Origin of the sequence: Fictibacillus gelatini DSM 15865 (assembly GCF_000430745.1) — a bacterium.
Taxonomy (GTDB): domain Bacteria; phylum Bacillota; class Bacilli; order Bacillales; family Fictibacillaceae; genus Fictibacillus_A; species Fictibacillus_A gelatini.
The window spans coordinates 70,022-127,692 of sequence record NZ_KE387230.1 but is presented as its reverse complement, the minus strand read 5'-3'; the positions used below and the strand labels follow the sequence as shown (position 1 = coordinate 127,692).

Annotated in this window: 50 protein-coding genes, 1 pseudogene and 1 riboswitch (1 of these 52 cut by a window edge); of the genes and pseudogenes, 16 read left to right on the top strand and 35 right to left on the bottom strand. The window is 43.7% G+C overall.

Features of this window, described 5'->3' with window-relative positions; genetic code table 11:
• The 4 genes in view from dapA to H538_RS0119475 are tightly spaced (at most 50 nt apart) and all read right to left on the bottom strand, a layout consistent with a single transcriptional unit that may run on beyond the window.
• Positions 1–718, bottom strand: the 5' portion of a protein-coding gene (gene dapA / locus H538_RS0119490; protein WP_026678994.1) for a 4-hydroxy-tetrahydrodipicolinate synthase. 179 nt of this gene lie to the left of the window's left edge; only the first 718 of its 897 coding nucleotides appear in the window; the start codon lies at positions 716–718; the stop codon falls past the left edge of the window.
• Positions 719–768: 50 nt separating this feature from the next.
• Positions 769–1,764 (bottom strand): proline racemase family protein, encoded by a 996-nt coding sequence (locus H538_RS0119485; RefSeq protein WP_026678993.1) that lies wholly within the window; start codon positions 1,762–1,764, stop codon positions 769–771.
• Positions 1,765–1,781: 17 nt separating this feature from the next.
• The gene (locus H538_RS0119480; RefSeq protein WP_026678992.1) at positions 1,782–2,804 is read right to left on the bottom strand and encodes a proline racemase family protein; all 1,023 of its coding nucleotides are present in this window, start codon (positions 2,802–2,804) and stop codon (positions 1,782–1,784) included.
• A gap of 1 nt (position 2,805) precedes the next feature.
• Entirely contained in the window at positions 2,806–3,990 is a 1,185-nt protein-coding gene (locus H538_RS0119475) for an NAD(P)/FAD-dependent oxidoreductase (RefSeq protein ID WP_026678991.1), read from the bottom strand.
• Between the two features lie 184 nt (positions 3,991–4,174).
• Between H538_RS0119475 and H538_RS0119470 the strand changes: the two genes are divergently transcribed.
• The 5 genes from H538_RS0119470 to H538_RS0119450 all read left to right on the top strand — a co-directional run bounded on the left by H538_RS0119470 (position 4,175) and on the right by H538_RS0119450 (position 9,263).
• Positions 4,175–5,872, top strand: coding sequence for a sigma-54 interaction domain-containing protein (locus H538_RS0119470; RefSeq protein ID WP_081412731.1), 1,698 nt, complete (start codon positions 4,175–4,177; stop codon positions 5,870–5,872).
• 188 nt (positions 5,873–6,060) lie between these two features.
• A complete protein-coding gene (locus tag H538_RS0119465) occupies positions 6,061–6,336 on the top strand; it encodes a (2Fe-2S)-binding protein (RefSeq protein ID WP_026678989.1) in 276 nt (91 codons plus the stop codon).
• Positions 6,329–6,673 carry a (2Fe-2S)-binding protein gene (locus tag H538_RS0119460; protein ID WP_026678988.1) on the top strand — a complete coding sequence of 115 codons (345 nt, stop codon included), beginning with the start codon at positions 6,329–6,331 and terminating at the stop codon, positions 6,671–6,673. The genes H538_RS0119465 and H538_RS0119460 overlap by 8 nt, the downstream gene beginning before the upstream one ends.
• A complete protein-coding gene (locus H538_RS0119455; RefSeq protein WP_026678987.1) occupies positions 6,666–7,877 on the top strand; it encodes an NAD(P)/FAD-dependent oxidoreductase in 1,212 nt (403 codons plus the stop codon). Before H538_RS0119460 ends, H538_RS0119455 begins: the two co-directional genes overlap by 8 nt.
• Positions 7,878–8,027: 150 nt before the next feature.
• Positions 8,028–9,263, top strand: coding sequence for a multidrug effflux MFS transporter (locus H538_RS0119450; RefSeq protein ID WP_026678986.1), 1,236 nt, complete (start codon positions 8,028–8,030; stop codon positions 9,261–9,263).
• A gap of 199 nt (positions 9,264–9,462) precedes the next feature.
• Here the strand turns inward: H538_RS0119450 and H538_RS0119440 are convergent, their stop codons facing one another.
• From H538_RS0119440 to H538_RS24565, 4 genes are all read right to left on the bottom strand, one after another.
• The gene (locus tag H538_RS0119440) at positions 9,463–9,705 is read right to left on the bottom strand and encodes a hypothetical protein (protein WP_026678985.1); all 243 of its coding nucleotides are present in this window, start codon (positions 9,703–9,705) and stop codon (positions 9,463–9,465) included.
• A gap of 192 nt (positions 9,706–9,897) precedes the next feature.
• Positions 9,898–10,068 (bottom strand): hypothetical protein, encoded by a 171-nt coding sequence (locus tag H538_RS26305; RefSeq protein WP_154658039.1) that lies wholly within the window; start codon positions 10,066–10,068, stop codon positions 9,898–9,900.
• A gap of 1,453 nt (positions 10,069–11,521) precedes the next feature.
• Entirely contained in the window at positions 11,522–12,340 is an 819-nt protein-coding gene (locus H538_RS0119425) for an alpha/beta fold hydrolase (RefSeq protein WP_026678983.1), read from the bottom strand.
• A gap of 418 nt (positions 12,341–12,758) precedes the next feature.
• Positions 12,759–16,826, bottom strand: a complete 4,068-nt coding sequence (locus tag H538_RS24565; RefSeq protein WP_035351675.1) for a hypothetical protein — start codon at positions 16,824–16,826, stop codon at positions 12,759–12,761.
• A gap of 540 nt (positions 16,827–17,366) precedes the next feature.
• Between H538_RS24565 and H538_RS24560 the strand changes: the two genes are divergently transcribed.
• On the top strand, positions 17,367–18,080 hold the full coding sequence (locus H538_RS24560; RefSeq protein WP_245595277.1) for a L,D-transpeptidase family protein: 714 nt from the start codon (positions 17,367–17,369) through the stop codon (positions 18,078–18,080).
• 67 nt (positions 18,081–18,147) lie between these two features.
• Here the strand turns inward: H538_RS24560 and H538_RS26855 are convergent, their stop codons facing one another.
• A complete protein-coding gene (locus H538_RS26855) occupies positions 18,148–18,768 on the bottom strand; it encodes a LuxR C-terminal-related transcriptional regulator (RefSeq protein ID WP_245595276.1) in 621 nt (206 codons plus the stop codon).
• Positions 18,743–19,294 carry a hypothetical protein gene (locus H538_RS26850; protein ID WP_245595275.1) on the bottom strand — a complete coding sequence of 184 codons (552 nt, stop codon included), beginning with the start codon at positions 19,292–19,294 and terminating at the stop codon, positions 18,743–18,745. The genes H538_RS26855 and H538_RS26850 overlap by 26 nt, the downstream gene beginning before the upstream one ends.
• A gap of 134 nt (positions 19,295–19,428) precedes the next feature.
• Here H538_RS26850 and H538_RS0119400 point away from each other — a divergent pair, with 134 nt between their 5' ends.
• From H538_RS0119400 to H538_RS26300, 3 genes are all read left to right on the top strand, one after another.
• Positions 19,429–20,172 carry an SDR family NAD(P)-dependent oxidoreductase gene (locus H538_RS0119400; RefSeq protein ID WP_026678982.1) on the top strand — a complete coding sequence of 248 codons (744 nt, stop codon included), beginning with the start codon at positions 19,429–19,431 and terminating at the stop codon, positions 20,170–20,172.
• A 138-nt stretch (positions 20,173–20,310) separates the two neighbouring features.
• The gene (gene dacB / locus H538_RS0119395) at positions 20,311–23,115 is read left to right on the top strand and encodes a D-alanyl-D-alanine carboxypeptidase/D-alanyl-D-alanine endopeptidase (RefSeq protein ID WP_026678981.1); all 2,805 of its coding nucleotides are present in this window, start codon (positions 20,311–20,313) and stop codon (positions 23,113–23,115) included.
• A 138-nt stretch (positions 23,116–23,253) separates the two neighbouring features.
• Positions 23,254–23,430 (top strand): hypothetical protein, encoded by a 177-nt coding sequence (locus H538_RS26300; protein WP_154658038.1) that lies wholly within the window; start codon positions 23,254–23,256, stop codon positions 23,428–23,430.
• Positions 23,431–23,480: 50 nt separating this feature from the next.
• Here the strand turns inward: H538_RS26300 and H538_RS0119385 are convergent, their stop codons facing one another.
• The 5 genes from H538_RS0119385 to H538_RS0119365 form a co-directional block, all read right to left on the bottom strand.
• Positions 23,481–24,458 carry a ring-cleaving dioxygenase gene (locus H538_RS0119385; protein WP_026678980.1) on the bottom strand — a complete coding sequence of 326 codons (978 nt, stop codon included), beginning with the start codon at positions 24,456–24,458 and terminating at the stop codon, positions 23,481–23,483.
• A 25-nt stretch (positions 24,459–24,483) separates the two neighbouring features.
• Positions 24,484–25,104, bottom strand: coding sequence for an alpha/beta hydrolase (locus H538_RS0119380; RefSeq protein WP_026678979.1), 621 nt, complete (start codon positions 25,102–25,104; stop codon positions 24,484–24,486).
• Positions 25,101–26,054, bottom strand: coding sequence for a ring-cleaving dioxygenase (locus H538_RS0119375; protein WP_026678978.1), 954 nt, complete (start codon positions 26,052–26,054; stop codon positions 25,101–25,103). Before H538_RS0119375 ends, H538_RS0119380 begins: the two co-directional genes overlap by 4 nt.
• A gap of 95 nt (positions 26,055–26,149) precedes the next feature.
• Entirely contained in the window at positions 26,150–26,605 is a 456-nt protein-coding gene (locus tag H538_RS0119370; RefSeq protein ID WP_026678977.1) for a MarR family winged helix-turn-helix transcriptional regulator, read from the bottom strand.
• A gap of 148 nt (positions 26,606–26,753) precedes the next feature.
• Positions 26,754–28,115, bottom strand: a complete 1,362-nt coding sequence (locus tag H538_RS0119365; RefSeq protein ID WP_026678976.1) for an aspartate kinase — start codon at positions 28,113–28,115, stop codon at positions 26,754–26,756.
• Positions 28,116–28,531: 416 nt separating this feature from the next.
• On the opposite strand from H538_RS0119365, the gene H538_RS0119360 reads away from it, so the two are divergent.
• Positions 28,532–29,179: a YpjP family protein gene (locus H538_RS0119360; RefSeq protein ID WP_026678975.1), complete on the top strand. Its 648-nt coding sequence runs from the start codon at positions 28,532–28,534 to the stop codon at positions 29,177–29,179.
• A 132-nt stretch (positions 29,180–29,311) separates the two neighbouring features.
• Here the strand turns inward: H538_RS0119360 and hxlB are convergent, their stop codons facing one another.
• The 7 genes from hxlB to H538_RS0119325 form a co-directional block, all read right to left on the bottom strand.
• On the bottom strand, positions 29,312–29,860 hold the full coding sequence (gene hxlB / locus H538_RS0119355) for a 6-phospho-3-hexuloisomerase (RefSeq protein ID WP_026678974.1): 549 nt from the start codon (positions 29,858–29,860) through the stop codon (positions 29,312–29,314).
• A gap of 5 nt (positions 29,861–29,865) precedes the next feature.
• Positions 29,866–30,498 (bottom strand): 3-hexulose-6-phosphate synthase, encoded by a 633-nt coding sequence (gene hxlA / locus H538_RS0119350; protein ID WP_026678973.1) that lies wholly within the window; start codon positions 30,496–30,498, stop codon positions 29,866–29,868.
• The gene (locus tag H538_RS0119345) at positions 30,495–31,784 is read right to left on the bottom strand and encodes an MFS transporter (protein ID WP_026678972.1); all 1,290 of its coding nucleotides are present in this window, start codon (positions 31,782–31,784) and stop codon (positions 30,495–30,497) included. Before H538_RS0119345 ends, hxlA begins: the two co-directional genes overlap by 4 nt.
• Positions 31,777–32,742: a sugar kinase gene (locus tag H538_RS0119340; protein ID WP_026678971.1), complete on the bottom strand. Its 966-nt coding sequence runs from the start codon at positions 32,740–32,742 to the stop codon at positions 31,777–31,779. The genes H538_RS0119345 and H538_RS0119340 overlap by 8 nt, the downstream gene beginning before the upstream one ends.
• Before the next feature lie 18 nt (positions 32,743–32,760).
• Complete coding sequence (locus tag H538_RS0119335) at positions 32,761–33,504, bottom strand: sugar phosphate isomerase/epimerase family protein (RefSeq protein WP_026678970.1); 744 nt, start codon at positions 33,502–33,504, stop codon at positions 32,761–32,763.
• Positions 33,505–33,643: 139 nt separating this feature from the next.
• Positions 33,644–34,651 carry a LacI family DNA-binding transcriptional regulator gene (locus H538_RS0119330; protein WP_026678969.1) on the bottom strand — a complete coding sequence of 336 codons (1,008 nt, stop codon included), beginning with the start codon at positions 34,649–34,651 and terminating at the stop codon, positions 33,644–33,646.
• A 112-nt stretch (positions 34,652–34,763) separates the two neighbouring features.
• Positions 34,764–35,393 (bottom strand): bifunctional 2-keto-4-hydroxyglutarate aldolase/2-keto-3-deoxy-6-phosphogluconate aldolase, encoded by a 630-nt coding sequence (locus H538_RS0119325; RefSeq protein ID WP_026678968.1) that lies wholly within the window; start codon positions 35,391–35,393, stop codon positions 34,764–34,766.
• A 670-nt stretch (positions 35,394–36,063) separates the two neighbouring features.
• On the opposite strand from H538_RS0119325, the gene H538_RS0119320 reads away from it, so the two are divergent.
• Complete coding sequence (locus H538_RS0119320) at positions 36,064–36,273, top strand: hypothetical protein (protein ID WP_026678967.1); 210 nt, start codon at positions 36,064–36,066, stop codon at positions 36,271–36,273.
• Between the two features lie 166 nt (positions 36,274–36,439).
• Here the strand turns inward: H538_RS0119320 and H538_RS0119315 are convergent, their stop codons facing one another.
• Positions 36,440–37,291 (bottom strand): oxidoreductase, encoded by an 852-nt coding sequence (locus H538_RS0119315; RefSeq protein WP_035351669.1) that lies wholly within the window; start codon positions 37,289–37,291, stop codon positions 36,440–36,442.
• 174 nt (positions 37,292–37,465) lie between these two features.
• On the opposite strand from H538_RS0119315, the gene H538_RS0119310 reads away from it, so the two are divergent.
• On the top strand, positions 37,466–37,693 hold the full coding sequence (locus tag H538_RS0119310; protein ID WP_026678965.1) for a hypothetical protein: 228 nt from the start codon (positions 37,466–37,468) through the stop codon (positions 37,691–37,693).
• 343 nt (positions 37,694–38,036) lie between these two features.
• Positions 38,037–38,543 carry a cell wall hydrolase gene (locus H538_RS0119305; protein ID WP_081412734.1) on the top strand — a complete coding sequence of 169 codons (507 nt, stop codon included), beginning with the start codon at positions 38,037–38,039 and terminating at the stop codon, positions 38,541–38,543.
• Positions 38,544–38,645: 102 nt separating this feature from the next.
• Here the strand turns inward: H538_RS0119305 and bluB are convergent, their stop codons facing one another.
• From bluB to H538_RS0119280, 4 genes are all read right to left on the bottom strand, one after another.
• On the bottom strand, positions 38,646–39,353 hold the full coding sequence (gene bluB / locus H538_RS24550) for a 5,6-dimethylbenzimidazole synthase (protein WP_051291580.1): 708 nt from the start codon (positions 39,351–39,353) through the stop codon (positions 38,646–38,648).
• A gap of 155 nt (positions 39,354–39,508) precedes the next feature.
• A complete protein-coding gene (locus tag H538_RS0119295; protein WP_026678963.1) occupies positions 39,509–40,474 on the bottom strand; it encodes a nuclease-related domain-containing protein in 966 nt (321 codons plus the stop codon).
• A gap of 476 nt (positions 40,475–40,950) precedes the next feature.
• The gene (locus H538_RS0119285) at positions 40,951–42,897 is read right to left on the bottom strand and encodes a PTS fructose transporter subunit IIABC (RefSeq protein ID WP_026678962.1); all 1,947 of its coding nucleotides are present in this window, start codon (positions 42,895–42,897) and stop codon (positions 40,951–40,953) included.
• Between the two features lie 139 nt (positions 42,898–43,036).
• The gene (locus H538_RS0119280) at positions 43,037–44,959 is read right to left on the bottom strand and encodes a BglG family transcription antiterminator (RefSeq protein ID WP_026678961.1); all 1,923 of its coding nucleotides are present in this window, start codon (positions 44,957–44,959) and stop codon (positions 43,037–43,039) included.
• 182 nt (positions 44,960–45,141) lie between these two features.
• On the opposite strand from H538_RS0119280, the gene H538_RS0119275 reads away from it, so the two are divergent.
• Together H538_RS0119275 and H538_RS0119270 are read left to right on the top strand one after the other, a co-directional pair.
• Complete coding sequence (locus tag H538_RS0119275; RefSeq protein WP_026678960.1) at positions 45,142–46,038, top strand: AEC family transporter; 897 nt, start codon at positions 45,142–45,144, stop codon at positions 46,036–46,038.
• Positions 46,039–46,275: 237 nt separating this feature from the next.
• Positions 46,276–47,085, top strand: coding sequence for a C40 family peptidase (locus H538_RS0119270; RefSeq protein ID WP_026678959.1), 810 nt, complete (start codon positions 46,276–46,278; stop codon positions 47,083–47,085).
• Here the strand turns inward: H538_RS0119270 and H538_RS27175 are convergent.
• From H538_RS27175 to H538_RS25230, 4 genes and pseudogenes are all read right to left on the bottom strand, one after another.
• Entirely contained in the window at positions 47,018–47,563 is a 546-nt protein-coding gene (locus H538_RS27175) for a hypothetical protein (protein WP_035351668.1), read from the bottom strand. The two genes, H538_RS0119270 and H538_RS27175, sit on opposite strands and share 68 nt — an antisense overlap.
• A 114-nt stretch (positions 47,564–47,677) precedes the next feature.
• Positions 47,678–49,063 carry an amino acid permease gene (locus H538_RS0119260; protein WP_026678958.1) on the bottom strand — a complete coding sequence of 462 codons (1,386 nt, stop codon included), beginning with the start codon at positions 49,061–49,063 and terminating at the stop codon, positions 47,678–47,680.
• Positions 49,064–49,240: 177 nt separating this feature from the next.
• Positions 49,241–49,978: pseudogene (locus H538_RS24540) on the bottom strand (phosphoglycerate dehydrogenase); the annotation flags it as partial.
• Between the two features lie 175 nt (positions 49,979–50,153).
• Positions 50,154–50,236: riboswitch (ZMP/ZTP riboswitch) on the bottom strand.
• Between the two features lie 101 nt (positions 50,237–50,337).
• Positions 50,338–51,153 carry a LysR family transcriptional regulator gene (locus H538_RS25230; protein ID WP_051291579.1) on the bottom strand — a complete coding sequence of 272 codons (816 nt, stop codon included), beginning with the start codon at positions 51,151–51,153 and terminating at the stop codon, positions 50,338–50,340.
• Between the two features lie 157 nt (positions 51,154–51,310).
• On the opposite strand from H538_RS25230, the gene H538_RS0119245 reads away from it, so the two are divergent.
• Entirely contained in the window at positions 51,311–52,543 is a 1,233-nt protein-coding gene (locus H538_RS0119245) for a cysteine desulfurase (RefSeq protein WP_026678957.1), read from the top strand.
• A 39-nt stretch (positions 52,544–52,582) separates the two neighbouring features.
• Here the strand turns inward: H538_RS0119245 and H538_RS0119240 are convergent, their stop codons facing one another.
• The 4 genes from H538_RS0119240 to H538_RS0119225 all read right to left on the bottom strand — a co-directional run bounded on the left by H538_RS0119240 (position 52,583) and on the right by H538_RS0119225 (position 57,073).
• Positions 52,583–53,848 (bottom strand): MFS transporter, encoded by a 1,266-nt coding sequence (locus H538_RS0119240; protein ID WP_026678956.1) that lies wholly within the window; start codon positions 53,846–53,848, stop codon positions 52,583–52,585.
• A 110-nt stretch (positions 53,849–53,958) separates the two neighbouring features.
• On the bottom strand, positions 53,959–54,978 hold the full coding sequence (gene pdxA / locus H538_RS0119235) for a 4-hydroxythreonine-4-phosphate dehydrogenase PdxA (RefSeq protein ID WP_035351696.1): 1,020 nt from the start codon (positions 54,976–54,978) through the stop codon (positions 53,959–53,961).
• Positions 54,978–56,297, bottom strand: coding sequence for a four-carbon acid sugar kinase family protein (locus H538_RS0119230; RefSeq protein WP_026678954.1), 1,320 nt, complete (start codon positions 56,295–56,297; stop codon positions 54,978–54,980). Before H538_RS0119230 ends, pdxA begins: the two co-directional genes overlap by 1 nt.
• Positions 56,294–57,073 (bottom strand): DeoR/GlpR family DNA-binding transcription regulator, encoded by a 780-nt coding sequence (locus H538_RS0119225; RefSeq protein WP_026678953.1) that lies wholly within the window; start codon positions 57,071–57,073, stop codon positions 56,294–56,296. The genes H538_RS0119230 and H538_RS0119225 overlap by 4 nt, the downstream gene beginning before the upstream one ends.
• Positions 57,074–57,671 lie beyond the last annotated feature (598 nt).

Here is a 57,671-nt window from a genome sequence, read left to right as displayed (position 1 = left end):
TTCGGTCGTACAGTTCCCATGCTTTTTCCATTTCGTTCGTTTGTACAGCGTCAAAGAGTTCTGTCACGATTTTGGGCGCGGCGTTCCCGGCTACCGAAATCCACCCTGTCGCCCCAACAAGCAGTGATTCCAATACTAAATCATCCGCTCCAGCAAACGTTTCAATATGCCCTTTTCCTTGTCTTGAAATGTCCCTGACTTTGCGAATATCGCCGCTTGATTCTTTTACATGGGTAATGTTTTCGGTGTCACGACCTACACGGAGAATCGTTTCCGTGCTTATATTGACGCCTGACGTAAAGGGGTTGTTGTAAATCATGATTGGAAAGCTGACCGATTCGGCGACCGCTCTAAAATGTTCATAAATTTCTTCTTCTTTCGGGTGGGCGTAATACGAGTTGATCAATAGAGCCCCGCTAGCGCCGGCTGCTTCCGCTTGCTGGGTATACTCGATCGCTTCTATTGTCGTTTCTGCGGCTGTTCCGACGAGAAGAGGAATTCTGCCATTAATTTGTTTGACGGCGGTTTCAACGACTTGGAACCGTTCCTCTTTCGTTAAGCTGACAAATTCCCCTGTGCTTCCATTGACGACAAGGCCTGCCACGCCTTCATCTACAAAATATTCGATGTTATTTTTCAACCCTGCCCAGTTGATTTCTTCCTTCTCGTTCATCGGTGTAACGATGACGGGATAAGCGCCTTTAAAATTTGTATACATATCCATCCTCCTTTTAATAGTTGAATTGATTGATAAGTTACCAAATCAGCTTACTTTAATAAAAACCCCGCACTAAGCGGATCATCTGGATCGATGAAAAATTGATGAAGTCCCGTGATGAACGCGCGACCTTTAATTTGTGGGATAACGGCTTCGAAATCGCCCACTCTCGCTGTCCCAGTAATCGTTCCGACAAATTGGCTCCCGATGACGCTTTCATTGACAAACGGGGTCGCCTCTTGTAGTTTCCCATTTTCATAGAGGCTGGCCAGGAGAGCTGACGTTCCTGTACCACACGGCGAGCGGTCGATTTGCTGATCCGCAAAAATCGTAACGCTGCGCATATCCGAATTTTCCTTTTGCGGTTCATCTGTAAAAATAACCCCGTAAATGCCGTTGATTTTCTTTTCGAGCGGATGCTGGACAATTACTTTTCTTTCGATTTCTTCCTTAACTTGTTTGGCGATTTGCTGGATTTTTGCCAGTTGTTCAATTTCGATGCGTACATCGAAGGCTTTCGCGTCAACGATGACATAAAACGCCCCGCCATAGGCGATTTCCGCTTTTACGTTCGACTCGAGTACATGCTCCTTTTCAAAAACAAACGAAGGGACATTGTTAAACGTAACGGATTTCACTTCACTTCCAGCGCAATCTGCATAAGCAACGATCTGTCCGGCAGGCGAATCGATAATGATTGGCTCGTCCGCTCCCTTCACATAGAGCTGGCCAGTTTCAATAAGTGCGGTGACAACAGCAATGATCCCATGGCCACACATCGTGCTAAAGCCTTCATTACGCATGAATAAAACGCCAAAATCGGCATTGCTGCTCTCCGGTGGCATCACGACACAGCCATACATACCGTGATGTCCCCTCGGCTCGTACATTAATGTTTGCCGGATATGATCAAAATGCTCCGCAAATTGCGTTCTTTTATCTAACATCGTTTTTCCTTGTAAAAAAGGTACACCGCTTGTGATGATTCTTAGTGGCTCTCCCGCCGTATGCGTGTCAATCGTTGAAAAGTGCCCGCTGAATTGCATTCCCACATCCCCCCTTTCTAATGGCCCTTCATCGGCGGAATTAAAAGAAAGCCATCATTTAATTCATCTTCAGGCTGATAAAAAAATTGATGCATCCCCATCACCCATGCCGAGCCCGTAATTTCAGCGACGACGGCATCTAGCTCGCCGACCTTCGTCGTTCTGACAATTTTCCCTTTAAATAACGAGCCGACGATGCTTTCATGGACGAAACGCTGACCCACGTTCAGTTCATGATGCGCATACAATGTCGCCATCTTCGCGCACGTCCCCGTCCCGCATGGCGAGCGGTCGATTCCCCCGGGGGGAACGACGACCGTATTTTTCACATTGGCCTGTTCGTTCGTCGGGTCAGTGTAAAATTCTACATGCGTTAACCCGCGAATAAATGGGGCTTCTGGGTGAACGACCTCGGCTGACCGATTAATCGCATCCCGAATGCGGACAGCAGTCGATACAATCGCTAAAGCGTTTGCAGGAACTAAGTCGAGCCCGAGCTTTCGCGCATCGGTAATGGCGTAGAAATTTCCGCCATACGCAATGTCGCATTCGACCATGCCAAGCTCTGGAACATTTACTTCAACACGTTTTAATAAAAACGCAGGAACATTGCAAAACGTCACTTCCTTCGCTTTTCCGTTCTCGATACGAATGGATACTTCAACTAAACCGGCTGGCGTGTCGAGCTTCAGTTTCGTCATTGGTTCTTGGATATCAACGATCCCCGCTTCAACGAGCGCCGTCGAAACACCGATTGTGTCATGCCCGCACATCGGCAAATACCCGCCCGTCTCAATGTAAACGACGCCGAAGTCCGCCCGCGGGTCGCATGGTTCTGTTAGGATCGCTCCGGACATAACTTCATGCCCGCGCGGCTCATACATTAAAAACGTCCGGACCCAGTCATACTCTTCTTTCATATGAAGCATTTTTTCCGACATCGTCTTTCCTTTTAATGGCGGCATTCCGCTAATGATGGTCCTCGTTGGGTTTCCGCCTGTATGTGTATCAATCGCCTGGAACACTTTTGTCGCTTTCACTTTATGTCACCCCTTCTGTCAAAAAGGAAAAGCGGTCGTGGCGAAGCGGCTCATATGGAATGATCGTTTCGGCCTTCTCGAGGATAAGATCTTCGATGAGTTTCCCTGTGACCGCCGCCAGGCTGATCCCGTCCCCTTCATGCCCCGCTGCAATGTAAAACCCGGGAACTTCTTCTACGTGGGAAACAATCGGCAAATGATCTTCCGTCCATGGACGGAGGCCCGCATATGTGCGAATGAGCGTAAAATCGGCGATTTTCGGATAAAATCGAAGCGCCCGGCGCGCCATGCATTTAATAACGGTCATATCAACCTCCGTATCGAATCCAACGAACTGCCGGCTGCTCCCGATTAAGAAATTCTGGCTTTCGGTCGGCTCAAAAACGAGTGCGACGCCATATTCTTTCGTTTCTTCATCTACTTGCCGCTTGCCGCCGAACTTTGAGATAAGGTAGCCGAACTCCATTACTTTCCGCAATCCAACAGGCTGCTGTCTCGAAGCGACAACGATGTGGCCTTTTCTCGGCTTTATAGGCACGTTAACATCGACCATTTTGCCGATCACCGGCGACCAGACTCCGGCTGCATTGACAACCTTTTTCGCCGTAAACGTTCCATTCGTTGTTTCAATTGAAAAATTCCCGTTCTTTGTAATTGACTTAACTTCGGTGTGGGTTACAATGCGCGCGCCATATTTTTGCGCTTTATCAAACAAGGAATAGGTCATTAAATAAGGATTGACGGTTGAATCCGTCTCGCACTCCAATCCTCCAGGCAAATCGTCGGCAAAATAAGGAGATTCCTGGCGAATATCGGAGCGGTCCAACATCCGAAAGCGCAATCCCGCTTCTTTTTGGCGAGCGACCCATTTTTCAGCCGCCGCCATCTCTTCTTCTGATTCACACACTAAAATACTCCCCGGCGCCCGATATTCAAACGGCAAATCAAGCTCACGGCTTAATTCACTTACGAGCTCCTGACTTTTTAACGACATCTGGCTGTCAAAGCCCGGATCTTTGTCGATCGCCAATATGTTGCCATCACACCTGGACGATGTGCCACTTACAAGCTCGCCTTTTTCAAGAACGAGGCAATCAAGGCCAGCTTTTGAAACGTAATACGCTATCGCGCTGCCGATAATTCCTCCGCCAATAATGGCAATCTCCGCATGCTGCTTTGCGGTCATACTTCTCCCCCTTTCCCTCGCCATTAAAATTGCAAAATCTATGCCAAAAGAGTGATCAACCGATAGAACTGCCCATTCTCCCACTTGTTTACAAAGTGTCAAAATTATTTGTATTTTCTTATTAAAAGTGTAAAATATTTTTTATAGCGTATAAAAAATTTGGCACTTCTTCAGGGGAGGATGAATGATGTTTAGTTACTTGCCTTCTCTTCATGAATGGATGGAAACGGATTTTCTTTTGCTGACAACGAAAGATGAACCGATCTTAAAAGAAGATTCCCGCAACATGTTCCTGGCGCTTTGCGATGAATCTTCCTATTTTGACCGGTCAAAAAGAAGCTGGATACCGTGTGCCGCGATTAACGAGAATGAATCCGTGGAGAAAATTCTCCCATTATTTAAAGAGAACAACATCATTATCGTGAAACAGCAAGACGGCGGCATCGCGGGCTACCTGTCGGCCTACAATGTGATACAGCATTTATTTCATGCGCTTCAATATGGCGAAGTTTTTTTCAAAACCATTCTCAATACGATCGATGCCTCCGTCACGGCGATCGATAAAGATGGTATCGTTAAAGTATGGACAGAAGGGGCGGAACGGATTTTTTCCTATAAACAAAACGAAATCGTCGGAAAGCCGATTACGGACTTTTTTACAATCGACCATCTGGAAATTATGCAAACACTGAAAACGGGTAAAACGTTGAACAAGCATCATCACCAACCGCGCGAAGATGTAACCGTGCTCATCAATTCAGCCCCCGTCTATTTGCATGATGAAATTGTCGGAGCCGTCGTTTCCGAAACAGACATTACGAGACAAGTCCGCCTTAATCAGGAACTGTTTAACGTCTCGGCAAAAATGCTTCAGTTAGAGGAAAAAGTGTCCAAATTAAGCCCTTCCAAAGACCCGTTTCAAATGATCAGGGGAAGCAGCAAGGCTATTAAAGAAACGATTGAGCGGGCAAAAAAAGTGTGTACGACGGAGGTCCCTGTTTTGATCCTCGGGGAAAGCGGCGTCGGCAAGGAGCTGTTCGCCAAAGCGATTCATGAAACGCGGGAAGCAGCCGGCAGCCCGTTTATCCCGATCAATTGCGGGGCAATTCCGGCCTCCCTATTTGAAAGCGAATTATTTGGTTACGAAAAAGGGGCGTTTTCCGGGGCGGATACACGTGGCAAGAAAGGGAAAATCGAATTGGCCAGAGGAGGCACGCTCTTTTTGGATGAAATCGGGGAAATGCCTTTAGATATGCAAGTGAAGCTCCTTCGGGTATTGCAAGAGAAAAAATACTTTGCCGTCGGCGGGACGAAAGAAATTGACGCCGACTTCCGCATCATTGCCGCCACAAATAAAAATATAGAGAAAATGGTAAGCGAAAATAAGTTCCGCGAAGACTTGTATTACCGATTGAATATTGTCAACATCCAAGTCCCTCCTTTGCGCAGGCGGTATGAAGATGTCATTGAGCTGAGCCATTACTTTTTCTATGAATTTTCCGTTCGCTATAATCGACCATTGCATGGAATCTCGCAAAATATCATGCAAGATTTGCTAGCTTACGATTGGCCCGGCAACATACGCGAACTGAGAAATGCCATTGAACGGCTTGTCGTCTTTGCGACAGATGGCCATATTAAACGAGAAGATTTGCCATTTACGCCTGAACCGCAAATCAGTCCGGAATCATCCTCATTGCATTTCGAAGAAAAAATAACGGTCGATCCATCCTTGACGCTAAGCAAACAGCTTGGCCACTATGAGAAGAAAATCATTTTGGAAACGTTGAAAAAACAAAATGGAAATAAACAAGCGGCGGCCACCCAGCTCGGCATCACCCGGGCCACTCTTTACAATCGAATGAAAAAACTTGGCATTTAGCCGAAGATGACCCTCTACTTACCGAATAAAGAAGCTTGAATATTTGCCGAAGATGACTTCTACTTACCGAATGAAGACCCCCGCCATGTAGCCGATTCTTCTTCCTTCAAGTTGGCTTAATTCTTGCATGCTTACTTTCATTAGAGGCAAATGAAGCCCTAAAGCCATCAATGAAGGAGGATTTTTTAATGAAAGATTCAGCAATCGTTATTTGCCGGTGTGAAGAAGTTACCCTTGAAGAATTAACGAATACGGCAAAAGAATATAAATGTTCGGCCCGGGAGCTAAAATTGCGCACTAGAGCGGGAATGGGCTATTGTGGCGGACGGACGTGCCGTTTTGCGATCGATGCCATTTTAATGGAGGCGACGGGAAATCAAACGCCAGATCAGATTCCTTTGAAATACCAGCCACCCGTCCGGCCGGTTTCATTCCAAACGTTAGGAGGCGGATGCCATGAATAATCGCCGCATTCTCCATCATCCGGTCCTCGGGACGATGCCTGAACGAAATGCCGTTCATTTTACGTTCGACGGGAAAAAGTATAAAGGATTTGAAGGAGAAACGATCGCCGCCGCCCTTTTAGCCAGCGGTGTCCGAACGCTTCGCGTCCACGAAGAAAAAGAAACGCCGCGCGGGATCTATTGCAATATCGGCCATTGCTTCGAATGCCGCGTGACGGTCAATGGGCAACCCGGCGTCCGTAGTTGTTTGACAGAAATTAATGACGGAATGGTAATTGAAAGCGGAAAACGCCAACCTACTCCTTTAAAACGAAAGGAGATTGCCCGCCATGTATGATGCCGTTATAATCGGCGCAGGGCCAGCCGGTTTATCCGCTGCAATCGCCTGCGCGAAATGGAACTTGCAAGTCGTTGTCATCGATGAATTCATGAAACCGGGCGGCCGCCTTCTTGGCCAGCTTCACCAGGAGCCTGATGGCACGTGGTGGAATGGAATCAAGGAAGCAAACATTTTAGTGGAACAGGCAAGAGCACTCGGTGTCGACATATGGTGTGGTGTATCCGTCCATCATATTGAAGAAGTGGGACAAGGCTGGCGTGTCCACACGAATAAAGAGCGAATCGACACACCTAAGCTCCTGCTTGCGACCGGTGCCGCTGAGACCCCCGCACCCGTTCCCGGCTGGACGCTTCCAGGCGTCATGTCAATTGGAGCCGCCCAGGTCATGACGAATGTGCACCGCGTCCGCCCTGGAAAGAAAGGGATCGTTATTGGCATCAATGTGCTGTCAGCGGCGATTACCCGTGAACTTCAGCTGGCGGGCGGCGACGTTGTCGGAATGGTGTTGCCCCCTGTTAACCCGATAACCAAAGATGCCGGGAATCCCCGCAAAGTCATGCAATCGTTATTGCGTATTTCCCATCTGGCGCCATCCGCATTTCTAAGAATGGGAGGCAAACTCTCCAGAGCCAATTGGATGCAAAAACTCGCTCTCACTTTTTATCCGAAAAGCGGGGTAAAAATGTGGGGCATCCCTATCCATCTCCGGAAGGCGGCAGTTCAAATTAATGGAGAGAAAGAAGTAGAATCCGTCACTATTTGCAGCGTCACTCCCGATGGAAAAAGGATCGAAGGGAGCGAGCAAACGATGGATGTCGACTTTGTCTGTATTGCCGGAGGGCTTTATCCGCTTGCTGAACTTGCGGCTGTCGCCGGCTGTCCATTTCATTATTTTCCAGAACTCGGCGGCCATGTGCCTGTCCATAATGAACGGATGAAAACACCGCTTGAAGGACTATACGTCGCCGGAAACATTACAGGCATTGAAAGCGCCAAAGTCGCCAGAGCGCAAGGGTTTGTCGCAGGTTTGTCGATCGCAAAAGAAACGATCCAATCGGCGGATTCGGCGATTGACAAACATCTTGAAAACGCCTTAGACGAGGTAAGAAAAATTCGCAGCAATGCGGCCATTCAGTTTCACCAGGACATCCATGCCGGCCGCAACAAAATGGAAAGCATATATAAGGAACAATTTTCTTAATGGGAGGACCTTCACTTTTGAAGGTCCTCTGACGTTTCCAGAAGTTACGATCTCGGAAATTATAAAAAAATTAACTAATTAATTTATAGTTGTAGTATAATAGTTAGAAATTTTTATTGAAATAAACATGGGGAAGGACTGAAATGATAGATGAACAACGTATTGCGCCAATCAAAAGAAGCATATACGCATAACATGTCACGTTCACGCCGATTGTGGATCGCCCTCATTCTCGGCTCTTTGTCGGCATTCGGACCACTTTCCATCGATATGTATCTTCCTTCATTGCCGACATTGACAAAAGACTTGCATACGACAACCTCGCTTGCCCAGCTTAGTTTGACCGCCTGCCTGTTAGGGCTTGCGCTTGGCCAGATTGTCGTCGGGCCGGTGAGCGATGTTCGCGGGCGGCGAAAACCGCTCATTATTTCGCTTGCCTTATATGCTGCCTCCTCATTGCTTTGCGCGATCGGTCCATCCATCTGGGTACTGATCGTCCTCCGGTTTGTCCAGGGGGTATGCGGAGCCGCTGGCATCGTCATTTCCCGTGCTATCGTCCGGGATCTTTATTCTGGAACGGAATTGACGAAATTCTTTTCACTTTTAATGCTTATTAACGGAGTGGCTCCGATCCTGGCACCGATTGTGGGCGGCCAGTTATTGAAAATTGTCCCATGGCAAGGGGTTTTTGTCGTTCTTTGCCTCATTGGCGCAGTGATGCTTGCTGCCGTCATTTTCGGTTTAAAAGAAACATTGCCAGTGGAACGGCGAGCGGCGGGTGGCATAAAAAATACGCTGTCGACCTTCCGTGACTTGATTAAGGACCGCGTTTTTATGGGGTACGCCTGGTCGCAGGCACTGGTGATGGCCGCCATGTTTGCCTATATATCCGGATCGCCATTCGTCCTCCAAGATATTTTTGGCGTGTCGCCTCAAGGGTTCAGCCTATTTTTCGCAGTCAATGGAATTGGCATCATCATTGCCAGCCAATTAACTGGCAAGCTGGCGGGGAGGATAAGGGAATCAAGGCTTCTTTTTACCGGCCTCGGCATTGCGACACTCGGAGGGCTTATTCTTTTTACAATGATTCTAGCCGGTTGCGGGCTGATCGGGGTCGTGATTCCGTTGTTTGTTGTTGTTTCGAGTGTCGGCATCGTTTCGACGACGAGCTTCTCGCTGGCGATGCAAAGCCAGGAAAAGACAGCCGGAAGCGCTTCGGCCTTGCTCGGCTTGCTTCCTTTCATCTTTGGCGCACTCGCCGCACCGCTCGTCGGACTTGGAGGCAGCCACACCGCCCTTCCAATGGGCATTGTCATCGCCGCTGCCGAAGTTGCCGCCATTTCGTGCTATTTCTTCCTGGTGAAACGGAATAAAACAAGCGTCTAATCTCTTCTTAACAGCGATCGTTTTACAATACGATCGCTGTTTTTTTATTTTTCCTTCAAAAAAGATCACAGAAAAAAGATTTTCTTGCTCCGCTTTTTTCCTTCATTTTTCATTTTAACGAGTACATTTTTCACTTCCTCATGTATAGAATCTTGATTTAATAGTTGATTAATAATTTGGAAGTCATTCATTTTAAGCCTTATCTTTCTTTACGAAAGAGAAGAATGCCATAACCATGCAAACATTCAATGGTCTCATCAAGCCGTTCAACTAAAAACTTATTCAAAGGCTTTCTTTTTAATATTGGCCATCTTATATTGTTGTTTCCTTTATAGAGCGTAGAGAGGATGATATGTGCCACTTCCCTTTGTTTTTCAGATAGAATGTCTTCAATTCGACCGCTAAATTCTCTTAATCCAAATGTTTCTCTTTCTTTCGGCATTAATTGTCCATAGCTAAAAGCTTTCCGGAACCCCCTGCACAGGAGGGGGTTTTCAAAGATACAAAAGAAAAAGCACTGGTCTATTTCCAGTGCTTCATTTATTTATTGTGGATTCTTCATGATGAAGATTTCTTTTTCCAGTTGGTAAATCTTATCGGTTAAAAACTTGACATCTGATTTACTTACAATGGCTTAATTTAACTTTTCATGTTGTAAGTCTAAACGGTTGTTTGCTTCTTTGAATGCCCCGATTGTTTGCTTCTCGAATAACTCGACTCTTTCAGTCAGCTTATCAATCTTTTCTTCCATTTTTTCAAATCTAGCATCCATTTTCGTAAGCAATTCTAAAATTTGTTTTTCCATTTTCACACTCCTATTAATTTTATAATAAAGGATTTCGCAATTCCTTACTACTCTTTTATTACTTCTTTCAATGAATCATTTATTCTCGTGCCTACAGCTTATAATTCTATGCGCCCGTGCCGTAAACAACAAACGTAACGTTGGGGTCGGTTCGAAATGTACAAGTTTGTTCAAATAATTGGATAACATAATAAAAACGAGGCGTAAAGCCCCGTATTATCATTAATACTTGTACTTTTTATAAATGATTTTTTGGTATATTGAAACGGGTACTTTGAACTAATCCCCTATGTTAACGTCGTTGATTGCAAAGAAGAAGTCTCGAAGAAATTGAGCGACGTATAGAACGATTAGATGATGATTATAAAGTAAAGGATATGTGTGACTATGGTGTTCCCAATTATGAAGACTATATCAATAAAACTATCTTGAAAAATCTATGAAATTATTATGAATGAAACAATAGGGGGAATATTAAAATGATTTTTGGATAAAGAAACAGTTGATCCACGAAAAAAAGCCCGTATCGGTTCATGTGACCGAATATAGGCTTTTTGTTTTTGGCCGGTTCCAATAGCTGGCGTTATGTTCATTGAAATAAAAAAGCACCAAAATATAAATCTCAGACCTCTAAACATCTTTTTAACCTTTTTTTATTAAATAGGTTAAATAAATAAAAAGTACTACTAATCCAATAATAAATGCCAATATATAATATAAATAATAGGCGGATAGATTCACTTCTAAAAAGAAATTGATTGTTAATGCTGCCATAAAATAGAGAAAAAGAAAAAGACAAAACATTCGTATAAACTTTAAATACATTTTAATCCCTCCCTATATTGGATCTTGCCAATATTTCGTCGAGAACAGTATATAGGGGTAATCGCGTAACTGCCACTACCCACAAAGCGCATGTTATTAATTGGTAAAAAAATAAGCCGTAGTTCCAGATAAAGTTCCAATACTCATCTTTTCAAGAACTTTTCATCCTCTTATTTACTAAATAGCCCTATAATAACATATGTTGTAAAGAATTTGATAGTGCTTTCTCTAATAATTCTAAATAGTAACAAACCGTATAGAATTTTTTCTATACGGTTTGTTCTTTATTTCCTTATTGCTCCACCATAAAGATTTCATGTAACTGTAGAACCTACATAGCATTCAACAGTAACACTTTTTAAAACTATACCCGCCCATCTAATACCAAATGTGGACTCATAATATTGTCTTGAATAACCCTCAGCATTCTTGTATTTTCCTTCTGTAACATTTCTACTTTTCCCAAGTACCCTAATTTCAATATTTAATAGTGATCCAAAAAAATGTCGGTTATAGTCACCATCTTAACTAACAGCTGAGACTCTTTTACTTTTCATTACCTAAGCGGACGTTAGCGCTAATGCCAGGTTAAAAAAGCGCGGCGATTGTTTAAAACGACCGCTGTTTTTTATTTCGATTCTTCCACGCGATCCAGCCACTCGTGAATCAATGACGTAAACATAGTGGATTGCTCAATTTGCAGGTTTTGCCCCGCACGGTCTAAAACCGCAAAAGTTGCCCGCGGAAATTTATCAAGAAGCGACCATCCATCTTTAAATCCTACGATCGAATCCTGGCGCCCAAACAGAAACAGACTGGGCTTATCATAAGAAGATAACTGCTCATCGACAGGAAAAGAAAATCCATATCGCTTTTGGATTTTTGCCAAAAATTCTTCGTCCGCGATGCTGCATCCTGAGGCAACTTCATCGCGATACCTGTTGAAATTATACTCGTCATGCACGACGGATATTGAAGTGAATTCCTCTTTTTCTTCCTTGCTCAACTTCGCAAGAAAATCCTCATCTCGGTAAAGAACGTGATGAGCGGGAAGCGTCCTTTTTTCATTTTCAGGTATAATCAGTGGGCAAATGAAGGCCGCCCCATCTATGTATTCCTTCCTTTCGCTTATAATGCCCCGTGCGATGTATCCACCATAGGACTCGCCGGCCACTAAAAAAGATTCGTTCGGAATGACGGCATCAATAAAACGCAACACGACATCAAGCATATCATCACTGCTCTCAATTTGCGGAGATCCCTTTGTTTTTCCCATTCCCGGAAGGTCGATGTAAATCCGCTTCCAGCCTTCCCTTTCCTTAAAGATAGGTTCCATGCAGCCGGTCATAAGCCGATGGTCAGGCGTAAATCCGTGGATCATAAGGATCGGGCGGCCAGTTCCCTGCGTTTCATAATGAATGGTTACATCCCCAAGCGAACATTCCATATCCTTTTCCTCCAAACTATGTAATATTACTTTTATTATAACAGAACATACATTCCCTGTATATGATTTTCGAAATATTTATACAGGTATTTTAAAAACTAGTTGAACACTCAAAGGGGCCTAGATAAAGAAAAACGCCATATATCAAAACGTTTTACTAGATAGAGTGATCCTTTATCCGAATTAAATTTAAAGCATAACAAATCCATATCCGTTTGAATCAGATTTATTAAAATGCTCATACTGCAACAAATTGTTCTTGAAATATTCAATTTTTGAAAGGTAACTCATTTCTTTTAATTTTTCTTAAAACTTTTCCTCGTTTTGTTTTTGGGGAATTTTGATTTCTGTTTTTTTCATAAATTTAAAAAGCACAAACCCGGCAAGTAAAGCCGAGTTTGTACTTATTTAAAGAATATTAATTTGTTGCTTTAACAACTTTCACAGTGAAAGTAACAACATGTCCTTTGTAAGAACCTGTAACTGTTACTGTTCCTTCAGCTTTTGCAATTACTTGTCCGTCTTCTACTGTTGCGATCGAAGTGTCACTGGATGCCCAGTTCTTGATATCACTTGCCTTTACAGCCGGAGACGCATCTTGATCATAATTATCTTTTGCTACTAATGTGATTGCTGAAAGGTCTTTTGAGCTACCAACAGCTAACTCTTGAGATTTATCTCTATCTGCAAAAGAGATGGATTTAATAGTTGGCTCTGCATCAGTAAAGTCAATCTTAATAGAACCAACTAATTGGCCATTTTGATAAGCTTTAACTGTACCTTGTGCTGTATGAGTTTCCCCAATTTTACTTGGATCAACAGAGAACGTACCTTGTGCTGTATCAAATGTGATAAATGATGGTAAACCGGATTGATCCCAAACAAAGTCAGATGCTTTTACAACAACTTCATTTTTGTTGGAGTCGTATCCTGTAAGATCTAGAGTTACTGTATTATACGTATCAGTATCACCGATTACAGTGTCATGTAAAGATACATCTAATACTCCATTGTTATCTGCGTCATTATTGAACTTAAGGGTAGATACTTCACCCGAAGCTTTTACGTTTACAGATAAAGTAACTGTCTTTTTAGCATCGCCAGTTCCAACTTCAAGAGTAACATTTTCTGTTCCTTTTTTAGCACCATTTAATTCTACTTTATAACCAGTCAATTTGCCGTCTTTCGTTACTTCTGTTACTTCACCTTTAGTCACCGTTCCATTTGCTGCTGTAAGATTAATTGCATCTGTACCAACATTTACAACATCTCCATATTGGTCAACCGGAGTAACAACAACAGAAGCAGTTGTTCCAAGTGTCGTTGTGACATTTGTCTTAGATACAGTAACGTTGGATAGCACACGGGATTCTCTTGCTACAACGTTAACAATATTTGATTTAACCGTTGTAGATCCAACAGTCTTTTCAAGTGAAACATTGTAAGTTCCTGCTTTTGAAACTTTTGATGGGTCAAACGCTAATGCTAGTCCAACAGCACCAGCTTTTGTATCGTTATAAGATACTTTTCCATCCTGTGCAACGTGCTTATAAACGTAGCTTACAAAATCATTTTTAACACTGTTACCAGCTGTATCAGTAATTTTAATAACAGCAGTACTATCGAGCATGACATCGCCATCTTCATCTTTTACTGTGATGTCAACATATTGCTTGTCAGTATCGCCTACTACTAATTTATCTGCAGAAGTAATTCCTTTAGAAATGCTTAGAGATTTTACTCCTGGAACAACCGTATTTACTACAGCTGAGTCAGATGCAATAGTACCTTTTACGCTTGTTACTAACGTGTATTTTTTCGCTTCAGAACCATTGAATACAAGCCCAACTTTAGCAACTTTATCATTTGCAGTCGCTTCTTTGCCGTCTGCAGTATAAAGCTTAACTGTAATATCAGATGGAGTGTCACTTAGTTTTTGGCCATTTGCATCATACCAGGTTAATTCTAAGTCAGCTTGTTTTGGTCCATCAAGAACTTCATCATATTTATTAAGTGCCGTTACATCGAACTTGTATTCCGCAGCGTCTTTCTTCAATTTGAAGTCAGCTACATTTGCAAGTTTTACTACATTTGTATCTTTGGACGCATTAATGATAAAGTCAGCTGTTTTGCCACCATAAGACATTGTGACGGTATATTGGCCAGGTTTTTTCGCATTGACTTTAATTCCTTTAAACGTACCGTTGTCGTTTGCAAGGTTTGTAATTGTAAGATCACTTGCCGAAGCACCAGCTGGCGCTGTTTTAACCACAAATGAAACATCATCTTTTAACGGTTTAAGCGTATCTGTATTTCCATTGTCATCCGTAAATGCAAATCCGCTCGTAATCTCTTGATCTACAAAATCTTTTACATCTGTAGATACTGGAGCTGCAATAGTTTTTACTCCTGCTAGTGTAACAGTAACCGTATATTCAGCTTTCGCACCATTTGGTAAGTAGGCTGTAACAACAGCTGTACCTTTACCTTTTACTTTAAATGATTTGCTGTTTACATCATTATTGATTACTGTTTCACCTTCAGCTCCATCAAAAGCAACAACATCTTTATTTGAAGTTGTCCATGTAACGATTTTGCTTTCATTCACATCTTTAGTAGACTCATCGTCAGAAGGAATAAAAGAACCGTTATATTGATCAAGTAAGTTAGCAGTTAATTTAAATGAATCTACCTTACCGAGAACAAATCCTTCTTTCGCAACATCAACGGAAGAACCATCTTTAGCTTTTGTTTCAGAAATTGCAAGCTCTTTAATTGCAGATGCTTTTGCCGCTTTACCAACCGTTAATGTTTTTGTAGCGGTTTTTGTCACATCGCCAGCTTTATACGTTACAGAAACTTCAACTTCTGTATTTTCAGCTAAATTTGCCGCACTGAAAGTGGCATTCTTATCATCAGCTATTTTCACATCAAGTGGAACACCTGTTGATTTAACTTTGGCTGAAGCTGCTGTAATTTTACCTGAAGCCAATTTAGAAGCATCAGTGTATTCCACACCGTAATTATCTGTAATCTTGTAAGCAATTTGCTGGTTTCCAGCAGGCGCAAGACCAACATTCGTAATTTCCAATTTATCCGCTACAGAAAGCTTTTTAACGCTGGCTGAATTCTTTTCGGATAGTGCCTTTCCACTTAAATCAGAAACTCCCTCTACTTTAACGGAGTATTCTCCATCTGCAAAGGCATTTCCATCTTTAGAAACGATCGTAACCTGTCCGTCTTCGTTAATTGATGCCAAACCTACATCTAGTAAGCCGCCGTCTTTTTTCACTTCAACTTTAAGGCTCTTATCTGAAGTTTCTTTCACCTTTTCATTGAACTTAACGACAAGTGTCTTACCGCCGTCTTTAGCAACTGTTACTTCTTTCACTTCAGGAGCTACAGTTTCGAATACAAAGTCCTTTTCAGCTAAAACTTTATCTTTTGTATCCTTAAGAACCGTAAATAGGGTAGTTCCTTCAACGTCTTCTAAAGGCTTTTCGAACTTCAATGTAGCTTCCGTTTTGTCTTCATTTAAAGAAACGGAGGAAACTGCATATGTTTTATCAACCTTTCCATCTTTCCCACGTGATTCAAGGTTGTATTTCACTTCACGTTTTACCGCTTTTTCAAACTTGACTTTCACTGTAGAAGCATCTACAGCTTCAACAGACTTAACTTGTGGAATTGCAAGTAAATCTTTTGCTTCTTGAATCTTCGCTTCAGCCGCATTGATACGTTTTGTTAATCTCTCTTTATCTGCTGTACGAAGGTCTTTCACTGCATCTTTTGCTTCTTGAACTAATTTTTCAGCTTCCAATGCTTTGTCATAAGTAGAAAGATCTGCTTTTTCAAGAGCTTCAACTTTCTTGGTTGCTTCTTCTAACTTTTTAGCATAAGCTTTTTCATCTTTAATCTTCTTGTCTAACGCTTTATATGCACTGTCAGCTGGAGTAAGGTACTTTTTGTTGAATGCATCACGAGCAGGGATGCCGTAAACTTTCCCTTTTGCCACAGCGCCTTTGAAAGCGTCGATTGCCGATTTCAAGGATTTTAATGCAGCATCTGCTTTTTTCGCATCATACTTTTTCACAAGGTCATTAGCAGCTTTAGTTGCTTTATCTAGTGCAGAACCTTTGTCAATTGCAGTGTTGTAGCCTTTAGCGTAAGTGATGTTGCTCTTAACCCCGGAAAGGCGTCCTTCAAATTTCTTTTTGTCCTTTGAGCCTAGTTTGTTTACTTCTTTAATAGCTTTAGAGTAAGCAGACTCAGTAGCTGTAGTGCTAATTTTTGTGAAGCTAAACTTCTTCGACTTTGGATAATACTTCTCTTTTAATTTTGCAGCCTCTTTTTCTGCCGCTTTAACAGCATCGTCTGCTTTTTTATATTGAGAAGATGCCGCAAAGGATGCTGGAGCCGCAGAAACGAATGCACCTGCTGCTACGGAAGTCGCTGTTGCGATCTTCAGTGCTTTCTTTTTGTCCATTTTTCAAATCCCCTTCCATTTGTGTGAAGTTATTTTGTAAAAATTGTTAGATTACCATGATTTCAATGGACAAAATCGCCATATGGTATGTACTACATGGATTTCCAACAATTTTCATAACCATTTCTTCGTATACAGATAGTACTTTTATACTAGGAAAATACTATTTAAAAATAGTAATTTACTAGTAACTTTGGAATACATTTCATATGATATAACAAAATCTGATAAAACGCCAGCTTTTTTCGTCATTTTTAAGTTATATTTTTCTATATCTTAGTAAATACTTCTATAAAAATAGGCATTTTATCACACGAGATAGCTCCCGTTTTCTTTGTTACACCACTTATATCGACACTTTTTGTCAATATTTAATAGTTTTTTTAAAAAATATCCGTTTTTTAGAAACAGATCCATTTTTTCAACCTCCTTTTATAGGTAAATAGACCTATTCCTTTTGTTGTGAATCTTTATTTTTAAGATGAATCATTCTACTTCTCTTAGACTGGTATACTATTAGTAGTTGAGGGAGGGATTTTTTTGCGGAATTTTATGGCGTTGGTTGTAATGTTGATCTTGATTATTGGCATTATTGTTCCAATCGTTAAAGCATCCGGCAAGCCGGCTGTTGAAAAGCGGCTGTTGGAAAAGGTGCGGAAAGATAAAAAAGCAACTCAGGCGATCATTGTGACGGCAAAGTCGGAAACCGGGTTTCACGCCTCGTTAGTCGCTTACGAATACCGGAGCGGGAAATGGGAAAAGGTGTATTCGATGCCTGCTGTGATCGGGAAAAAAGGGATTACGTTTGATATGCATGAAGGCGGAATGAAGTCTCCAGCCGGCATTTATTTTATTGATCGGAGCTTCGGGACGGCAGCGAAGCCTTCTGGCATGAAGCTTCCCTATCAACAGACGACGGAACATGATTACTGGGTTGATGATGTAACTTCGAAAGATTATAATCAGTGGAAAGTTTACAAAGGAGATCCGCACAAAAAGTGGAAGTCGTTTGAACGGCTGCACATTCCGCTCTATAAATACGCGGCCGTTATCCGTTACAACGAAGACCCGATTGTCAAAGGAAAAGGAAGTGCGATCTTCTTTCACATCTGGCCGGGGCCAAACAGCCCGACCGCCGGATGCACGGCCGTATCCGAAGAGAATATTGTAAAATTGCTGAAGTGGATGGACCCCGAAAAAAAGCCTGTCATCATTCAGGGCACGGCTGACCAATTAACAACATTGAGCAAATAAAAGAATCGAAGCAGGTTGGTTTCGGTTCTTTTTTTTTGCAATCTGGCCCAAAAACGTGATGCATTTTTCAGTTTATCAAGCCAAGGCGAAACGCGCTTGCAACAACTTGCGTGCGATTTTTCGCTTTAAACTTTGTCATCAAGCTCCGTACGTAATCTCTGACAGTATGTTCACTCAAGTGCAGCAACTCCCCCATTTTTTTGTTGTCATACCCATCGGCGAGCAATTCCAAAATCATGGATTCACGTTCCGTCAACCGAAGTTTAGGCCCGCTTGATACTTCATCCTCCATTCTCGTTAAGTAGAGCCCAATCCGTTCCCCTGCTTCACCGAGCAAGGACAGTTCCTCTTTTGAACAGTCAAATTCTTCCCCCATTTGATCAAACGTAACCCAGCCAAATACGTTTCCTTCATGGACAATCGGCACAAATACGACTGATGATAAGTTAAACAGTTCAATGTGCTCCTCATTAACATAATAGCGGGGATTCTTCAGAAATAACGGCTTTTTCGTGTTAATAACAGTCGTAAAAGGCAGCTTCATGCTAAGACGCCCTTTCATGCTTTGTACTTTTGACAATTCCGGTCCGATCACACCATAAAATTCATTAGACCATGGAATATACGCATAAAAAACGCAGCGTTTATAATCGAATAGTTCTTCACACCCTTTTAGAATCCTCCGCAAGATCTTTAGTTCCCGAAGACCGAATTAATCGTTCATCCAGCTTGTACAATAATTTTAATCGGCGAACTTCTGCATTTATTTCGAAGTCTACATATGAACTCCTTGATTCATCATCTCCCCATTGATGATAACTTTGGACCAGGCGGGAAAAAATTGATAAAAGAAATATCATGACGGATGCAGTCCGGTTATATTTCATTTGAACCATTAGCGTGATGAGCGATTTTTCAAAGATGATCCGAAAAAAGTTGAAGCGTACTGTAGTCATAATTGACAAATGCGATTGCATCCATGTGTCCAAATGTTGATCGTAATCAAGATGCACTTCTTCAATGTTTGGATGAGTCAAGAATTGAATAAATGATTCCAACATCGTTCCAATCATTTTCCGATCCAGGTCTGAGAGAGACGGTTCCAGCTTTAAATAAACATTCACATTTCCTTCAATTTGACTTTTGTGGCTTTTAACGAATAACACGAAATGCTCAAACGTCATCTCTTCATGCTCATGAAATGCACTGCCCATACAGTCTCTTCTCCTTATGCCCCTATAAATGAAGGGTATATCTCCTTTTATTATACAGCTTTTTGCGGGATAGTATTTTAAAATGGCGGCGGTACAATAGAAATGTAACCATTTAGAAAGGATCGTGAACAATTATGAGACTTAAAGATAAAGTAGCAATCATAACCGGCGGCGCGAGCGGGATTGGTGAAGCGACCGTCCGCCTCTTCGCCTGCGAAGGAGCGAAAGTGGTCATTGCTGATTTTTCCGAACATGGACAGGAACTATCTGATCAGCTGAACGCCGATGGACATGATACATTATTTGTCAAAACGGATGTCACAAAAGAAGAAGACGTTAAACTAATGATCGCAAAAGCCGTCAGCCAATATGGAAAATTGGATATTATGTTTGCGAATGCTGGCATTGCCAATGATACTGTTGCGCACGAGCTTACTTTTGAAAAATGGAAAAGGACGATCGATGTCAATTTATCCGGCGTTTTTCTTTCCGACAAATACGCGATCGAGCAAATGCTTAAACAAGGGACTGGCGGAGTGATTGTTAACGCCGGATCGATTCATAGTTTTGCAGGAAAAATCGGGGTTACCGCTTACTCCTCCGCAAAAGGTGGAGTAAAGCTATTGACGCAGACGCTAAGCGTTACGTATGCAAAAGAAGGAATTCGGGTGAATGCGGTCTGTCCTGGATATATTGACACGCCATTAATTGCCGGGGCTGACCCTGAAATGAAGCAACAATTAGTTGACCTTCATCCGCTCGGCCGTCTCGGAAAACCGGAAGAAGTCGCAAAAGCCGTCCTGTTCCTAGCAAGCGACGATGCTTCATTTATTACAGGTACAAGCCTGCTCATTGACGGAGGCTATACCGCACAATAATATGTACTTAAAAAAGCAGGGAATTGTTCTCTGCTTTTTTTGTTTACCCGATTTCCACATTTTCGAAGGAACCTCACGATTATTGTAGAATAATTAAACAATTATATTGTGATACATATAGTAGATGGGAGGAAAATTATGAAAAAGAATGTTCGGCTGGCACTGTTTCCTGTGATTATGCTCTGTTTCGTGCTTCAGCTTTTGGCCGTGCCTTCAATGGCTGCTGGGTCTGACGGACATCTATTAACGGACAATATCGACCAACTTTTGCTGAAGCTCGAAAATGACGAAAACAGCAAAGGCATCCAGGCGGGAGTTACCATATACAATTTGTCAAAAAATGAGCTGCTCTACTCGCACAATGCTGAAAAATCGTTTGTCCCCGCCTCCACGCTTAAGCTTTTCGTCGCAGCGACCGCTCTCGATCGTTTGAAACCAGACTATCGATTTAAAACAGAAGCTTATTTGGATGGCAAGCTGTCACAGAATGGCACCCTTCATGGCAATCTTATCATTAAAGGCTATGGCGACCCTTCCCTTACAACAGAAGATCTCGATGGCATGATCGATCAATTGCAGCAGGAAAAAGGATTGAAACGGATAAAGGGAAACATCCTTGTTGATGAAAGCCGCTTTGATAATGTACGGCTCGGCAAAGGATGGATGTGGGATGACGAACCGTGGTATTACAGTGCACAAATTAGCGCCTTATCTGTCAATGAAAACGTTGTCGATCTGGAAGTTTCGGCTCGCGGGAAAGCTATCGGCCAACGTCCTGAAGTAAGCATCTCACCGGAGAGCGATAATGTAAAAATCGTCAATGAGGCACACGTCGTCGATGGATCGAAAGACGATGTGACATTTAATCGCCAGCGCACCGAAAATGTCATTACAATTAGCGGAACAATCGGAAAGAACAGCGAGCCAGCAAGCGAAAGCATCACAATCGAAGATCCCGCTTTATTTGCCGGAAATGTCGTCAAACAGCTTACCGAGAAGCATCATATCCATCTATCCGCTCAAACAGCAGTGAAAAAGACTGTCACGAAAAAACAAAGGCCGGATGCCGTCCACTACTCCAAACCGCTATGCGACCTCGTTACCCATTTGAATAAAGAAAGCGATAACTTTTACGCGGAAATGTTTTTAAAAACCGTCGGCAAAGAAATTGAAAATAAAGGGAGTTTTCAGGCAGGTGTTCAGGTCGTGGGAGATCTGTTAAAACAAGCGGGGCTGAAAGGTGACTATAGCCAGGTCGATGGCTCCGGGCTTTCCCGTTTAAATTTCGTCTCTCCGAACAACATGCTCGCCTTTTTGCGCTATGTCAAAAAACAAAGCTATTGGCCTTTCGTTGAAAAGTCTCTTCCTATTGCAGGTGTAGACGGAACGTTGAAAAACCGGATGAAGAAAACAGAAGCGGAAAACAATCTTCAAGCTAAAACCGGTTCCATGTCAGGCGTCAACAACATGGTCGGGTTCGTGAAGGCTAAAAATGGCGACCAGATTGCATTCGCTATCTTGATGAACGGCATTTATAAATCAAAATATGCGATCGACTTCCAGGACAAAGTCGGGGTCTTGCTCGCCAAATACCCGGATCTAAAAGCGCCGGAAACCAATTTTCAGCCGAAAAGCCCTGCCTACCCACTTTCAGAAAAGATCGGCCCGATTATTCATGATCCCCGTTTAAAAGGGGTGACGATGGGAATCATCATCCAATCGCTTCGGCAAAATAACGTGCTTTATGCGCAAAATGAAGACAAGCTGCTGACGCCCGGTTCAGCCGTAAAAATTTGGCCAACGCTTGCGGGACTCGAATACTTTGGACCGGATTTCCGCTACGAAACTGATTTGTATGTATCGAAGAACGCTGGACGTTCTGGAGTACTGAATGGGGATGTCATCTTAAAAGGCAGTGGCGACCCTTCTTTGACAACGGAACAGATTAAGCGATTCGCCCTGGCCTTAAAGAAAGTAAAAATCAAAAAAGTGAAAGGCGATATCGTTGTTGACGAAAGTGCTTTCGACAGTGAACGCTATCCGCTCGGCTGGACGTGGGATGAAGAAGACAATAGCGCATATCCGCAAATAAGCGCATTAAGCGTAAACCGGGGAACGGTCGCCATCAACATTCAACCAGGAAAACATACAGGAAAACCAGTTGTCGTATCACAAGAACCAAAAACGGAGGATGTCCAAATCGTCAATGAAGCCATTACCGTCCCTTCTGGCGGAAAAGAGACGCTTTCCGCCTACCGGGAACGCGGAAAAAATATCATTACCGTACGGGGACAACTGCCATTGAACGCGAAAAAGAAACGGATCGCGATCGCAATCGAACAGCCCGCTCTTTACACTGGCTATGTCTTTAAAGCCAAATTGAAAGAAGCCGGAATTCACGTTGATCCGAAAAGCAAGGTGAAAATCGGTTCGGTTCCTGAACATGCCGAAAAAATTGAAGCGGTACGCTCGAAACCGTTAAACGAGTTAATCTCAACGATGAACAAAACGAACGACCACTTTTATGCGGAAATGCTGACGAAAACGATTGGAAAAGGGCAAGAAGATAACGTGGCTGTCGCCGGGACGAGTGACGGCGTCGCTAAAATGTATGACTTGCTGAAAGCCAAAGGTATCAACACCACATTCGATCTGTATGACGGTTCCGGTGCCACGCGTTATAACCAGGTGAGCGCCAATCAGCTTAACGCGACGCTCGGCCTGATGAAAAACCATCCAGGCTTTCGTTCATCTTTGCCAGAAAAAGCGACCGGCAGCGGAATCGCCGAAACGCTCTCGAGCCTTGGCTGCTGGACAGGCTACGTCACTGGAAAATCAGGCGAAACATATGCCGTCTCGATCTTGATGAACGGTTGGGTTGAAAATGAACGTGTCATGGAAGAAACAGAACAAAAAATCCTTAAGGAATTGGCGCGGAACTAATTGTGTTGAGGGGGCATTTCCCCCTCAAACTACTCTTATTGAACAAAGCCTCAAATAAACAATGTCAGATTTCCTTACAAGCTAATAGAACATTACTGATTTCACAATTATAATGAGTAAAAAAGGAGGAGATCATCGATGAAAAATCAGAGGAGTTATTGTGCCGGATGCTGCACCATTCAAGATCTGTTTCACACCGAGTGCTTAACTTGTGGTGAAACGTTGAATGAAATTATTATCGAAGTTCAACAAGGAAGCCATCGTTTGTCAAAAGAGTGCAAGTTGATTCAATCTGAACCATTGCGGGCATCCTAAAAAGCAATTCAGCCGACCCGTTGATAGACCGGCTGAAATGTGGAACTTCCTTACTTATCCGCCTTTGTATTTAACGGCTTCAATTTTGCTTCAATTTCCTCTCGATGTGGTTCAAGAAACGGTGGCAGGGCAAGCTTTTCGCCTAAATGTTCAATATCCTCATCCGTATCAAAACCGGGGCCATCCGTCGCTAATTCGAAGAGAATGCCATTGGGTTCCCGGAAATAGAGGGATTGGAAATAGAAACGGTCAACAAGTCCTGAGTTTTGAAATCCTGCGTTTTGAATGTTTTCCACCCATCTGCGCAATTCTTCTTTGTTGTCGACCCGAAAGGCGACGTGATGGACACCGCCCCGGCCAAGCCTTTCAGCCGGCAAATCTTTTCTTTCTTCAACGTGAATTTCAGCACCGGTCCCGCCTTCGCCCGTTTCCAGCACGAGAATATCGGGTTGGCCCGGAACTGAGGACGGATAGTGGCCTTTTTCACGGAATCCCATCATCTTCGTTAATACATTTATCGTTTTATCCGCATAACGTACCGTTAATTTAACCGGCCCTAATCCGCGGATTCCAAAGGCTTTCGGGATCGGGCTTTTCTCCCATGGAGTCCCGCTTTCTACTCCTTTATTCGTTTCATCAGAGACGAGTATAAGCCGTTGCCCTTCAAAATCGTTGAAGGATAGAGTTAAACGTCCCGACACATCGATGATTTCTCCATGCTCTACATGGAGTTCGTCAAAGCGTGTTTTCCAAAAGTGTATGGCTTCATCGTTTGCGACGCGCAATGAGGTCGCGGATATGCTGCTTACGCCCTCATGGTTTCTAGCAGCCATCGGAATTTCAAAAAACGTCAATTCCGTCCCGGGATTCCCTTTTTCATCTCCATAAAATAGATGGTAAACGGAAGTATCGTCTTGATTGACCGTTTTCTTCACCAATCGAAGCCCGAGCGTTTTTGTATAAAAATCAACATTTTTTTGGGCGTTGGCCGTTAATGCGGATACGTGGTGAATTCCTTTTAATTCCATATGTTTCCCTCCAAACGTTTTATAATTATTTCAATTCCCCTTTGAAAAGCCGGGCATACCAGGCAGCCGCCTTTTGCACTTCAGAATGCGTCAATTGGTGGCCAAAATTCTCCCACCCGATGTCAACGCTTGCCCCGGCGCGTTCCAATCGCTCCGCCAATTCCTTCGTCTCTTCCGGCTTGCAAATCGGATCATTTGTACCGGCGCCGATAAACACGGGAGTTCCTGTTAAGTTCGGCAGATCCATTCCTCTTCGGGGAACCATTGGATGAAATAAAATGGCTCCGCCTAAAGCGTGCTCATAATGAAAGAGAAGGCTTGCGGCAATGTTCGCTCCATTTGAATAACCGATAGCAATCACATTGTCCCGGTCAAATCCGTGGCGAACAGCGGCCTGGTCAATAAATTCGTTTAATTCCCTGGTTCGGAAAATAAGATCCTCTTCATCAAAAACCCCTTCTGCCAATCTGCGAAAAAAGCGTGGCATCCCATTCTCGCTTACATTTCCCCGAACCCCTAAGACGGATGCAGAATCATCGATCATGCCTGCAACTGGCAATAGATCCGTTTCTGTTCCTCCAGTTCCATGCAATAGAAGGAAAGTCGGTTGATTTATGTCCTTTCCTTTATGAAAAAAGTGCTTCATGATTGCCCTCCTTTCAATTGGCGAACGGTCACGGGAAGAAGAATTTCCTCAATTTTTTCACGATGCGGCTCTAGCCATGGAGGCAACATGAGTTGTTCACCCATAACATCCGCCGGCTCATCACGGTCAAATCCCGGAGGATCTGTCGCAATTTCAAAGAGAAGGCCACCTGCTTCACGGAAATAAATCGCGTTAAAATACTGCCGGTCAAGAATGTCAGTCGGATGGTAGCCGTTCTCTCCTATATGTTTTTGCCATTCTTTATGATCTTCAAAATCTCTGGCACGCCAGGCAATATGGTGGACGGTACCGACTCCCATCGTGCCCCGCGGGCTCGCATTCAAATAAATATCAATGACATTGCCAAGTTCCCCCGTAGAACGAAATCTGAGGTAGCTGTCTTCCTGTCCGACGTGTTCCATTCCCATGACACGCTCTAGCAATTCTGCCGTTTGATAAGGAGAAGCCGAGAGCAGGATGGCGCCTCCAAATCCTTTAATCGCTTCATTTGCTGTAATCCCATCAAACTCCCACTCACTTTTTGGCCCTTCGCTTCTAGCGACAAGTTCAAGTCGAAGGCCATGCGGATCCTCAAATTGAAGAAATTCTTCGCCAAAGCGCGTTTCTTTTTTTGCGAAAACATTGAATTTAGAAAAGCGCTCTTCCCAGAACGCAAGCGCATTTTCAGGCACGACAAATGTTGTCACGCCAACCTGGCCGCCCCCGATTCTTCCTTTATAAGCACCTGGCCATGGAAAGAATGTCATGATCGTTCCGGGTTTTCCTTCTTCATTTCCAAAATACAAGTGATACGTTCCTGGATCATCAAAGTTGACGGTCTTTTTAACCAATCTGAGGCCAAGAATCCCTGCATAAAAATCAACATTTTCCTGAGGGTCTCCGACAATCGCTGTAATATGGTGAATTCCCGCTGTTTCTTTTCTGGCCATTGTAAAACTCCTTTCCAACTGCATAATAGTATATTCCCCTCGAGTATTATCTTTATTTCATTTATCTTGAATTCGAGATAAATGCGTAAAAAAATTTAGATGAGTTCTTCTGCGTGAATGCCCAGTTTCTTTAAACATGTAATCATCGTTTCCTGCTCATTGACATCTAATGTAGCAAAAATGTTTTGAATCACTTTTCGGTGCTTCGGAAAAATCTCATCCATTAGCTTTCTTCCCTCTTCCGTAATCGATGCAAACGTTACACGTCGATCTTCTGGGCAGGCTTTCCGTTCTAAAAGCTTTTTTGATTCTAATTTATCAACAACGTACGTCATGCTGCCGCTCGCAAGCAATATTTTTTTCCCGATATGCTGGATGGGCTGTTCTCCTTTATGATACAACAATTCAAGTACCATAAACTCTGTCGGGTTTAGCCCATAGCTTTTCATATCTTCCGTCACTCTATCGGTGATGGACCGGTATGCCCGCGACAAAACAACAAACAATTTTAATGATAGGTCATTTTCATTGTGCTTCTGATCGTTACTCATGGCTTCCAGACCTTTCCATCATTTTATCTCGAATTCGAGATAATTTTAAAATAGATATAACGATTTGTCAAATGCATTAATAAAGAAGACATTTCCAAAAGGAAAAAGCAGAACCCTTTTTAACTTAGAGTTCTGCTTTATTGCTTTTTTAAACCGGAACAGCTGCAAAAAATTCTTCATAGAGCGCTTGAACGGCTCTTTTTTCATCGACTTCCTTTACGCCGAACATCATGCTCACTTCGGAAGATCCCTGGTTGATCATTTCGATGTTTACTCCCGCACGTGCCAGAGCGAATGAGGCCTTTGCCGCCGTCCCTACATTATGGCGCATTCCTTCCCCAACTACCATGATGATAGCAAGGTCGTGCTCGACTTTTACATCATCAGCTTGTAGTTCGGTCTTAATCCGATTGACGATTTTCTTTTCAAGTCTGGCGTCCATTTCATCTTGTCTTACTATGACTGAAATATCATCAATTCCTGAAGGCATATGTTCAAACGACAACCCGTAATCCTCTAAAATTTGCAACAATTTGCGGCCAAAACCGATTTCCCTGTTCAATAAATATTTGCTCACATATATGCTGCAGAATCCGTTATCGCTTGCGATGCCAATGACAGGCCCATTCGTGTTTTCCCGTTCGTTCACAATTCTCGTTCCCGGCTTATGAGGGTTGTTCGTGTTTTTAATGTTGACCGGTATTCCCGCCCGAAACGCAGGCATCAATGCTTCGTCATGAAAAACGGAAAATCCGGCATAGGACAATTCTCTCATTTCCCGATAGGTCAGTTCGCGCAGCTCCTTTGGCCGATCGACCATCATAGGATTGACAGAATACACGGCATCCACATCCGTGAAGTTTTCATAAAGATCCGCTTTCGTGCCATTGGCAAGAATCGATCCGGTAATGTCGGATCCGCTTCTTGAAAATGTAACGACTTCCCCTTTTTTATTAAAACCGAAAAATCCCGGGAAAATCAAAATGCCCGGACGATTTCGCAGCTTGTATAACGCCTCATACGACTCAGGCAACACCTGGGCATTTCCCGGTTCGTCAGTGACGATGAGACCCGCTTCTTTCGGATTAACGTAAGAAGCCTCTACTCCTTGATGCTGGAAATAAGCCGAGATCAGTTTCGCATGATTATCTTCGCCACTTGCCTTGACCGCATCCAAATATTTTTCAGGCTGGCTCCGGTCTCCATTCAATAGCTCAAGCAAATCGTCATGAATAGTTTGCATCACTTTTTCTGAAAGGCCCAGATCATCCGCAATGCTTGCATACCTCTTGATGACCGCCTCGAACTGTTCTTTCCCTTCTCCGTGCGCTAAATAGGAATTGGCACACTCAATCAATAAATCGGTTACTTTAATATCTTCGGTGTATCGTTTCCCTGGTGCCGAAACGACCACGATTTTTCGTTCTGGATCGGATACGACGATATGAAATACCTTCTCCACTTGTTCCCCTGATGCTAATGAACTGCCGCCAAACTTTACGATTTTCATTTCTCCATCCTCCGCTGTTTTAGACAATCCGCTGAATTTTAGTTTCTATTATTACTCATTTTCGAAGAAGAAGCAAGAAAAAATTCTTCCCAGAGTGAACAATTGTATTTTTTAGGTGAACATAATAACTCTTTACTCTTCTCTATTTTCTAATAAACATATTATTCATTCATGTCAGCCCTTTAAGAAATTATTTCTTAAGCCTTTCCATTTCCTCTAAAGTTTGGCCAGTAGCCTTTAAAATTGTATCAATGTCTACACCAAGTTTTTTCTTCTTTGTAGTAAATTCTAAAGAATCACTCAAGCAAAAAAAATTGTCTTTTTATTTGAACAAAATGCCCGGTTCGTGAGATGATAGCTTTAGAAAAGCTTGTCTTTTCTCTAAGTCAGAAAATCGTAATCAGGGGATGGGTCTCATGCCGAACTGGTTAAAGAAAGTCTTTGTCGTCTTAATAACAGTCTTTACGCTAGGTACGGTTACTCCGCCGGCTTATTTAATAACAACTAATGCAGATGCGAAATCGAAATCGGATGTCATTGAGCAAGAACCGATCACTAACGAAACACCTCCACAAACCGAGGATCTTTCGTCAAGGGATATCTATTCGTTGCCATGGCATGAAGTGGCAGCGACTCTTCAGGATCACGAACAGTTAAGTTCACAATTTGTCGATTATACGGTCTATCAAGCAAATTACCAAACGATGGAAAAGTTCGGGCCAAAAATCAGCCAAAAACTTGGGGACGACTATATGAATCATGTTCTTCCTAAAATGGAAGACGTCATCCAAATGTTAAGCAAAAAAATGGACCCGGACGATTTGCGGAACCTTGTCATCACCGACCGACCGGCTGCGGGCACCGGGGAACGAATTTTTCATATTTATGACGCAAGAACGAAAAAGGACCTTGTCCGCTTTCACGTTCGGAGGGAACATCCGCCACAGCAGGGATACTGGTTTAGCTTCCACTACCATACCGCAGACGATAACTTTGCAAAACATCACGAATTAGGGAGGCTCTACTGGGATAAAAATACGCCGCCGAACTGGATGGCACAATGAACAAAGCCGCATTTTTGGCGGTTTTGTTTTTTTATTTGCTTCAGTCCTGGCAACGTATAAAAGCCAGGTCACTGTTAAACAGCATCCCGGCTTATTGGACATTTACTTTATGCAATGTACATTATCGAATGATTACTCTAAGTTGCTATGCTTCGAAAATGCTTTCTCATTGTCGATCTCTTTTTTTTCAGCATAATAAAGACAGATCGAATCAAATAGAAGGTGCGCACATTGGTCGAATAAAGACCCCAATGGCTGGATGCTTTTAACTTCGCCTTCAAGGCGGTATTTCGTCGCAGCCGGGACGTGCAAAAGAAAAGATGCCAGTGAGGCTAACGGCGACTCTGGATTTGTTGTGACCCCGATCACCTTAGCGTGTTTTTCCTTTGCTTTTTCAGCCGTCCAAATGACTTGTTTCGTTGTCCCTGACCCCGAAATAGCGACAAGCAAGTCCCCTTCACCAATTGCCGGAGTGATCGTTTCCCCGACAACATAGCTTTCAGCCCCCAGATGCATCAACCTCATTGCAAATGATTTGGCCATTAAGCCTGACCTTCCTTCGCCGACGACAAATACGCGCCTGCCGCCAAGAAGAATTTCAGCAGCCTCTCTCCATTTCGCCTCGTCCATCTTCCCAAGAACCGACTCAATTTCACGAAGAATCGTTTCTATTTTATTCATTTCCGCTACTCCTCCTTGCCTGAAGCATACTTTTTCAATTGTGCCGCAGCTTTTATCGGATCAGTCGCCTTCGTAATGGCCGACCCGATGATGGCAACAGAAGGCCTTGCCTCAAGTCCCCGCAACGTCTCGAACGTCAATCCGCCTGCAACGGCTATTCTTACTTGCTCGTTTTGAAGCAGGCTTTCCGGGAGATCAAGCAATCGTTTTGCTTGACCGCTTTCTTGCTCATCTTTGCTCACATGGACACAAAGTAACGCTTCATCCAATTGAGCAAGACCCACTTTCCGTTCATCTGTCGTATTTAATAAATCGATCATCACAAGCTTTTTCATTTTCGCCGCAACCTGCAAACAGGCTTCAATCGAAACATCGGGAGCTGTTCCCATGACCGTCGCTACATCTGCCCCGGCCTTATAGCACATTTCAAATTCGTACACCGCATTATCCATCGTTTTCATGTCAGCGACAATGGTTTTACCCGGAAAGGCTTCCTTCATCAGGCGGACGCTTTCCATCCCGAATTCTTTAATCAATGAGGTGCCGACTTCAACCCAATCGATGTGCTCTTCTACTTTTCGGGCTATTTCTATCGCTTCATCAATTGTCATCCGGTCTAACGCCAGTTGAATTTTCAACGTTCATTCACTCCTACTCTCGTTGTTTCATTAAACACTCGTTTTGGTGCGCTTCCGACCATCATCGTCAAAACCGCTGAAAGCAATAATGAACCGGCCATAAAAATATAGGACGCGCCAAATCCGCCTGTTACATCATTCAAATAGCCGACAATATACGCGCCAACGAAAGAGCCTAATGCGCCCATGCTATTGATGAGTGCCATCGCGCCCCCCGATACATTACGTGGCAATATTTCCGGAATAATCGCGAAAAACGGGCCATAAGGGGCATACATCATTCCGCCGGCGATGACTAATAGCGTAAACGACAGCCAGAAATTGCTCGTTCCAATTAAATAAGACGCGTAAAAAGCAATGGCCCCGACCAACAAGAACGGCCAAACAAAACCTTTTCGATTAAGCAGTTTGTCAGAAAAGTAGGAAGCGACAAGCATTAAAATGACGGCCAAAACATACGGGACTGATGAAAGCCAACCTGTTGACACGATATTCATGTTCGGTGCCGCTTTAATAATGGAAGGGAGCCACATGACGAAACCATAGACTCCGATGCTCCAGAAAAAGTATTGCGCACTGAGAATGATGACTTTTCTTGATTGAAAGGCTTCACGGTAATTTTTCACTTCTTTGAGCCCCGATTGTTCTTTGCGTAACTGTTCATCGATCGCTCGTTTTTCTGAATCCGACAGCCATTTTGCATCTTTCGGTTCGTCATTGACAAGCTTCCACCAGATAAAAGCCCAGATAATCGCCGGCACTCCTTCAATGATGAACATCCATCTCCAGCCGAACGAATGGAGCAAATATCCCGAAACGATCGACATCCATAAAACGGTCACCGGGTTGCCAAGTATTAAAAACGTATTCGCACGCGAGCGTTCTTGTTTTGTGAACCAGTGGCTTAAAAATACAAGCATGGCCGGCATGACGGCGCTTTCAACAACGCCAAGCATGAAGCGGATGACGATCAGCCATTTGATGTTCGTAACCATCCCCGTTGCCGATGCTAAAGCGCCCCAGAGAATCAACGACCAGAATACTAATTTTTTCGCGCTTTTACTTTCGGCATAATGCGCTCCGGGGATTTGGAAAAAGAAATACCCTAAGAAAAAGAGCGCGCCTAAAAGCGAGGAAATGCCGGCGGTAATATGCAAGTCTTTCGCCATTCCGGCTGCTGCTCCAAACCCGTAATTTGCCCTGTCTAAATAGGCAAGGCTATATGTGATAAAAACAATTGGAATTAAACGAGACCAGCGAGCGGCAGCCAATTTTACGTTACCCATGTTTTCTCACCTCATTGTATAGATTTAAAAAACGTTCAAGCTCCTCTCTTGATGGAAGCCCGTCACTGTCACCGGACGATTGAACGGCAAGCGCCCCGATGGCGTTACCTCTTATAACAGCCTCTTTAATCGGTAAACCTTCAAGCAGCGCGCTAATGACGCCTACTGCGAACCCATCACCGGCTCCCACTGTATCGACAATGTGTTCAACATGGAATCCTTCAATTAATCCTCTGTCTGTCGAAGTCTGGTAAAAAGCCCCTTTTGCGCCCAGTTTCACCACGACAAGACTAACACCTTTTTCTAAGTAAAAAGCGGCAATATCTTCAGGTTTTGAGAAACCGGTTAAAACTTCTCCCTCTTCTATTCCCGGAAGCACCCAGTCCGCTTTGGCAGCGGTTTCATTAATGACCCGGATCATCTCATCTTCGCTCCTCCATAAAGATGGCCGCAAATTGGGATCAAATGAAACGGTTCTCCCCGCTCTTTTCATTGTTAAAAGAGCGTTGTTCGCAAAATCTCTCGTTTTTCCGGATAACGCGAGCGGAATGCCTGTCATATGGAGATGTTTGGCACTTTTAAAATAATCGGCGTCAAAATCTTCGATCCCCATCCGGCTTGCGGCTGATCCTTTCCGAAAGTATTGGACTTCTGGATCTCCTTTAAAAACCTTTGATTTTAATTGAAACCCTGTAGGATATTCCTCGTCTATTTTCACCCGGGTGAGATCGACGTTTTGCCTTTTCAATGCTTCAAGAATGTAAGTGCCGAAAGCGTCTTTCCCGACTTTGCTCACCCAGCCGGAAGTGAGCCCAAGCCTTGCAAGCCCTATGGCTACATTCGTTTCAGCTCCGGCCAACCGCCTTGTAAACTGCTCCACTTTATTTAGCGGGCCTGGCTGCTCGGCGACAAACATCGCCATGGCCTCGCCAAATGTAACAACGTCCAATTCAACCATCTTGTCGTTCCCCTTTCGTTATGCATCCTGCAGCAGTTTGACATACTGTTTTGTCTCTTCATATCGTGCAATTGGGAATTCGATCGCCTTTAGAACCCCTTTTGGAAAGCAGTTTAATAGATTCCTCCACTCCATCTCTTTTTCGGAGATGGGTAAGGTTCGCCATTTTCCGTTTTGCTGTTCCATTTTTTTTAAATGAACATATACGACATAATCAGCAAGCTGTTTGGCTGCTTCGATCGGGTTTTCTCCGGTGATGATCCAATTTCCTATATCAAATGTCATCTTCACGGGAATCCCCATTTTTACAGCGTTTTCAAAAAAGATTCTTATGGTTTGTAAACATCCTCCATATGCGGTCTGGTCATTTTCGATCGTTAGTTGCATTTCTTCATGGCGGGCTGTAAATTGCTTTAAAGCCGCCAGGTCAGATTTGCCTGCTTGATAGTTTCCGAGCGATACTTTCATTATTTTGGCACCAACTGTTTCCGCTTCTGAAATGACTTCTTCGATAAGCGTATGATTGAATTGGCCATTCCCGTCCCACATTTCAATTGGCGCTGAATAAACCGGAAATAATCGATGTTTTTTTATGATTGCGTTAAGCTCTTTCAAACGAAAATCGCCATCTGCGAACAGTTCTCTGCGAATTTCAATGCCTGCTCCCCCATGCTGCTTGATTAATGAAGCAAATGCTTCTTGCCCACGCGAACGAACTTCTTCATGATGAAATACCGATGTGGGCACCACAATAACACTCATCCATTTGTCTCCTCTCATTAATAAATCGGTTTACTAAATCGATTTATTAAAATTATAAACAAAATGTAAGCGCTTTTCAATCTATTTTTTCTGGAATTTTCAAAAACATTATCGTTCCAAATAAAAAAGCAAGAGGCGCTCATGCCTTCTTGCTTTCACTTGATTCACGAATGATCAGGTCCCCGTCAAATGCATAGATTCTTGGCTTTGTTCCTTCGCCTTCAATTTGCAATAAAAGCAATTCCGCAGCTTTTTTCCCCATTTCAAATGAAGGCTGGGCAATAGTTGTGATCGTCGGGGTTGAAATATGGGCAAACGGAATGTTGTCAAAGACAATGATGCTTAATTCCTCCGGTACCTGGATTGCTTTTTCCTTCACGTATTCCGCTACTTGTAGAAAGGCTAAATCATTCGCCGCAAAAATTGCCGTAGGAGGCTTATCACCCGCTAACAGCCGGGCCAGTTCCTTTTTCACAGTGCCTATCTCCGTTGAAATGAAATAGTGGGGGTTCAAGTCGATTCCATTTTTGCGCAGCGTTTTCTTATAGCCTTCCGCTCGTTCAATCCTCGGGCTGATCGTTAAAGGCGGGGCAATCATTGCGATCCTTTCATGCCCGTTATCGATTAAATGCTGAATGCCTCTTGAAGCCCATTCCTCATTTTTGACGACGACCGTGTCGACCTTTACATCCGATACAATCCGATCCATAAAAACAAGCGGATATTGTTGATCGACCATATTTTTATACAGTTCCTGGTTTTTGCCGGTTGGAAAAATAATGAGGCCATCCACTTGTTTGGCCCTCAGCATTTCAATGTACTTTTTTTCCTTAATCGGATCATCATCCGCATTGCAGACAATCGTATTGATTTCATTGGAACGGCAAAAATCCTCGATCGCCCTGCTGACCTCCGTCGAAAGGCGATGCATAATGTTCGCAACAATAATACCGATTGTGGAAGTTCGTTTCTGTTTCAGGCTTCTCGCGATAAAATTAGGCTGATAGCCAAGTTCTTTGATCGCCTCTTCAATGTTTCTTTTCGTCTCTTCGCCCATGTATTGGTAACGCTTATTTAAAAATTGCGAAACCGTGCTCTTAGAAACGTTCGCTTTTTTAGCGACATCCGCCATTGTTACTTTTTTCATTTTTGTTCTCCTGCTTTATTCGAAAAGTTACTATTTAAACTATATCATATTCGCTTTTTATGACCAATCGGAGTGCTGCATTGTTCCAGGCCATACCACCGAAAAGACACGTTCATTTCACCACAGCACATTTCGACATATATTTCTGGCTCAGCTCGACAACCGCTTCATATCCGCCAGCTCGATAGGCTTTATTCAAATCACTGCCGATACCTGCAGCAACTGCACCGGCTTCCAGCCATTGTTCAAGATTATTTAGATGGATCCCGCCCGTCGGCATGATCCTTACGTTCGGAAGAGGGCCATTAATCGATCGAATGAAGGATGGTTCAAAATTACTTGCAGGAAATAATTTCAATACATCACACCCGGCTTCAAGCGCCTGCACCATTTCGCTAATGGTCATGCATCCAGGCAAATAAGGGACACTGTAGCGATTGCAAAGGGTCGCAACCTCTCTATTAAAATGAGGGCTGACGATAAATTTTGCCCCGTTGAGGATGGCGAATCTGGCCGTTTCTGGATCCAGGATTGAACCCGCCCCTAATAAGGCATCCGATAGCCCCAGTTCACGAAAAACTTCGCCGACATTAGGAGTCGTATACGTCAGTTCAATTGCCTGAATGCCTCCTTTTACAGCTGCTTTTGACACTTGAATAGCTTCATCGGCATCTTCCCCCCTGATGACCGCTACAACCTTTGCCCTTTTTAATTGCTTTAAAACTTTATATTTGCTATTCATTGCCCTCACCTTTCAATCCAATACATTAAAGCTTTTCTACTAAATTTTATAAACGTTTTACTAAATCGGTTTAGTAAAATTATAGATGAATTTTCGCTAAATTGTCAAAATCAAAACAGCAGGACAGGAGTATTTTTCCTGAAATGGAGTGGGAAAATAAAAAAAGAAAATTTATTAACTAGTGCCCTTTCAGCTAAGAAAGTTCTTATTTTCAAGAATCCATTTTCGCCTGTAAAAAAATAAAAAAATAGAAGCAAACTTCTCTAGTGTGGTAGTGTGGTGCTATTTTCATGGCATTTGGACAATAAACAGTGGATTTCCGACAATAAATCGTTTCCATCGGACAATAATTGGCGTGTGTCGGACAATAAAATGAGTAGTTTTTTCACTAACTGTCCAAAAGTAAGATATTATTGTCTCAACCGGATGACTTATTGTCCAAATAAGAGCACTTATGATCCGAGAACGAACTCATTTTACATCATGTAACGTTTCGTGATCGTTTTTCCTCATTTCACAGATCTAACGAGGTGTTCTTAAAATAACGAATGTTCGATTACTGAAGTTCAAACTATTTTTCTAGAAGGGGTACTAGATGGGGTGGTGATGATTCATGGATTGTATAAAGGCACTCCTTTTCACGCATCCTACAAATGGAGGTGCGTTCAAAATGGAACCGAGACAACCTGGAAAAAAAGATATGCCGGATTTTAAAGAGCTCAATGACCGAATCATTGCCGAACCATCCAATGAACCAACGTTAGTCATCAAAACGAATTTAGACGCAAAGGATGCGACGGAAGAAAACCCTTATTACCAACATAAAATAGAGACAAACGCCGCTCGATTTAAAGATTATTTTGAAGACGAAGCGGAGTGATTCAAAAAACACTGTCGGGACATCCTGTCAGTGTTTTTGCTTTGGGAATAAGTTTTACATTTTAAAGAAAGGAGATAACACGAAAGCCCTTCACGTTGCAGAGTCTCTTAATGCTTCACATAAAAGTTATGACCTTGAATAAAATCCAGGGCCGAAATGATTCCAACTACCCCGTGCGTTTTTTTAATTTTTTTAAAATCAGTCGTTCCCACTGTCTCCATGGAATCAAGCGTTTTAACCGAATGAGGAGGCGGACTCCTTTTCCGATCGGGTAGCGCAATTTGGGCCGCTTGCTCATTGCGATAGTTGTGATGAGCCGGGCGACATCCCCTGGATCACCATACGTCTGGCTGCTTTTTTCCAGATGGTCCTCGATATTTTTCATATAGGATGCATAAGGCGATACTTTAGCCGTTTTCGTCACTTTTTTCCCGGTTGTCCAAATGTTTGTTCGGTAAGATCCCGGCTCAATAAGGATAACATCAATGCCAAACGGCGAGAGTTCCAGCCTTAAGCTTTCGCTAAACCCTTCTACGGCATGCTTTGAAGCGACATAAGGAGACAACCCCGGAAACCCCATTAACCCGCTAATGCTGCTTATATTGATGATCTTTCCCCTTCCCTGTTCCCTCATCATCGGGATGACAAGTTGGGTGACAGCAACGAGGCCGAAAAAATTTGTCTCGAATTGCTCGCGAAAATCATCCATCAACAGCTCTTCCACAAAACCACCCGCAGCAAACCCGGCATTATTCACTAAAAGATCCACTTTGCCGTACATCCTGATCTTTTTTCCGAAAGCCGTGATGGAGTCTGGTTTTGCCACATCCAGTAGTTCGATGACAATGCTTTGTTCCAGGGATTCCTTTTTCAGCATTTCCTGCATTCGGCGAGCCTTTTCTAGATTTCTCATTGTGGCTACCACAAAGAAACCATTTGCGGCAAGCTCGAGGCATGTAAGCTGCCCGAAGCCACTCGATGAACCGGTCACAATGGCAATTGGCTTCTTGCTTTCCATAATCGTACCGCCTCTCCAAATTTTGATAGCCTTCGACTAAAAAAATAGATACTTTTCATCCGAAATTTTTCTAACAAAAGCATTCTATCATTTTTTTAATAAAAGGCGTTTACCAGATTCATATGTTTAGATAAAACATACACTAAAAGAAAAATAAAAAACAAGGAGTAACTCATGTTCTATCACCCTATTGCCTATGTCCCGCTTTTTTCACCTCTCCCCCCTATTCACCCCATTTATTGGCCTCTTGCGGGGATCCATCATTCAACAGTTGTTCATGTGAAAGGATCACAGGCCCCGCACGCTTTTGCGACGATTGGAATGCCCGCAGGATCTGGCGTTACAGTGCCGTCTGGAGCTATCAATGTCCCCAGCATTTCCGGAGTGTCCGTCCCTTTCTAAAAAGAAGGAAAACGGAGTGGCTTTAAGACACCGCTCCGTTTTTATAGTTCTTATTTCCTGCTACAAAAGTCATATTCAAACAAAAAATCCATTGATACAAAGAATCTTGCAATTGATTTTTTTTAAAGTTCTTGTTCGTTGATATAACTGGTTCGAATCACTATTCCAATATAAAAAAGGACATAAATTTTGAATCGTTTCCGAATAAGTTAACGTCTTACCAAAACAAGAAAAAGGGGATGATTAGGTGTTTAAGAAAGTGATAGTTTTCGCTATTTTCACCTGTACATTATTATTTTCAACAACTAATGCTTTCGCCTACGAAGTAAAACGAGGCGATACGATGACTAAAATATCCAAAAAATATGGATTAAGTTTAGGGGAGCTTATTCGCTTAAACCCTCAAGTAAAAAATCCAAACTTGATTTTTATTGGCCAAACGATACATACGAGCGGAAACAGTTCGTCAACTGTTTCTCACAAAACAAACGTTTCAGCAAATGATAGAGATTTGCTTGCTAGATTAGTAAGGGCTGAAGCTGGCGGCGAGCCTTATGATGGAAAGGTTGCCGTTGCAATTGTCGTCTTAAACCGCGTCGATAGCCCGGATTTCCCGAATACGGTTCATGACGTCATCTATCAAAAAGGGCAATTCTCACCTGTTGCGAATGGCCAAATCAATCAACCTGCGGATAATGAAAGCAGACGAGCCGTTGACGAAGCTATCGCCTATGACCGGTCAAGAGGCTACGGTTCTCTCTACTTCTATAACCCGGAAATTTCGCCAAACAGTTGGTTAAAAAGCAGGCCAACGACAAAAGTGATCGGTCATCATGTCTTTAAAAAATAGTAGTTTAAGAGACATTCCATTCTGTGGGAATGTATCAGTTTGTAGACAAAATCCATCAGAACCGAACCGATTCGATTGAATCGGTTCTCTGCGTTTTAAAGTTTAACATTTATTTTGATGAGGGAGAGGAAAATCTTCACTATCCATCATTTTGCCTGTTTCCTTTGTTTCCCACTTATTTTCGAAAATCAGTCGGTCTAATTGTCGGCGCTTTTCCCAATTATGTATTTCAAGCAAGGGACGCTCCGGATAATGATCTGTATATCCAATTGAGATAAGTGCGACGGGATCAATATGATACGGAATATCAAGAATACTTCTAACATCGGACTTTTTATAAAAACTGACCCAGCCCATCGCCAATCCTTCCGCATAAGCGGCAAGCCACATATTTTGGATTGCGCAGCTAACTGACATCAGATCCGTTTCCGGAATGGAGTTTCTCCCCAGTACATGATCTCCCCCGCTAAACGGATTGCACGTTACGCAAATCGTAACAGGCGCTTCAAGAATGCCAGCTATTTTCAGGTCAAGAAACTTCATTTCCCGGTCTGTACCTTCATAATGGATGGACAGGGCACGCCGTTCTTTTTCAACGGCTTTTGCAAGCTTTTTCTTCATCTCTTCTTTTTTGACCAAAATGAAGTTCCACGGCTGCATAAAACCGACTGAAGGGGCATGATGGGCCGCCTCTAACACATTGCGCAATTTTTCATCGGGTATCGGCCTTGTCAAAAAGGATCGTATATCTCTCCTGTTAAAAATCGCCTTATATACACCATTTCTTTCTTCTTCCGTTAATCGATGCAAAATCATCCCTCCTAATTTTGAGATGGGCAATCCTCGTTTCGGTTAACGCAATTATACATGCCCGCCATGGCAAGTCAAGAATTCAGAACACGGCTAATTTAAACGAGGACACTTTCTTCTTCAAAAATAGGTTCAAAGCTGCTCAACTGATGAACTCAATCATCAAACGGCAGATAGTACTTCCTCGCTTTTTTGTCTCCGGAAAAAGGTATTTTCATTGAAGTTAAAATTTTATTCGCAACCATACTTGAAGAAATCTGCAGGAAATTCCTCAACTTTTTATTAGTGATTATTGATTGGAAAAGGAGATAATAATCGTTTAACGCCTGAAGATGGGCATCTTTCGAGGAATGAGAGCAATTGAAGCAAACCCATTTTCCCCACTTTCTTTCCATAGGGAGCGTTGCACACTGGGGACATTGGACTCCGGTTAAAAGTTCCGATTCATTGATCCCAAATTGTTGAAGGATATCCGGGTTGCCCGGGGTGTGATGTTTAACGAGAAGTTTACAGAGCTTGGGGATCTCTTTTGGTGTGATGACTTCTTCTTTATGAATCTCTTTTAACGCATTAATTTTATCAAGAAGACTTGGAGTACGAATAACAGATAGTAACGGAATATTACTGGGAGATGTTTTAACCAGTGCATTTGGGTATGTTATAACAACGAGAGATTCTAGCGGCATTGATGGAAAATGATTGTTTTTCAGCCATCTCGCAAATTGGAACTGCTGATGTTTGACTTGCTGAACAGGATCTGGGAAAACCTCTTCTTTTTCATTAATAATGCGTATCAACTGATGGAAATTTTGATCAAAAATAAGCGTTCCAGACAAATTTTTCGCCTCAAGAATAAGAGAAAAAGAGGGGGAAAGAATGAGCGTATCGAGTTGAAAATAGTAATCTTTTTCAGTAAGCCGGATATCATGTAAAATGAAGAACTCTTGCTCTGGAAGAAAGCTTAAATAGTAATCCAAAGACTGCTCTCCCTTGTAGCCCGATAATCTTCTCGCCAGCTCCCGTTCCACTTCCATTCGCTTCGGATGAGCAGGAGGCAATCGACGCAATAAAGCTTCTAACTTTCTTATTTTAAGCGGTACTTTTCGATGTTTTACAATCAAATGATCACTCTCCCTATTTTTTTAAAATCATTCGTTATTAAATACTTCTATTCCTGCTTTCGTATAAAATTATTCCCACCTCAATTCAGCGTTGATCCGACTGGTCCGTACGAATGTTATCAATCAGTTCAGCGCTGTTATCTTTCATTTCGATCCGTTTATCAATCAATTTACGGCTCTTTTCAATTTACTTTTTTCTTATCAATCAGTTAGGAGCTGTTATCCTTCATTTCGATCCGTTTATCAATCAATTTACGGCTCTTTTCAATTTATTTTTATCTTATCAATCAGTTCAGCGCTGTTATCTTTCATTTCGATCCGTTTATCAATCAATTTACAGCTCTTTTCAATTTATTTCTGCTTTATCAATCATTTCTGCGCTGTTATTTTTCATTTTGATCCGTTTATCAATCAAATTAAGCTGTGGGAAAAATATTAGAGCCCGATTCAAAACTAAATCGGGCTTCGATATTATTTTATTCAATTGCTTCAAGCAGCTTGTAAGCTTCTTCTTTCGATGGAACTGCTAATAGTTTTTCTCTGTAGTCGTCGTCCATTAGCTTTCGGGAGAGCATTTGGAGAATTTTCAAATGTTCGTTTCCTTCGCTGTCTTTAGGGACGGCGATCATGAAAATCAATTTGGCATCTGTGCCGTCGAGGCTGCCCCAATCTACGCCTTCTCGCTTGATCCCGAATGCGACCGTCGGCTGTTTGACACTATTCGATTTTCCGTGCGGGATTGCGATGTTCATGCCGATCCCCGTCGTGCTTTCCCTCTCGCGGTTTAAAATCGCTTGTTTGAATGCAGCTGCGGAATGCAGTTTGCCCGCACTGTCTAATTTTTGAATCATTTCCTCAATGACATCATCGCGGGTTTCCCCTTTTAATTCGATGTCAATAAGCTCAAGGCTCGTAATGTCTGTCAGTTTTTTGATTTCAACGTTTCGCTCAGGCTCTTCGACTGCTTGTGGCGCTTGCACATCCATCACTGCCACCTCCTGCGCGACTGCCGCCTGTGCCACGTCGATTTTACTGACATCCTTTTTTAAAAGGTTGACGCTCATGGCGGTCACAATGGCACCAACGATTACTGCGATAAAGAACATGAACACATTATCAACCGCTCCAAGCACGGCGACGATTGGTCCGCCATGAGCGACTCTGTCTCCGACGTGCCCGAGCATCGCGATCACGGATCCCGTCATCGATCCGGCCATAATACTTGGAATGACCCTGAGCGGATCCTGCGCGGCAAATGGAATAGCGCCTTCGGTAATCCCAAACAGACCCATTGTAAAGCTGGCTTTTCCTGCTTCCCTCTCAGCATCACGGAATTTTCTCTTGCCGATGAATGTGGCAAGGCCCATCCCAATCGGCGGTATGCAAATAGCTGCGGCGATCGGTCCCATAATTTCGTAGTTCCCTTCAGCGATCATGGCGGATCCGAAAAGGAAAGCGACCTTATTGACCGGACCGCCCATGTCAAAGGAAATCATCGCGCCTAAAATGAGCGCCAGGAGAATGGAACTTGTCCCTTGCATGCTTGCCAGCCAGTGCGTCAATCCTTCAAAAATGTGGGCGACAGGCGATCCGATGATAAATACAAATGCCAGCCCGACAATGAGTGAAGCAAATACAGGAATGATAATGATCGGCATGATTGGCTGGACTACTTTCGGAACTTTTACTTTCTTAATTCCTAACGCGACATATCCGGCAAGGAAACCGGCGATGATGCCGCCAATGAATCCTGCTCCAGCTTCACTACCATAGAAGCTTCCGTTTGCAGCAATATATCCCCCAATCATTCCCGGGGCTAGCCCTGGCCGATCCGCAATACTAACGGCAATAAATCCGGACAGAATCGGAACCATAAACGTAAATGAAGCGCTTCCGAGTTTTTCAATCGTTTTCCAGAAGGAATGGTCCGGAATGACGAGGCCGCCCGGTGTTTTTTCTCCTCCGATCGTAAGCGCAACGGCAATCAATAACCCCCCGATCACGATGAACGGAATCATGTATGATACACCATTCATTAAATGGCGGTAAATCGGGTTTTGCTTGTCTTTTCTTTCCTTCTTGATGTCTTCTGCCGATCGTAACTCGGCCTGGTAGACAGGCACATCACCGCTCATCACTTTTTTAATCAATTCTTCAGGCTTACGGATCCCGTCCTGCACTCCGGCAATCAACACTTTTTTTCCGACGAATCGATCTTTATTTACCGCTTTGTCGGCGGCGATAATAATGCCGTCCGCTTCACGGATGTCTGTATCCGTAAATTCATTCTCCACGCCGATCGAGCCCTGGGTCTCCACCTTCATTTGAACTCCGAGCTGATCTGCCGCTTTTTGGAGATTTTCCGCTGCCATGTACGTATGGGCAATGCCATTCGGACACGATGTAATCGCTAACAGCTTCATGAATCATCCTCCCCCTTCTATTTCGCAATCGCTTACATTTACTATATCGCGAAATGATGGAGATAAAAGTTTCATTTTTTACCGCAGCTTCGGAAAAAGCGGTTATTATTAATAAACAAAGCAGTCGTCCTTGCCCGTTTTACGATTTAAAATAAGATAAAAACTTCATCGTATCCGTTTCTCTCAGAAGTGTTTGAATTAAAGCAGGCTGCTCGCTAATCGAAGATAATTCGCGGAACAGCTCCCTTGTCTCCTCTTGCTCATCATTTTTAACAGCCAGCATGAACACTAACGCTACCTTTTCACCTCCCCATTCAATCGGTTTCTTTAATGTGGCGATCGCAATAGCGGACTGCTTGATCAACTTCGGATTTCCGTGTGGAATGGCAATACCCGCCCCAATCGTTGTTGCCGACATTCTTTCCCTTAAAATCGCATGGTGAGCATACTCTTTTTCCACATAACCTTTATCATAGAGGGCGTTCGCCAATTTTTCGATCAGTTTATAACGGTGTTCAACGTCTTGCTGTAGAAAAACCAAAAAGGGAGTCGTATGCTTTAAAATGGTCGATTCTTTTGCTTTTTCTCGATTCGGTTCATTCAGCTGTTGGATAAAATGGCCCAACTTCTTCTCCTCCGTCGCTTCCAGCAGGGGCGACACGACAATGTGGGGGACTTGCAGTTCAGGAAGCGAAACGGTAGAAATGACAAGGTCGACATCATGTTCAGACAAAAAGCCTTTAAGCTCTGCTTTTGCTATACAACCAATGACGTTGACCAGGTGGAATTTTCTCTCGATCTTAGTCAGAAGTAGCTGGGACATCCCAATCCCCATATGACAAACAATGACGGCATTTTTCACTTTCCCCTTATCGGTATGTAGCCTCTCAAGCGCGGCCTGAAAGTGCAGTGTTAAATAGCCCGCTTCCTCTTCGGGAATGACAAGAGTAAAGGACTGATCGATTTCTTCTAATACGTGAATGATCTTATTAAACATGTAAGGATACATCTTTTTAATGTCGCCGAGCATCGGATTGGTTACAGAAAGCCCGTAATTCAAGCGATTCAATACTGTGTATAAATGGATCTTCAACCCCTCTGCAAGAGCCTTGTCTTTCGTAAAGTCCACCCCGTTCAACTCCGACATGCGAGAGATGAGATCATCCAAGAGCCGGGAAAGAACCGGGCTGTTTTCTTCCGCTGCCCATGTTCCATCGCGAAATTTCCCGCCCGAAAGATGTAAAGCCAGATAGATGGCTTCATCTTCCGGAAAATGAACAGCGAAAACACGTTCTAACTTCTTCAGAAATTCAGACGCCCACGCAGATTCCTTTTTCCCTTTTAAAAGCGTTTTCTCTTTTTCCGATATAGAAATCGGCTGTTTCAATTTTGTTCGCTTTACGATAAAAAGAGTGTGCATGATCAGCCCTTCAAAGGTTTCATCCGCGAACGATAAGGAATGGCGCTTCTCTAACGCTTTCAATTCCCTTTTTACGAATTCTACCTCATGAAGTGAAAATTGCTTTTTCATGAATTGGCCGGTAAGCTCTGGATTGTCGATCAGCTCCCATAGCCGGGATAATGCCGCTCGTTTCTTTTTTTCGTTTCCATCAATCGACAGGCCGACTCTTTTTCTTGTTACTAACGACAAGTCGTACCGCTTTAGCCACTTCTCGATTTTGTCCAGATCTTTTTTTATCGTTGCGCGATTGACAAAATAGTGGGAAGCAAGCTCCTGGGCAGTGACCGATTTGACCGCCATCAACAGCTTGTAAGCGATTTGAATGACTCTTGCTTCATCTGTAGAGGCGGCATCTGTCAAATGCAACTCGCGAAACAAACGGGCTTTATCCTCTTTGTCAATCTCAAGAATAACGCCAAGACCCGGCTTTCGGATTAAAGCGGCATCCACCTTGTCTCTTAATTCATTTTCAATCACCTTCAAATCGCTCCTAATGGTCTTTTCAGAACAAGCTGCCTTCTCCGCCAGATCTTGAACGTGCCAATAGCCGTCCGATTCCGTTAATAAAATATGTAGTATTTCCTTTTGCCTCTCATTCATATACACTCACCCGCTAAAGCACAGTTATACAAAGAGTATATTTCTAATTCCGTTCACGCGCAAAAAAATATGAACATTTTCTTATCAAAGAGGCTTTTTATTCGGAAAAGGCAAGTTGAATGTTGACTGCACATGGTAGAATAATCTTAACAACAAGACCTCCAATAGAAAGAAGGATACATATGATCGCATTGCTGGAAACCGTTTTTCCGGTTTTTTTAATTTTTTTATCGGGATTCATCATTCAGAAGAAATTTTCGCTTGATATAAAAAGCATTTCGAATATGTCCATCTACATTTTGAACCCCGTCCTCATTTTTGAAACATTTTATACATCAAAAATGAACGGCCAATTCGGTTATATTGTCATCATCCAGCTATTGCTGCTCATCGGGCTGATTTTAACGACCAAGATTGCTTGCCGGCTGCTTCGCTATGATCTCAGGACGGAAAGCGCACTGATGCTCACAACGGCATTTATGAATTCGGGCAATTACGGCACGCCGATCATTTTATTCGCATTTGGAAAAAAAGGATTTCAAGAAGCGGTTTTAATTATGGTTTTGCAAGCGATCATTATGGGGATATTTGCGGTTTATTATGCGTCCAGAGGAAAGGCGAGCATGAAAGACGCCATATTGAACATTTTCAAATTGCCAAATATTTATGCGGTGCTCCTTGGCCTTCTTTTGCAATATAGCCACGTTCCGCTGCCGGACAGCTTTATGCAGGCGGTTGATTTAGTCGGAAGGGCATCGATCCCTGTTGTCATGCTCGTGTTAGGGATGCAGCTCGCAACAGTTGCCGTAAAGGATTTTGATGGAAAGCTCATCTCGCTCGGAACAGTCATCCGGCTGGTCATCTCTCCGCTTCTGGCATGGGGGATTTGCTGCCTTTTTCCGATTTCGCCTTTATCGAAAAACGTCATTCTCATCATCGCCGGAATGCCTTCAGCGGCCACGGCACTTCTATACGCTGTTCAATATGAAGCGCGGGCCAAACTTGTCTCAAGCATTACATTAGTTTCCACCGTTCTCAGCTTCATTTCGATTGCGTTATTGTTAAATCTCGTAAAGTGAGCCGGCATTCATGTACCGGCTCTTTTTTATGCCATGAGAACGAAAGGCAGCATCCGCCTCCACCTTCGCTTAACCGGAGCCAGCCAATCGGCCGAATTCCATTCACCCAAAAAATCCGAATATACAATATATTCAAATCTATTACAAGTAGCTTACTTTTATCGAGCAACTCTAGTATTTAATTGTCTATTTTACTAGAATAATAGAGTCAATAGATGAAATATGAGGTGCAGTATCATGAAAAAACAATTTGTTTCGATAACGACAGCCGCTCTATTCGGGAGCACATTATTTACAACGGGAGCTTTCGCCGCGGATGTGAAAGTGCAAAAAGGCGATACGCTCTGGGAGTTTTCGAAAAAATATGGAACGAGCGTGCAGGCAATCAAAAGCGCCAACCATTTAACTTCCGACATCATCTACGTTGGCCAAACATTACATATCCCTGAAAAAAATAATAGCTCTTCAAGCAGTAGCACAACGACAACCTATACAGTGAAATCCGGTGACTCGCTATGGGGAATCGCGAAAAAATTCGGCACGACCGTCTCCCGGCTGAAAAGCTTAAATCATTTATCAAGTGACTTGATTTATCCGGGGCAAAAACTGAAAGTCACCGGTACGGGCGGCTCTTCAGCTGGCACGGGGACAAGTTCAAGCACATCAACCGCCAACAAGAACGGTTCAATTAGTACGAGCAAACTCGTTTCGGATGCGAAAGCGTTAATCGGCACCCCTTATCAATGGGGAGGCACGACACCTTCCGGGTTTGACTGCTCGGGCTTCATCTACTATGTGCTCAATAAGCAAATTTCTGTTCCAAGGCTCAGCACAGCCGGCTATTGGAATATGATGAAAAGCGTCAGCTCGCCGCAAGTCGGGGATTTCGTCTTTTTTGAAACGTACAAGTCCGGCCCTTCCCATATGGGCATTTACGTTGGCGGCGGAAACTTCATCAATGCAAGTTCCTCCTACGGCGTCACCATTTCAAATATGAACAGCTCGTATTGGAAGCCAAAATACCTGGGCGCAAGACGGATGAACTAATCATAACCATTCTCCTGACGAAAAAACACCCTTTGAGGTGTTTTTTCGCGTTTATATAGATGTGCAGTCCAACTCGCAGCTCTATCCGCAAAATGGGCCCTTTATCCGCCAATTTAGGCCCTCTATCCGCCAATTTGGGCTCTCTATCCGCCAATTTGGGCTCTCTATCCGCCAATTTAGGCCCTCTATCCGCCAATTTGGGCTCTCTATCCGCCAATTTGGGCTCTCTATCCGCCAATTTGGGCTCTCTATCCGCCAAAATGGGTTCTCTATTCACTGACGGTGAAAAGATCCCCTCTTTTTCTAATCGTTCAACGGACTTTCCTATAATAGAGGAAGCTTCTTTTCCATAGATCGAAAGGCAATTTGGATTGGCGCGCAGAACCATCCCGTCGCCGTCCGTAATCACAATATTGTCATTGGAGAATTTTAGAATCGCATTGAGTTCAATTTCGCGCAGATCTTCTGTTTTTTTCATCCAATCACCAAACTTTCAGGGAATTTCGAAAAATTTCATTTAAAAAAAAGAAGTATTACGAGCAATAAAATAATGGGGACAATCATCTTGACTATCCCCATTACTTGACATCATCTATGCGATTTCATCCTTTTTTTCCGTTTCTGCCGGAATCCGCTTACCAATGCCAAAAACATAAAAGCTGACGGCGATAATCGCAAGGAATACGATCCCTACAATAAGAGAAACACGGGTATCATCATTAAACCACATCCCCACTAATACCATCAGTAAGTAGGCAAGGGTCAAGTAGTTTGTAAAAGGCGCAAAAGGCATTTTAAATGGATGATTGGCCATTTCCGCCCCTTTTAGTTTTCGGAAGCGAATTTGGCTGATCAAAATAACAAACCATGGAACCATTCCCGGAAGCACGCTCGCGCTGTACACATACACAAATAAGTTTTTCGGTGCAATGTAGCTTAAAATGACGCCAACGGCAAGTCCAACCATTACGCCAAGCGTACTGAACAAAGGCACGCCATTTGAAGTTAGTTTCGTAAAGAATTTTGGAGCTTGTCCATTCATTCCTAGCGTATAAAGCATGCGGCCTGCGCTGTAAATCCCGCTGTTACAGCCGGACATTGCCGCTGTGATGACGACAAAGTTAATGATTCCTGCCGCTGCTGTAATGCCAATTTTCGCAAACGTTGCAACAAACGGGCTCCCGATCGAACCTAGCTTATCCCACGGGTAAACGGTTACAATCACAAAAATTGCGCCAATATAGAAGATTAAAACACGCCAAATAATGCTTTGAATCGCGCTCGTTAACGTTTTTTGCGGGTCTTTCGCCTCGCCGGCAGTAATCCCGATGAGTTCAACTCCCTGGTAAGCACCGACAACTAATGATAAAGCAAAGAAGAACCCTGACCATCCGCCTGTAAAGAAGCCGCCATGTTTCCAGAGATTCGATAAACCAATGGCATCTCCTCCGTTACCGAATCCGAAGAAAACTAGGCCAAGTCCTGCAACAATCATCAATACAATCGTGATGATTTTAATCATCGCAAACCAGAATTCAAATTCGCCAAATGATTTAACCGAAATTAAGTTGGCCGCGCCAAGAATAATCATTGCGATGACACCCGGCACCCAGGCAGGCAAATTCGGGAACCAGTACTGCATGTACGTTCCGACCGCAATGATCTCTGACATGCCAACGATGACCCACTGGAACCAGTTACTCCATGCCGTCATATAGCCTGCGAGCGGGTGAATGTACTTATGGCCAAACGTCGCAAATGAACCGGTGCTTGGCTCTACATATAACATTTCTCCCATTGCCCGCATAATGAAAAAGATAAAGATCCCTGAGATGGCATAAGCAAGCAGGACTGACGGGCCTGTCCATTGAATCGTGCTTGCCGAGCCCATAAATAAACCGACACCTATCGTGCCGCCAAGAGCGATCATTTGAATATGCCGCGCGTTGAGGCCTCTTTTCAACTCTTTGTTCGCCACTTCATTTCCTCCTCATGTGCTATTAATAGGCCTGAAGCCATTAATGTTTTCTTTGGTGCCAAATGACAAAGCAGCATCATTTTTTACTTATTAAAACTTTCTATCATTTAGAATTTTATCATAATAAGCCATACTAATAAATATTTTCTCAGTTAATAGTATGGCTCCAAATTTTTCTTAAATCACGCGAACGGTTATGATACCTGCAATTTGCTTGATTTTCTCTTCAAGGCCTGGAACAAGCTTCTTGTTCACTTCGCTATCGATGTCGATTAACGTATACGCATAATCCCCGCGGCTTCTGTTCACCATGTCGGCAATGTTCAAGTGATCGTCCGAAATGGCGGATGTAATCTGGCCGACCATGTTTGGAACGTTATGATGGAATGCGGCAAGGCGCTGTTTTCCTGTATAAGGCAGGAACGCATTTGGAAAGTTGACCGAATGTTTAATGTTGCCTGTTTCTAAAAATTCCTTCAATTGGCGGGCCGCCATAATCGCGCAGTTCTCCTCCGATTCAGTCGTTGAAGCGCCTAAATGCGGGATAGAAATCGCATTGTTCATTTTCAGCACATTTTCATTTGGAAAATCCGTAATATACTTGCCAACTTTTCCGCTATTAAGCGCAGCCGCCATATCCTCTTCGTTAATAAGCTCACCGCGGGAAAAATTTAAAATATGAACGCCGGGTTTCATCATGCTAAAGGCAGTTTCATTGAACATTTCTCTCGTATCATCTGTCAACGGAACGTGCACAGTAATAAAATCGGATTCAGCAAACAACTGTTCAATCGTCATTGCGCGCTGGACATTGCGGGACAAATTCCAGGCCGTATCCACAGAAATAAACGGATCAAATCCAATCACGTCCATGTCGAGCCCGAGCGCGTCATTTGCGATAAGCGCGCTTTGTGCAATATGGTTTAACGTTTTGATCGTTTTAACTTTTTCTAAAGTTATAGTGCTCATATTCGCCTCTCCTCTTCCTATTTTTATTGTTTCAAATTTCTGAACTTCAAAGCGCCGAATTTGTTTTGGCCTCGACCTATCCCCTCCCGAAAAACAAAAAGAGGCAAGGGAAAAAATCCCTTACCTCAGCCCAGGCGAACGGCTATTTTCGATACTATGTGCTCCCTCGCGGTGATCCGCGTTTCGCCAGTCACACATAGCCTTTAAATTTATTTTATAATAGCAAATTTTCTATCAACCAGCAATACTAAAATAATTCCATTTGCCTTTGTTATCGAAACTCCTTATTTTTCCAAATAATTGTTTTACCTCGTGCGCAAATGGTTTAAAAAATACCATAAACTTTGCGAAAGCCGCTCAGCCGGGCGGGTGACGACATTAACGGTTGTGACATATGGGCGATAGCCTGGCCACTGTTGAAGTTTGCCGCCGGCGATTTCCGATTCCACGGAAGATTCCAAAACGACGCCATATCCAACGCCTTCCATAACAAAGCGCTTCACCGCCTCCGTAGATTCAAGCCTCATCACATCTAATCCAAGTTCTTCAGCCTCAGGCACGGCCATATCGCCTGGAATGAGCATTCTTCTCGTTTTTAATGGCGCCGGCGGTTGAATGCCGATTAAGCGCACGTTTGCGAATGATGTCACTCTTAACGAAAAATGATCTATAGGGGCGTTCAAGGTCAATCCCGCGTCAATGCTGCCCAATCGGACCAATCTTTCAATTTCTTCATCCGTATAAGTTTTTAGCTCTAGACCGATATTGGGATAAGCTTCGGTAAATGAACAAATGGCTTCCGCTAGCAAATACGTTTCAACGACTCGAGAAGAGCCGATCACGATTCTCCCCCGCTTCCCCTCACGGAACTCGTCCATCGACCGGTTAATTTGCCCTTCTAATGATAACATCGCTTCCGCATATTCCGCTAATGTAATTCCGGCGTCCGTAACGGAAATATTCCTCCCAACGACGGTGAATAGCGTGACCCCTAGCTCTTTCTCCAACCGCTTAAGTTGCATCGAAAGAGCGGGTTGGCTCATATTCAGCTCATTGGCAGCCTGTGTGATGTTCCCTTTTTTGATCACTTGCAAAAATAAAGCTAAATGTCTCGTATTCATGGCGCCCTCCAAACCCATCCATAACATCTATATTATGATTATATAACAATAATTAGATTTGTATTATAGGTAATTTCATGCCATCATATGGATAAAAGCCGTTACCTGCCGTAAAGGCAAATCAAATTTTTAGATGGAATGGAAAGGAGAATCATTCATGGACATTAATGAAATTCGAAAGCAATTTCCGATCCTTAATGAGACAGTCAATGGCCATCCTTTAGTTTATTTAGATAGTTCAGCAACTTCGCAAAAACCGCTCTCCGTTATCCGGGCACTGGAGGATTACTATAAGCGATACAATTCGAATGTGCACAGGGGCGTACATACGCTTGGAACGCTTGCGACAGATGCTTTTGAAAATGCCAGGGAAAAAGTGAAGCAATTTATCCATGCAAAAGAGGCAGCGGAAATCGTCTTTACCCGTGGCACAACCGCGTCATTGAATCTAGTTGCACAATGCTATGTCAGAGAATTCCTGAAAGAAGGAGATGAAATTGTCACTACGCTAATGGAACATCATAGCAATCTCATCCCATGGCAACAAGCGGCTAAAAAAACCGGTGCTGTCCTTAAGTTTCTCCCGATTCAGCAGGATGGGACGATTCGTCTTGAAGATGCAGAAAAAACGATTACGCCAAGAACAAAATTTGTCTCCATCACCCATGTGTCCAATGTGATGGGAACCATTCTTCCCGTGAAAGAAATCGCGGAAATCGCCCACCGGCATGGAGCCGTCATTTGCGTTGACGCCGCCCAAAGCGCCCCGCATTTGAACATCGATGTTCAAGATCTGGATTGCGATTTTCTCGCGCTTTCCGGACATAAAATGGCCGCCCCCACCGGCATCGGGGTTCTTTACGGAAAGCGAGCGCTACTCGAGAAAATGGTACCTTATGAGTACGGCGGGGAAATGATTGATTTTGTCGATTTATATGATTCGACCTGGAAAGAACTCCCCTGGAAGTTTGAGGGAGGCACGTCCAACATCGCAGGCGCCATCGGTCTTGCCGCAGCGATCGACTTTTTAAAAGAAATTGGATTGGATGCCATCCGGCGCCATGAACAAAGGCTTACGGCCTATGCGTTGGAAATGCTATCCGCTATTGAGGGACTCGAAATCTATGGACCAAAGGATCCTGAGCAAAGAAGCGGACTTGTTACGTTTAATTTAGAAGATGTTCATCCGCACGATGTAGCAACCGTTTTGGATGCAGAGGGGATCGCCATCCGGGCGGGCCACCACTGCTGCCAGCCATTAATGAAGTGGCTTCAAGTTTCCGCTACCGCCCGCGCAAGCTTTTATCTATACAATTCAGAAGAAGACATTGATGCATTAGTCAAAGGATTGAAAAGCGCCCGACAATATTTCAACGCGATCCCTCAATAGACATTAAAGAGGCGGCACCCGGGTGGATGCTGCCTCTTTCTATTTCGCTTGATTTATTTTATGTTTTATTTGAGGCTGCTTGTTTTTCTTCATGCCTTTCCCCAGCAGCGCGCTGACAACCGCCGCTAAGGCAAGCGCAAGCGCGAGAAAATAGAAACCGGCATGAAAGCTTCCTGTCGCATCTTTAAACACTCCGAAAAACTTCGGCCCGAAATAGCCGCCAAGATTTCCGATCGCATTCTGAAGTCCAAGGGCGGCGCCGACCACTCCGGCGGGAATGATCGCCGTAGGGATCGCCCATAACGGCCCATAGGGGGCATATACCCCGATAGCGGTGACCGACAAAAGGAACATTTGGAGCAACGGAGATGAAACAAATTGCCCTGCCACCATTGAAACAGCCGCGATCAATAGCGGAACGACCACATGCTGCACCCGATTCAGGCGCTTGTCGGACCAATAAGAATTGACAATCATCCCGATGAGGGCAAAGGTAAATGGAATCGCCGTTAGCCATCCCATAGTGGCTGAATCCTTCGTGAATGTGCTGACAACGCTTGGAACCCATAGCGTATACCCGTAGAACCCGGTCATCCATAAAAAATACATAAGGACTAATCCCCACGTAACCTTATTTTTGAAGGCCGCTCCATACCCTTCCGATTGGACGGCTTGAGCTTGCTCCGCCTTCAAGTCTTTGAGCAGCTCCTCTTTTTCTGTCTGGTCCATCCACCCTGCTTCCGACGGTTTATCTTTTAACAGAAAGTACCAGACAAAGGCCCAGATCAATGGAGGGACGCCTTCAATGACGAAGACCATTTTCCAATCAAATTGCTTTAATAAAATGCCCGATAATGGCGCCATGAGGATGGCAGAAACCGGCAAGCACGCCATCCAAAATGCATTGGCCCGGGCGCGTTCACCAGTGGTGAACCAATTTGCAAGGAGAACGAGAACCGCCGGCCAAACGCCGCCTTCAGCAACTCCCAATAAAAACCGAACGACCTTGAGCTGGCCTTCCGTTTGGACAAATCCCGATGCCATCGCCGCAAGCCCCCAAAGTATCATCAAAATGAAAACGAACTTTCTTGCGGACCATTTCGAAGCGAGAATCCCGCCCGGAATTTGCAAGATTAAGTAGCCGACAAAAAAGATGCCAGCAATGTCACCTGCAGCGGATGCTGAAATGTTCAAATCCTTCTCCATATAGGGCAACAATACGCCGACATTAATCCGATCCATGTAAGCAAGCATATACATAATGAATGCAATTGGAATGATTTTGAGCCATTTAGACTGTCCCATAATAGTCTCCTCCCAAGAAAACAAAATATCGTCCATTCATAATTCCCAGGTAACCGCTTTCATTCTTGCGGAAGCAGAAGGGGAATTCATGATCCCCCGTTGATTTCCGCCTAAGCTTTTTGTGAAGCGCGGAACTTTTCAGCATATTTTGCGGCAAGCTTAATGGCTTCTTCCATGCTTACCGAACCAGCGAGCCCTTTTCCGGCAATGTCAAACGCCGTTCCATGGTCGACGGAAGTGCGAAGAAACGGCAATCCGTTTGTGATCGAGATCGTTCGTTCAAAATCTGTCATCTTGGCCGCAATATGCCCCTGATCATGGTAAAGGGAGAGAACCGCATCATATTTTCCATTCAATGCTTGATAAAAGACGGAATCCGCAGGCACAGGGCCAAAGGCATTGATTCCTTCTTTCCGGGCCTTCTCTATACCTGGCGCAATTTCATCCACTTCTTCCCTTCCGAACAATCCGTTTTCACCGCTATGCGGGTTTAATCCTGCAACGGCGATGGTTCCATTTTCGATTCCCAGCCGGTGGAGCGCTTTTGTACACCGCTTTAAATAATCATGCACCCGCTCTTTCGTCATTTGGCCAATTGCCTCTTTTAAGGACAAATGCCTGGTCAGGAAAAAGATCCTCAGCGAGCGGACTTCAAACATCGTCAACGGATCTTCTACCCCCGTAAGCTTGGCGAGCATTTCGGTATGGCCAATGTACGGAACATTCGCCGCTTTCAGCGATTCTTTATTGATCGGCGCAGTGGCGAAAGCATCGACAACGCCCTCGTTCGCGAATTCAATGCACGTTTGGATATAGTCAAATGCCGCCTGTCCGCACATCCCTTGAACTTCGCCCATCTTCAATTCTTCCATATCTACATTGTCCAAATGAATGATGTCGATTATTCCGCTAGTAAATTCCCCTTCAGAGGGGGTAGCAATTGGATTCAATTTCATCGATAAGCCAGTAATACTTAAAGCCTGGCTCATCACTTCTTTATGGCCGACGAGCACGGGCCGACAAACGTCATAAATTTCAGATTTTGAAAGGGCCTTCGCTATAATTTCAGGGCCTATTCCCGCCGGATCCCCCATAGATATTGCAATCACTGGTTTTTCATTAATTTTCATCATGACATGTTCTCCTTTATATCTTTAGATTTAGACAATTGCTTGAACAAATATCGAATGCAGACGGTGATGGCATCAGCGCCGCCGATTAATCCGCCTTTTGTGATGACGGGCATGCCATCGAGATAGCCTCCGGCGAAACGGCCATAGGCTGCGAGCGGAAAAACTTCGTCCATCAATTGGATTCCGTGGGCCCGGCTTGCTGCACAAATGGAGGCGGTGACATCCCCTCCGCTTGTAAAACATCCGCTGATTGCCGTCTCGCTTCCTTGAATGATCCGCTGGCTGATAAGCGCGAGGCCGTCGGTGATTTTTCTCGCCAGCGACTCCTGCGTCGTATTCTGCTTGCTGGCCAAAGCCTTCAAATCTAGCAAAGGCTGATCCGGCTGATTTGTCGTCACAAGGATGACGCTCTCCGTTTTTGTCCTCAGCAAGCCCTCCTCCACCCCTCTTAGAAGTTCATCATTTCTCACGTTTAAATCGGCGTTTGCCAGTTTTCCGGGATCAATGTAGACAGGCTGGACGTTCATTTTCTGAATAAGGTGGCCGATCTGCCTTTCGGTGACTGAAGTGCAGCTTCCTATCGAGACAAGTAGTTTAGGAGTTTTCACATCATTCCCGTATTTCTTTTTCGCATATGCGGCGGTAAGGGGGCCCGGATCTACCGGGACAAAGCAGGTTTTCCATTCAGCCATTGCGCTTGCTGTTTCTTCAATGTGCATCTCCGTGACAGCGTCAATGACGATGATCCTGCATCCACTGTCCACTAATTCGCTTATCTTCCGGGCAATCATGTTTTTACCACCCAGCACCTCATTCAATTCGATGCAACCTATTTTCCTTTCGCTCTGACTTGATATGATCCAGGGAATATATGAATCTTTTAGCGGAGACTGGGGATCTTTTCCGACGTCCGTCTCTTGCACGGGCACTCCATCCACAAGTAAATAACTTCCTACCGTCGTCCTGCCGGATGAAGGGTATGACGGCATGACGATGGCAACGGAATGATCGCCGATGCAATCCAGAATCGCATCGATTTCCACGCCAATGTTCCCGCGCGCTGTGCTGTCGATCCGCTTGCATAAGAGCTCGACTCCCTGTGCCAGCATCGCAGAAGCGATTTTGCTCACGCTCTGGTAGGCCGCTTTTTTCGATATATACCGGCTATCCGTATCAATGCAGATAGCATCGTAGTTAAACGGCTGGCTTAAAAACCCCTGAAGGATGGTGGCTGTTGAGAAGCCGTGCTTTGAAAGGAGGACCCCCGTCGCATTCGCTCCCGTTAAATCATCGGCTATGACGGCGATTTTCTTCATGAAACCTCTTCACTCCCTTCATGGACTTGATGAACGTTTACATGTTCGCTATATCGGAGTTTGTCCTCTTCAGATAGCTCTGAATCCGTAATGATCGCTTCGATTTGGCGAAGCGGGCAAACTTGCGAGAACGAGCATTTGTTAAATTTGCTGGAGTCGGCGATGACCCATGTTCTTGATGCGGATTCAACCATCAGGCGCTTGATCAGCGCTTTTTCCATAGTAGGGGCAGATAGCCCATTTTTAACGTCAATCGCATGTGCGCCAAGAAAAAGGATGTCGATCCGGATTTGCCTCAACAAAGCCTGGGCATGCGGGCCAAACATTGCCCCAACGCCCTTCTGGACCGATCCTCCGGTACAAATGACCTTGGAAGGGCAGTCCAGCAATTCGGAGGCGATTTTCAGGTCATTCGTTACAATCGTCAGGTCTTCCCTCGTTTTGATTTCTTTTGCGATCTCGATGGTTGTCGTCCCTGAATCCAACAAAATGCTCGATCCTTCAGGAATTAATGTCGCAGCGTATTTTGCGATTGTTTGTTTTTGTTCAATTCTCGTGATCGATTTACTGCTGTATGGCGTCTCCGCAATCAGTTCACTCGCAGCGACAGCCCCCCCGTGCGTCCGGACGATCTTTCCCTCTTTCTCTAGCAGAGAGAGATCCCTCCTTATGGTCATGCTTGATACATTCAGCTGATTGGCCAGTTGTTCGATTTCCACTTTGCCGTCTTTTTCAATCCGCTTTACAATCTCCAGTTTTCTTTCCAATGGCAACATACTTTTTCCATCCTTATTAATTTCTTATGTTCTATTATGTTACTTTATGTTCATTTACGCAAGTATTTTTTTGTAATATAACGAAAATTAACATAAATAATCAAAATTGAATCTCTTAAAAAGAAATGAGGCAGAGTTAGGACACTCTGCCCCATTTCAGAATCAATTTTCAAATGATAATGCTGTTAAACACCCTATGACTACAAGTAAAAAAACGGATCGAAATCTTGACCCATTTTTTTTTTAAAAAAACTAAGTTCACACTTTCCTTTTCAACACTTGATCGAAGTCGGCAAAAATTTTGACTCCCACAACTTCTTTTGCCGTACTTATTACCGATAGACGAACCTATTGAACAAAAATCCGCCTCTTATTATTGTCCTTGACACCCGTTCTATCGGACAGATTTTCGCCTTCGAACCTCATTTTTGTCCTTGAGACGGGTTCTATCGGACAGATTTTCGCCTCCGGGCCTCTTTTTTGTCCTTGAGACGGGTTCTATTGGACAGATTTCCTCCTCCTGGCCTCTTTTTTGTCCTTGAGACCTGTTCTATCGGACAGATTTTCGCCTCCGGGCCTCATTTTTGTCCTTGAGACC

Excerpts from the sequence above, each read along its gene's own strand:
- H538_RS27175 (WP_035351668.1), bottom strand. The coding sequence starts at position 47,563 with ATGAAAAAAACAGAAGATCTGCGCGAAATTGAACTCAATGCGATTCTA.
- H538_RS0119450 (WP_026678986.1), top strand. The coding sequence starts at position 8,028 with ATGAACAACGTATTGCGCCAATCAAAAGAAGCATATACGCATAACATG.
- H538_RS0119320 (WP_026678967.1), top strand. The coding sequence starts at position 36,064 with ATGGAACCGAGACAACCTGGAAAAAAAGATATGCCGGATTTTAAAGAG.
- H538_RS0119465 (WP_026678989.1), top strand. The coding sequence starts at position 6,061 with ATGAAAGATTCAGCAATCGTTATTTGCCGGTGTGAAGAAGTTACCCTT.
- H538_RS0119425 (WP_026678983.1), bottom strand. The coding sequence starts at position 12,340 with ATGGAATGTTCGCTTGGGGATGTAACCATTCATTATGAAACGCAGGGA.
- H538_RS0119225 (WP_026678953.1), bottom strand. The coding sequence starts at position 57,073 with ATGTTGCCATTGGAAAGAAAACTGGAGATTGTAAAGCGGATTGAAAAA.
- H538_RS0119375 (WP_026678978.1), bottom strand. The coding sequence starts at position 26,054 with ATGGCCAGAAAAGAAACAGCGGGAATTCACCATATTACAGCGATTGTC.
- hxlB (WP_026678974.1), bottom strand. The coding sequence starts at position 29,860 with ATGAATAAAATAGAAACGATTCTTCGTGAAATTGAGTCGGTTCTTGGG.
- H538_RS0119345 (WP_026678972.1), bottom strand. The coding sequence starts at position 31,784 with ATGGGTAACGTAAAATTGGCTGCCGCTCGCTGGTCTCGTTTAATTCCA.
- H538_RS0119455 (WP_026678987.1), top strand. The coding sequence starts at position 6,666 with ATGTATGATGCCGTTATAATCGGCGCAGGGCCAGCCGGTTTATCCGCT.
- H538_RS0119335 (WP_026678970.1), bottom strand. The coding sequence starts at position 33,504 with ATGAGTGTTATTGTGGTGCCCACATCGGTATTTCATCATGAAGAAGTT.
- H538_RS0119240 (WP_026678956.1), bottom strand. The coding sequence starts at position 53,848 with ATGGGACAGTCTAAATGGCTCAAAATCATTCCAATTGCATTCATTATG.
- H538_RS0119315 (WP_035351669.1), bottom strand. The coding sequence starts at position 37,291 with ATGGAAAGCAAGAAGCCAATTGCCATTGTGACCGGTTCATCGAGTGGC.
- H538_RS24565 (WP_035351675.1), bottom strand. The coding sequence starts at position 16,826 with ATGGACAAAAAGAAAGCACTGAAGATCGCAACAGCGACTTCCGTAGCA.
- H538_RS0119275 (WP_026678960.1), top strand. The coding sequence starts at position 45,142 with ATGATCGCATTGCTGGAAACCGTTTTTCCGGTTTTTTTAATTTTTTTA.
- H538_RS0119325 (WP_026678968.1), bottom strand. The coding sequence starts at position 35,393 with ATGAATAGCAAATATAAAGTTTTAAAGCAATTAAAAAGGGCAAAGGTT.
- dacB (WP_026678981.1), top strand. The coding sequence starts at position 20,311 with ATGAAAAAGAATGTTCGGCTGGCACTGTTTCCTGTGATTATGCTCTGT.
- H538_RS0119470 (WP_081412731.1), top strand. The coding sequence starts at position 4,175 with ATGATGTTTAGTTACTTGCCTTCTCTTCATGAATGGATGGAAACGGAT.
- H538_RS0119385 (WP_026678980.1), bottom strand. The coding sequence starts at position 24,458 with ATGGAATTAAAAGGAATTCACCACGTATCCGCATTAACGGCCAACGCC.
- H538_RS0119400 (WP_026678982.1), top strand. The coding sequence starts at position 19,429 with ATGAGACTTAAAGATAAAGTAGCAATCATAACCGGCGGCGCGAGCGGG.
- H538_RS26300 (WP_154658038.1), top strand. The coding sequence starts at position 23,254 with ATGAAAAATCAGAGGAGTTATTGTGCCGGATGCTGCACCATTCAAGAT.
- H538_RS0119460 (WP_026678988.1), top strand. The coding sequence starts at position 6,329 with ATGAATAATCGCCGCATTCTCCATCATCCGGTCCTCGGGACGATGCCT.
- H538_RS0119440 (WP_026678985.1), bottom strand. The coding sequence starts at position 9,705 with ATGCCGAAAGAAAGAGAAACATTTGGATTAAGAGAATTTAGCGGTCGA.
- H538_RS0119370 (WP_026678977.1), bottom strand. The coding sequence starts at position 26,605 with ATGAGTAACGATCAGAAGCACAATGAAAATGACCTATCATTAAAATTG.
- H538_RS0119280 (WP_026678961.1), bottom strand. The coding sequence starts at position 44,959 with ATGAATGAGAGGCAAAAGGAAATACTACATATTTTATTAACGGAATCG.
- H538_RS0119485 (WP_026678993.1), bottom strand. The coding sequence starts at position 1,764 with ATGCAATTCAGCGGGCACTTTTCAACGATTGACACGCATACGGCGGGA.
- H538_RS0119365 (WP_026678976.1), bottom strand. The coding sequence starts at position 28,115 with ATGAAAATCGTAAAGTTTGGCGGCAGTTCATTAGCATCAGGGGAACAA.
- H538_RS0119305 (WP_081412734.1), top strand. The coding sequence starts at position 38,037 with ATGACTAAAATATCCAAAAAATATGGATTAAGTTTAGGGGAGCTTATT.
- H538_RS0119310 (WP_026678965.1), top strand. The coding sequence starts at position 37,466 with ATGTTCTATCACCCTATTGCCTATGTCCCGCTTTTTTCACCTCTCCCC.
- H538_RS26850 (WP_245595275.1), bottom strand. The coding sequence starts at position 19,294 with ATGGGCAGTGCATTTCATGAGCATGAAGAGATGACGTTTGAGCATTTC.
- H538_RS0119270 (WP_026678959.1), top strand. The coding sequence starts at position 46,276 with ATGAAAAAACAATTTGTTTCGATAACGACAGCCGCTCTATTCGGGAGC.
- H538_RS0119360 (WP_026678975.1), top strand. The coding sequence starts at position 28,532 with ATGCCGAACTGGTTAAAGAAAGTCTTTGTCGTCTTAATAACAGTCTTT.
- H538_RS0119340 (WP_026678971.1), bottom strand. The coding sequence starts at position 32,742 with ATGGTTGAATTGGACGTTGTTACATTTGGCGAGGCCATGGCGATGTTT.
- H538_RS0119330 (WP_026678969.1), bottom strand. The coding sequence starts at position 34,651 with ATGAAAAAAGTAACAATGGCGGATGTCGCTAAAAAAGCGAACGTTTCT.
- H538_RS0119245 (WP_026678957.1), top strand. The coding sequence starts at position 51,311 with ATGGACATTAATGAAATTCGAAAGCAATTTCCGATCCTTAATGAGACA.
- H538_RS0119475 (WP_026678991.1), bottom strand. The coding sequence starts at position 3,990 with ATGACCGCAAAGCAGCATGCGGAGATTGCCATTATTGGCGGAGGAATT.
- H538_RS26305 (WP_154658039.1), bottom strand. The coding sequence starts at position 10,068 with ATGGAAAAACAAATTTTAGAATTGCTTACGAAAATGGATGCTAGATTT.
- H538_RS0119230 (WP_026678954.1), bottom strand. The coding sequence starts at position 56,297 with ATGAAGAAAATCGCCGTCATAGCCGATGATTTAACGGGAGCGAATGCG.
- H538_RS0119285 (WP_026678962.1), bottom strand. The coding sequence starts at position 42,897 with ATGAAGCTGTTAGCGATTACATCGTGTCCGAATGGCATTGCCCATACG.
- pdxA (WP_035351696.1), bottom strand. The coding sequence starts at position 54,978 with ATGAAAATTAATGAAAAACCAGTGATTGCAATATCTATGGGGGATCCG.
- H538_RS0119380 (WP_026678979.1), bottom strand. The coding sequence starts at position 25,104 with ATGAAGCACTTTTTTCATAAAGGAAAGGACATAAATCAACCGACTTTC.
- H538_RS25230 (WP_051291579.1), bottom strand. The coding sequence starts at position 51,153 with ATGAATACGAGACATTTAGCTTTATTTTTGCAAGTGATCAAAAAAGGG.